Source organism: Enterococcus avium ATCC 14025 (genome assembly GCF_000406965.1).
In the GTDB taxonomy this organism is placed as follows: domain Bacteria; phylum Bacillota; class Bacilli; order Lactobacillales; family Enterococcaceae; genus Enterococcus_A; species Enterococcus_A avium.
In genome coordinates this window covers 195,781-253,451 of the sequence record NZ_KE136364.1, presented here as the reverse complement: position 1 = coordinate 253,451, position 57,671 = coordinate 195,781, and the positions used below count along the sequence as shown (strand labels likewise).

The 57,671-nt window shown below is 39.6% G+C and carries 65 protein-coding genes (2 of these 65 only partly in view); 14 read left to right on the top strand and 51 right to left on the bottom strand.

Going from position 1 to position 57,671, the window contains the following annotated elements:
* The 9 genes from OMU_RS14085 to OMU_RS14045 all read right to left on the bottom strand — a co-directional run.
* Positions 1-340 carry the beginning of a cell division protein FtsQ/DivIB gene (locus OMU_RS14085; protein WP_016180553.1) on the bottom strand. It extends 770 nt beyond the left edge of the window, so 340 of the gene's 1,110 nt are visible here — the first part of the coding sequence; it begins with the start codon at positions 338-340; the stop codon falls past the left edge of the window.
* Positions 341-350: 10 nt separating this feature from the next.
* Positions 351-1,442, bottom strand: a complete 1,092-nt coding sequence (gene murG / locus OMU_RS14080) for an undecaprenyldiphospho-muramoylpentapeptide beta-N-acetylglucosaminyltransferase (protein ID WP_016180552.1) — start codon at positions 1,440-1,442, stop codon at positions 351-353.
* A 9-nt stretch (positions 1,443-1,451) separates the two neighbouring features.
* Entirely contained in the window at positions 1,452-2,816 is a 1,365-nt protein-coding gene (gene murD, locus OMU_RS14075; RefSeq protein WP_016180551.1) for a UDP-N-acetylmuramoyl-L-alanine--D-glutamate ligase, read from the bottom strand.
* 13 nt (positions 2,817-2,829) lie between these two features.
* Positions 2,830-3,792 carry a phospho-N-acetylmuramoyl-pentapeptide-transferase gene (gene mraY, locus OMU_RS14070; RefSeq protein WP_016180550.1) on the bottom strand — a complete coding sequence of 321 codons (963 nt, stop codon included), beginning with the start codon at positions 3,790-3,792 and terminating at the stop codon, positions 2,830-2,832.
* 16 nt (positions 3,793-3,808) lie between these two features.
* Positions 3,809-6,001 (bottom strand): penicillin-binding transpeptidase domain-containing protein, encoded by a 2,193-nt coding sequence (locus OMU_RS14065; protein WP_016180549.1) that lies wholly within the window; start codon positions 5,999-6,001, stop codon positions 3,809-3,811.
* On the bottom strand, positions 6,002-6,379 hold the full coding sequence (gene ftsL / locus OMU_RS14060; protein ID WP_016180548.1) for a cell division protein FtsL: 378 nt from the start codon (positions 6,377-6,379) through the stop codon (positions 6,002-6,004).
* 5 nt (positions 6,380-6,384) lie between these two features.
* Positions 6,385-7,338, bottom strand: coding sequence for a 16S rRNA (cytosine(1402)-N(4))-methyltransferase RsmH (rsmH, locus tag OMU_RS14055; RefSeq protein ID WP_016180547.1), 954 nt, complete (start codon positions 7,336-7,338; stop codon positions 6,385-6,387).
* 15 nt (positions 7,339-7,353) lie between these two features.
* Positions 7,354-7,785: a division/cell wall cluster transcriptional repressor MraZ gene (mraZ, locus tag OMU_RS14050; protein WP_016180546.1), complete on the bottom strand. Its 432-nt coding sequence runs from the start codon at positions 7,783-7,785 to the stop codon at positions 7,354-7,356.
* 168 nt (positions 7,786-7,953) lie between these two features.
* A complete protein-coding gene (locus OMU_RS14045) occupies positions 7,954-8,325 on the bottom strand; it encodes a DUF3397 domain-containing protein (RefSeq protein WP_016180545.1) in 372 nt (123 codons plus the stop codon).
* A 228-nt stretch (positions 8,326-8,553) separates the two neighbouring features.
* On the opposite strand from OMU_RS14045, the gene OMU_RS22930 reads away from it, so the two are divergent.
* Positions 8,554-8,670: a DUF4044 domain-containing protein gene (locus OMU_RS22930; protein WP_010745911.1), complete on the top strand. Its 117-nt coding sequence runs from the start codon at positions 8,554-8,556 to the stop codon at positions 8,668-8,670.
* Between the two features lie 26 nt (positions 8,671-8,696).
* Here the strand turns inward: OMU_RS22930 and recN are convergent, their stop codons facing one another.
* From recN to OMU_RS13955, 17 genes are all read right to left on the bottom strand, one after another.
* Positions 8,697-10,367 carry a DNA repair protein RecN gene (recN, locus tag OMU_RS14040; protein WP_016180543.1) on the bottom strand — a complete coding sequence of 557 codons (1,671 nt, stop codon included), beginning with the start codon at positions 10,365-10,367 and terminating at the stop codon, positions 8,697-8,699.
* A 29-nt stretch (positions 10,368-10,396) separates the two neighbouring features.
* Complete coding sequence (locus OMU_RS14035; RefSeq protein ID WP_016180542.1) at positions 10,397-10,855, bottom strand: arginine repressor; 459 nt, start codon at positions 10,853-10,855, stop codon at positions 10,397-10,399.
* 15 nt (positions 10,856-10,870) lie between these two features.
* Positions 10,871-11,686, bottom strand: a complete 816-nt coding sequence (locus OMU_RS14030; protein ID WP_016180541.1) for a TlyA family RNA methyltransferase — start codon at positions 11,684-11,686, stop codon at positions 10,871-10,873.
* A 25-nt stretch (positions 11,687-11,711) separates the two neighbouring features.
* The gene (locus OMU_RS14025) at positions 11,712-12,596 is read right to left on the bottom strand and encodes a polyprenyl synthetase family protein (RefSeq protein ID WP_016180540.1); all 885 of its coding nucleotides are present in this window, start codon (positions 12,594-12,596) and stop codon (positions 11,712-11,714) included.
* Positions 12,596-12,817 carry an exodeoxyribonuclease VII small subunit gene (locus OMU_RS14020; protein ID WP_016180539.1) on the bottom strand — a complete coding sequence of 74 codons (222 nt, stop codon included), beginning with the start codon at positions 12,815-12,817 and terminating at the stop codon, positions 12,596-12,598. Before OMU_RS14020 ends, OMU_RS14025 begins: the two co-directional genes overlap by 1 nt.
* A complete protein-coding gene (gene xseA / locus OMU_RS14015; RefSeq protein WP_016180538.1) occupies positions 12,817-14,151 on the bottom strand; it encodes an exodeoxyribonuclease VII large subunit in 1,335 nt (444 codons plus the stop codon). The genes OMU_RS14020 and xseA overlap by 1 nt, the downstream gene beginning before the upstream one ends.
* Positions 14,152-14,166: 15 nt before the next feature.
* Entirely contained in the window at positions 14,167-15,024 is an 858-nt protein-coding gene (locus OMU_RS14010) for a bifunctional methylenetetrahydrofolate dehydrogenase/methenyltetrahydrofolate cyclohydrolase (protein ID WP_034876381.1), read from the bottom strand.
* Positions 15,025-15,083: 59 nt separating this feature from the next.
* Entirely contained in the window at positions 15,084-15,542 is a 459-nt protein-coding gene (gene nusB, locus OMU_RS14005) for a transcription antitermination factor NusB (protein WP_016180536.1), read from the bottom strand.
* A complete protein-coding gene (locus OMU_RS14000; RefSeq protein ID WP_016180535.1) occupies positions 15,535-15,960 on the bottom strand; it encodes an Asp23/Gls24 family envelope stress response protein in 426 nt (141 codons plus the stop codon). Before OMU_RS14000 ends, nusB begins: the two co-directional genes overlap by 8 nt.
* A 343-nt stretch (positions 15,961-16,303) precedes the next feature.
* Complete coding sequence (gene efp / locus OMU_RS13990; RefSeq protein WP_016180534.1) at positions 16,304-16,861, bottom strand: elongation factor P; 558 nt, start codon at positions 16,859-16,861, stop codon at positions 16,304-16,306.
* 85 nt (positions 16,862-16,946) lie between these two features.
* Positions 16,947-18,011: a M24 family metallopeptidase gene (locus tag OMU_RS13985; RefSeq protein ID WP_034876221.1), complete on the bottom strand. Its 1,065-nt coding sequence runs from the start codon at positions 18,009-18,011 to the stop codon at positions 16,947-16,949.
* A 124-nt stretch (positions 18,012-18,135) separates the two neighbouring features.
* Complete coding sequence (locus tag OMU_RS13980; protein WP_034876217.1) at positions 18,136-18,372, bottom strand: GlsB/YeaQ/YmgE family stress response membrane protein; 237 nt, start codon at positions 18,370-18,372, stop codon at positions 18,136-18,138.
* Between the two features lie 329 nt (positions 18,373-18,701).
* Positions 18,702-19,403 (bottom strand): hypothetical protein, encoded by a 702-nt coding sequence (locus OMU_RS13975; RefSeq protein ID WP_016180531.1) that lies wholly within the window; start codon positions 19,401-19,403, stop codon positions 18,702-18,704.
* A gap of 116 nt (positions 19,404-19,519) precedes the next feature.
* Entirely contained in the window at positions 19,520-20,299 is a 780-nt protein-coding gene (locus OMU_RS13970) for a histidine phosphatase family protein (protein ID WP_016180530.1), read from the bottom strand.
* Position 20,300: 1 nt separating this feature from the next.
* Positions 20,301-21,725, bottom strand: coding sequence for a family 1 glycosylhydrolase (locus OMU_RS13965; protein WP_016180529.1), 1,425 nt, complete (start codon positions 21,723-21,725; stop codon positions 20,301-20,303).
* Positions 21,726-21,739: 14 nt separating this feature from the next.
* Entirely contained in the window at positions 21,740-23,599 is a 1,860-nt protein-coding gene (locus tag OMU_RS13960) for a beta-glucoside-specific PTS transporter subunit IIABC (protein WP_016180528.1), read from the bottom strand.
* Complete coding sequence (locus tag OMU_RS13955) at positions 23,596-24,447, bottom strand: PRD domain-containing protein (RefSeq protein ID WP_016180527.1); 852 nt, start codon at positions 24,445-24,447, stop codon at positions 23,596-23,598. Before OMU_RS13955 ends, OMU_RS13960 begins: the two co-directional genes overlap by 4 nt.
* A 390-nt stretch (positions 24,448-24,837) precedes the next feature.
* On the opposite strand from OMU_RS13955, the gene OMU_RS13950 reads away from it, so the two are divergent.
* A complete protein-coding gene (locus OMU_RS13950; RefSeq protein ID WP_016180526.1) occupies positions 24,838-25,365 on the top strand; it encodes a PadR family transcriptional regulator in 528 nt (175 codons plus the stop codon).
* Positions 25,366-25,466: 101 nt separating this feature from the next.
* The gene (locus OMU_RS13945) at positions 25,467-26,684 is read left to right on the top strand and encodes an MFS transporter (protein ID WP_016180525.1); all 1,218 of its coding nucleotides are present in this window, start codon (positions 25,467-25,469) and stop codon (positions 26,682-26,684) included.
* 54 nt (positions 26,685-26,738) lie between these two features.
* Here OMU_RS13945 and OMU_RS13940 read toward each other — a convergent pair whose 3' ends face one another.
* The 10 genes from OMU_RS13940 to OMU_RS13895 form a co-directional block, all read right to left on the bottom strand.
* Positions 26,739-27,104, bottom strand: a complete 366-nt coding sequence (locus OMU_RS13940) for a hypothetical protein (protein WP_016180524.1) — start codon at positions 27,102-27,104, stop codon at positions 26,739-26,741.
* Positions 27,101-27,730: a TetR/AcrR family transcriptional regulator gene (locus OMU_RS13935; protein ID WP_016180523.1), complete on the bottom strand. Its 630-nt coding sequence runs from the start codon at positions 27,728-27,730 to the stop codon at positions 27,101-27,103. Before OMU_RS13935 ends, OMU_RS13940 begins: the two co-directional genes overlap by 4 nt.
* A 252-nt stretch (positions 27,731-27,982) precedes the next feature.
* Positions 27,983-28,693, bottom strand: coding sequence for a glucosamine-6-phosphate deaminase (locus OMU_RS13930; protein ID WP_016180522.1), 711 nt, complete (start codon positions 28,691-28,693; stop codon positions 27,983-27,985).
* A gap of 62 nt (positions 28,694-28,755) precedes the next feature.
* Positions 28,756-29,568 (bottom strand): RnfABCDGE type electron transport complex subunit B, encoded by an 813-nt coding sequence (locus OMU_RS13925; RefSeq protein WP_016180521.1) that lies wholly within the window; start codon positions 29,566-29,568, stop codon positions 28,756-28,758.
* A 12-nt stretch (positions 29,569-29,580) separates the two neighbouring features.
* Entirely contained in the window at positions 29,581-30,171 is a 591-nt protein-coding gene (locus tag OMU_RS13920; protein ID WP_016180520.1) for an electron transport complex protein RnfA, read from the bottom strand.
* Positions 30,171-30,848, bottom strand: coding sequence for an electron transport complex subunit RsxE (gene rsxE / locus OMU_RS13915; protein WP_016180519.1), 678 nt, complete (start codon positions 30,846-30,848; stop codon positions 30,171-30,173). Before rsxE ends, OMU_RS13920 begins: the two co-directional genes overlap by 1 nt.
* Positions 30,849-30,860: 12 nt before the next feature.
* Positions 30,861-31,424: an RnfABCDGE type electron transport complex subunit G gene (locus OMU_RS13910; RefSeq protein WP_016180518.1), complete on the bottom strand. Its 564-nt coding sequence runs from the start codon at positions 31,422-31,424 to the stop codon at positions 30,861-30,863.
* Positions 31,421-32,362, bottom strand: a complete 942-nt coding sequence (locus OMU_RS13905) for an RnfABCDGE type electron transport complex subunit D (protein ID WP_016180517.1) — start codon at positions 32,360-32,362, stop codon at positions 31,421-31,423. The genes OMU_RS13910 and OMU_RS13905 overlap by 4 nt, the downstream gene beginning before the upstream one ends.
* Positions 32,359-33,684 carry an electron transport complex subunit RsxC gene (gene rsxC, locus OMU_RS13900; protein WP_034876211.1) on the bottom strand — a complete coding sequence of 442 codons (1,326 nt, stop codon included), beginning with the start codon at positions 33,682-33,684 and terminating at the stop codon, positions 32,359-32,361. The genes OMU_RS13905 and rsxC overlap by 4 nt, the downstream gene beginning before the upstream one ends.
* 331 nt (positions 33,685-34,015) lie before the next feature.
* Positions 34,016-35,389, bottom strand: coding sequence for an adhesive domain-containing protein (locus OMU_RS13895; RefSeq protein ID WP_016180515.1), 1,374 nt, complete (start codon positions 35,387-35,389; stop codon positions 34,016-34,018).
* Positions 35,390-35,724: 335 nt separating this feature from the next.
* Here OMU_RS13895 and OMU_RS13890 point away from each other — a divergent pair, with 335 nt between their 5' ends.
* From OMU_RS13890 to OMU_RS13880, 3 genes are all read left to right on the top strand, one after another.
* Complete coding sequence (locus tag OMU_RS13890) at positions 35,725-36,096, top strand: LPXTG cell wall anchor domain-containing protein (RefSeq protein ID WP_016180514.1); 372 nt, start codon at positions 35,725-35,727, stop codon at positions 36,094-36,096.
* A complete protein-coding gene (locus OMU_RS13885) occupies positions 36,093-36,719 on the top strand; it encodes a WxL domain-containing protein (protein WP_016180513.1) in 627 nt (208 codons plus the stop codon). The genes OMU_RS13890 and OMU_RS13885 overlap by 4 nt, the downstream gene beginning before the upstream one ends.
* 157 nt (positions 36,720-36,876) lie before the next feature.
* Entirely contained in the window at positions 36,877-37,890 is a 1,014-nt protein-coding gene (locus OMU_RS13880) for a WxLIP family cell surface protein (RefSeq protein WP_016180512.1), read from the top strand.
* A gap of 91 nt (positions 37,891-37,981) precedes the next feature.
* On the opposite strand, the gene OMU_RS23170 is transcribed toward OMU_RS13880, so the two are convergent.
* Positions 37,982-38,122: a hypothetical protein gene (locus tag OMU_RS23170; protein ID WP_155856973.1), complete on the bottom strand. Its 141-nt coding sequence runs from the start codon at positions 38,120-38,122 to the stop codon at positions 37,982-37,984.
* Positions 38,123-38,523: 401 nt separating this feature from the next.
* Between OMU_RS23170 and OMU_RS13875 the strand changes: the two genes are divergently transcribed.
* The 4 genes from OMU_RS13875 (at position 38,524) to OMU_RS13860 (ending at position 41,080) form a co-directional block, all read left to right on the top strand.
* Complete coding sequence (locus tag OMU_RS13875) at positions 38,524-39,048, top strand: PadR family transcriptional regulator (protein WP_016180511.1); 525 nt, start codon at positions 38,524-38,526, stop codon at positions 39,046-39,048.
* A gap of 24 nt (positions 39,049-39,072) precedes the next feature.
* Positions 39,073-39,888, top strand: a complete 816-nt coding sequence (locus OMU_RS13870; protein ID WP_016180510.1) for an AraC family transcriptional regulator — start codon at positions 39,073-39,075, stop codon at positions 39,886-39,888.
* A 40-nt stretch (positions 39,889-39,928) separates the two neighbouring features.
* Positions 39,929-40,345, top strand: a complete 417-nt coding sequence (locus OMU_RS13865; protein WP_016180509.1) for a VOC family protein — start codon at positions 39,929-39,931, stop codon at positions 40,343-40,345.
* Between the two features lie 105 nt (positions 40,346-40,450).
* A complete protein-coding gene (locus tag OMU_RS13860) occupies positions 40,451-41,080 on the top strand; it encodes a TetR/AcrR family transcriptional regulator (protein WP_225844243.1) in 630 nt (209 codons plus the stop codon).
* Between the two features lie 230 nt (positions 41,081-41,310).
* Here OMU_RS13860 and OMU_RS13855 read toward each other — a convergent pair whose 3' ends face one another.
* Positions 41,311-42,561, bottom strand: a complete 1,251-nt coding sequence (locus OMU_RS13855) for an IS110 family RNA-guided transposase (protein ID WP_002346915.1) — start codon at positions 42,559-42,561, stop codon at positions 41,311-41,313.
* A 395-nt stretch (positions 42,562-42,956) separates the two neighbouring features.
* On the opposite strand from OMU_RS13855, the gene OMU_RS13850 reads away from it, so the two are divergent.
* Positions 42,957-43,646 carry a M23 family metallopeptidase gene (locus OMU_RS13850; RefSeq protein ID WP_016180507.1) on the top strand — a complete coding sequence of 230 codons (690 nt, stop codon included), beginning with the start codon at positions 42,957-42,959 and terminating at the stop codon, positions 43,644-43,646.
* A 140-nt stretch (positions 43,647-43,786) separates the two neighbouring features.
* Entirely contained in the window at positions 43,787-44,227 is a 441-nt protein-coding gene (locus OMU_RS13845) for a YdeI/OmpD-associated family protein (protein WP_016180506.1), read from the top strand.
* 41 nt (positions 44,228-44,268) lie between these two features.
* Here the strand turns inward: OMU_RS13845 and OMU_RS13840 are convergent, their stop codons facing one another.
* Positions 44,269-44,868: a DUF2922 domain-containing protein gene (locus tag OMU_RS13840; RefSeq protein ID WP_016180505.1), complete on the bottom strand. Its 600-nt coding sequence runs from the start codon at positions 44,866-44,868 to the stop codon at positions 44,269-44,271.
* A gap of 46 nt (positions 44,869-44,914) precedes the next feature.
* Positions 44,915-45,298, bottom strand: a complete 384-nt coding sequence (locus OMU_RS13835) for a hypothetical protein (protein WP_016180504.1) — start codon at positions 45,296-45,298, stop codon at positions 44,915-44,917.
* A gap of 279 nt (positions 45,299-45,577) precedes the next feature.
* Between OMU_RS13835 and OMU_RS13830 the strand changes: the two genes are divergently transcribed.
* Entirely contained in the window at positions 45,578-45,991 is a 414-nt protein-coding gene (locus tag OMU_RS13830; protein ID WP_016180503.1) for a GNAT family N-acetyltransferase, read from the top strand.
* 52 nt (positions 45,992-46,043) lie between these two features.
* Here OMU_RS13830 and OMU_RS13825 read toward each other — a convergent pair whose 3' ends face one another.
* The 8 genes from OMU_RS13825 to OMU_RS13790 form a co-directional block, all read right to left on the bottom strand.
* Positions 46,044-46,655, bottom strand: a complete 612-nt coding sequence (locus OMU_RS13825; RefSeq protein ID WP_016180502.1) for a DUF3267 domain-containing protein — start codon at positions 46,653-46,655, stop codon at positions 46,044-46,046.
* A 221-nt stretch (positions 46,656-46,876) separates the two neighbouring features.
* Entirely contained in the window at positions 46,877-47,083 is a 207-nt protein-coding gene (locus OMU_RS13820) for a hypothetical protein (RefSeq protein WP_016180501.1), read from the bottom strand.
* 311 nt (positions 47,084-47,394) lie between these two features.
* A complete protein-coding gene (locus OMU_RS13815; RefSeq protein ID WP_016180500.1) occupies positions 47,395-47,772 on the bottom strand; it encodes a DUF3021 domain-containing protein in 378 nt (125 codons plus the stop codon).
* Positions 47,756-48,235 (bottom strand): LytTR family DNA-binding domain-containing protein, encoded by a 480-nt coding sequence (locus OMU_RS13810; protein ID WP_016180499.1) that lies wholly within the window; start codon positions 48,233-48,235, stop codon positions 47,756-47,758. Before OMU_RS13810 ends, OMU_RS13815 begins: the two co-directional genes overlap by 17 nt.
* Positions 48,236-48,854: 619 nt before the next feature.
* On the bottom strand, positions 48,855-49,574 hold the full coding sequence (locus OMU_RS13805) for a hypothetical protein (protein ID WP_016180498.1): 720 nt from the start codon (positions 49,572-49,574) through the stop codon (positions 48,855-48,857).
* 384 nt (positions 49,575-49,958) lie between these two features.
* Positions 49,959-51,116 (bottom strand): oxidoreductase, encoded by a 1,158-nt coding sequence (locus OMU_RS13800; RefSeq protein WP_016180497.1) that lies wholly within the window; start codon positions 51,114-51,116, stop codon positions 49,959-49,961.
* Between the two features lie 20 nt (positions 51,117-51,136).
* Positions 51,137-51,934, bottom strand: coding sequence for an SDR family NAD(P)-dependent oxidoreductase (locus OMU_RS13795; RefSeq protein ID WP_016180496.1), 798 nt, complete (start codon positions 51,932-51,934; stop codon positions 51,137-51,139).
* Between the two features lie 13 nt (positions 51,935-51,947).
* Positions 51,948-52,697: an SDR family NAD(P)-dependent oxidoreductase gene (locus OMU_RS13790; RefSeq protein WP_016180495.1), complete on the bottom strand. Its 750-nt coding sequence runs from the start codon at positions 52,695-52,697 to the stop codon at positions 51,948-51,950.
* Positions 52,698-53,201: 504 nt separating this feature from the next.
* Between OMU_RS13790 and OMU_RS13785 the strand changes: the two genes are divergently transcribed.
* Entirely contained in the window at positions 53,202-54,446 is a 1,245-nt protein-coding gene (locus OMU_RS13785; protein WP_016180494.1) for a hemolysin family protein, read from the top strand.
* Between the two features lie 115 nt (positions 54,447-54,561).
* Here the strand turns inward: OMU_RS13785 and OMU_RS13780 are convergent, their stop codons facing one another.
* From OMU_RS13780 to OMU_RS13770, 3 genes are all read right to left on the bottom strand, one after another.
* Positions 54,562-55,308 (bottom strand): hypothetical protein, encoded by a 747-nt coding sequence (locus tag OMU_RS13780; protein WP_016180493.1) that lies wholly within the window; start codon positions 55,306-55,308, stop codon positions 54,562-54,564.
* A 478-nt stretch (positions 55,309-55,786) separates the two neighbouring features.
* A complete protein-coding gene (locus OMU_RS13775) occupies positions 55,787-57,496 on the bottom strand; it encodes a DUF6119 family protein (protein ID WP_016180492.1) in 1,710 nt (569 codons plus the stop codon).
* Between the two features lie 141 nt (positions 57,497-57,637).
* A protein-coding gene (locus tag OMU_RS13770) for an AAA domain-containing protein (RefSeq protein WP_016180491.1) crosses the window boundary here: on the bottom strand, positions 57,638-57,671 show its end. It continues 2,468 nt past the right edge of the window; 34 of the gene's 2,502 nt are visible here — the last part of the coding sequence; its start codon lies off the right edge, out of view; it ends in the stop codon at positions 57,638-57,640.

Genomic DNA, 57,671 nt, shown 5'->3' with positions numbered 1-57,671 from the left:
CATGTTTGATATTAGGTAATCGTTCTAAAAATGATCCATTTTTAGGCCCGCTTGGTGCATCCTCCATCTCAGGCTCTTCAATTTCAGATTCTAAAGGTATTGTATCTTTTTGTTCAGGCTCTTCTAATTTTTCTTCGGCAAGTCCATCAGTGTTAGAAAGTTCGTTTGTCTCTTCAGCAGTTGCTGCCTGATCAACAGTTTCACCCTTTTCCAGCGCTTTTTGTTTCAAATATTCCATATTCGCTAACTGCCATGGGGTCAAATTCTCTTGCTTTGTTTTTTCTACTTGCTGATTTTCTTTGCCTTCCTCCGGAAACTCTTCACGACTAATGGTCCTCACCTCCAAAAAACTATTTTACAATCTCGTTAACTAATGACCACAATCGCTCTGCTGCATCTGGGATACCTTCTTGACGTGAAGCTTTCGCCATCATTGCCTTTTTTTCTGGATCACCCATGATTTCATCCACTGCTTCTACTAATTTTTCCCCAGTTAAATCAGCATCCGTAATCATTTTGACAGCCCCAGCATTGACCAAACTCTGTGCATTTTTCGTTTGATGGTCATTTGTGACGTATGGGCTTGGAATGAGAATAGCTGGCAAACCTAAAGCTGTAAGCTCTGCGATTGAAGTTGCGCCTGCACGTCCAATTAATAAATCAACATTTGCCATAACATCTGTCATATTTTTGATGTACGGCTGAAGCGATAGGTTATGATTGATTTTTTCGATATCAAATTTTTCTGCTATCTCATTATAATAACGATCACCAGAAGCGTACAGCACTTGATATTCTTTCTGTGAAAATTTAGGTAGTGCTTGAATGACCGCCTGATTTATTTTGAGTGCCCCTTGGCTTCCGCCAAAAATTAGGACAGTTGGAATGTCTGGCAACAGACCATATTGTTCTAATACTTCTGACTTTCCACTGGTCACCACTTCTTGGGCTCGCGGATTTCCAACTAAGACAGTTTTATTCTCTGGAAAATATTGTGCAGCATCTGGAAAACTAATCCCAACTCGATCAGCGAAGCGGCTAAGAAATTTATTTGTAATCCCTGGAACGCTATTTTGTTCGTGAACGATTGTAGGAATTTTCATACGTGCTGCTGCATAAACGACTGAACCAGAAACATAGCCACCTGTACCAATCACTACATCTGGTTTAAACTCTCGTAAGATCTCCTTCGAGCGTTTGATACTTTCAACAAATAATTGGACTGTTTTGATATTATCAAGCGAAAGTTTCCGCTTAAAGCCTTGAATTTTGATTGTTTTAAAAGAAATGCCTGTCTCAGGCACGATCTTATTTTCCAACCCTCGATGCGTTCCTACATATAGAAATTCTGAATCAGGTTGAATTTTTTGTACGTAACGGATAAATGCTAAGGCTGGATAGATATGTCCGCCCGTGCCGCCGCCTGTAACAAGTATTCTCATTTCATTTCCCTACTTTTCTAATTGCTTAACAGCTTGCATAAATTTGTCTCCGCGAATTTCAAAACTAGGATATTGATCCCAGCTTGCATTTGCAGGAGATAACAAGATACTATCTCCAACTTCACTTTGTTCATAGGCTAAAGGAACAGCCGTTTCAACATTTGAAGTCATAATAATCGTCCTAATTCCTGCTCGTTCAGCCGTCTCAGCCAATTTATCTTTCGTTTCACCAAATAGAATAATCGCTTTGACTCCCTCCAGAGATGGAATCAGTTCATCAAATCCATTTCCACGATCTAATCCACCAGCCAGCAGAATCAACTGTTCATTATTAAATCCGCTTAACGCCATTTCTGTCGCTAAGCTGTTAGTCGCTTTAGAGTCATTGTAAAATTTACGACCATTGATTGTGGCAACGTATTGTGTACGATGAGGTACTCCATGGAAATTACTCAATGCAGTACGAATCCCATTATTGGAGACTCCTTTTAACTTCGCCACCGCAATCGCCGCCAAGGCATTCTCAATATTATGCGCACCAGGTACTCCTAGTTCAGAAGCATCCATGATTTTCTCTTCCTTGTAATATAGACCGCCATGAAGAAAATAAGCACCATTTTCAATTTTTTCTTTCGTTGAAAAAGGAACAACTTGAGCCTTCGTTTGCTTGCTCATTTTTTGTAACTCTTCTGAATTCCAGTTTAAAACTAAATAATCATCTGCTGTCATGTTTTCTTGAATTGACCACTTCGCGGCTACATAATTTTCACGTGTTTTGTGATAATCTAGATGGGCTTCATAAATATTGGTAATGACCGCAATCTGTGGCTTAAATGCTTCAATTCCCATCAATTGAAAACTAGACAATTCCATAACTATATCATCTTCAGCTGTTGCTTTAGCAGCCACTTCACTGCCGGGGAAACCAATATTACCAGCAAGATGGGCCTTTCCAGCAGTACGTTCTTGATTCAACAATAGACCGATCATGGTGGTGGTGGTCGTCTTGCCATTCGTACCAGTGATACCAACGATTGGACATTCAGCGACTTGATAAGCCAACTCCACTTCGGTCAAGATTGGAATATGCAGTTTCTCCGCTTTGGCCACTAACGGATTATCATATGGGATACCAGGATTTTTCACCATTAAAGAAAAATCTTCATCTAGCAATTCTATCGGATGATGCCCAGTAATCACCCGTACACCTTGTTCCAGTAAGCCCTGAGCCTCTGGATTTTCTTCAAAGGGTTTTCCGTCGTTGACCGTAACAAGTGCGCCCAAGTCATTCAACAACTTGGCCGCACTAAATCCACTCTTCGCTAATCCTAAGACTAATACTTTTTCGTTTTGATATTGTTTGATTTGTTTCATTTCTAGTCATCTCCTACAGTACGATCAATAACACAATGATGGATGCAATGAGCCCGATAGCCCAGAACACCGTGTCTACTTTCCACTCTGACCAGCCAGACATCTCAAAATGGTGATGTAATGGCGACATTTTAAAAACACGCTTACCTGTCATTTTAAAGGAAGTAACCTGAATAATCACGCTTGCTGTTTCAAAAATATATACCAAACCAATTAGTAACAATGTCCACTCTTGATGTAAGATAATCGACACGGCCGCCAACAGCCCACCTAAAGCTAGCGATCCAACATCACCCATGAAAATTTTTGCTGGTTTTTTATTGTAAGGAAAGAAGCCTACAAGTCCGCCCATCACAGTAAGACAAACAATTAAAACCTCATACTGTTGTTGTTTCCAAGCAATAATCCCATATGTAGCAAATGAAATTGTTCCTAAACCAGATACCAACCCATCGATTCCATCTGTTAGATTTACCGCATTTGAAAAACCTACCAACCAAAAAATCACAAACAAGCCATAAATAATACTTAGCGGCAACTCAATGCCGAAGAAATTCAAAGTATTGGGATAGCCTTCCATTCGATAGATTACATAAAAAACAATCGCGACAACCACTTGAGCAATGAATTTTTGCCTTGATGTCAACCCTTCATTTTGCTTTTTCGCCAGCTTAATGAAATCATCTAAAAATCCGATAATTCCATATAGTAATAAAACAAATACTAAAATTAATAGCGAAGTCGTCATTTTATCTGTCCATAGACTATACCAAATTGATGTGATTACAGCAGCAGCTAAAAAGCCAAGACCACCCATCGTTGGGGTACCAGCTTTTGAATTATGCCACTTCGGGCCTTCATCACGAATTTCCTGTCCTTGTTTCTTCATTCTAAAGTAGCCAATTATAAAAGGCATGCCTGCCACAGTAATCGCAAAACTACTGGCAAAAGCAATAAATAGTTGTGCCGGTTGCATGTTATTCTCTCCAGTCCTAACCTAACGTAATTTTCAGTTTCTTTTTCGAGACCTCTGCATAAGGAGCAATACTTTGCTTCGTACAGTACCCATCTCCTTTTTTGAAGCTGACATCAATATCTAACAGATTTGTTAGTTTTAAGATATCTGCTTTGGACCATCCACGGACATCCGGCATCTCTTTTTTACCATTAGTTAGTAAAATAAGATGCTCGTTCGCCATAACTTTCTCTCCTGGCTTCGCAGACTGTTCGATGACTTTATCTCCATCACCAATCACAACAGCTGTTAATCCACGTTTATTTGCATCTGCTGCTGCTTTGGATGTTGAAAGATTGCGGTAATCTTCTACCGTAACCTTCGTATTGCTTTCTTCCTCAGAAGAATCTGTTTCGGTATTTTGAAATTCCATTACACGACTTAATAGTGGATTCGCAATTTCACCCAAAATGCCTTCTTGTTTTTCTTGTGGTTGTTTCATGGTTAAATACAAAATATATTCAGGATCTTCTGAAGGAATCATCAACGCAATAGAATAGATATAATTTGTATCTCCCGTTAAGTATCTTCCATTCTCTGCAATTTGAGCTGTACCTGTTTTAGCAGAAATATGGTATCCAGGCACTTTATATTGATCGTATGCCGAACCGTAGTTTTCACTTTCAACAGTATCACGCATATATTCACGAACCTTTTGAGCAGTTTCTGCTGTGATTGGCTCTCCTACAACTTCAGGTTTCGTAATAATCTCTTTCCCTGTATCAGGATTGGAGACTTTTTCAATATAGTGAGGTTGCAGCATTTTTCCATCATTTGCTACAGCAGTAAAGCCGCGCATCATTTGGAAATTGGTTACGCCAATGGCTTGTCCGTATGAACTCATTGCTTGGTCAACGATATTGCTCGTTGGCAATGTTCCTTTAGTTTCGCCTGGCAAGCCAGAATAAGTACTTTGACCAAAACCAAAGCGTTTCACATATTCAGGCCAACGGTCTCCTAGCCGCTCTTCCAATTTGACCATTCCGACATTACTTGACCAAGAAAGTGCCTGACGCATCGTTAATATTCCTTTTTTACCTAAGTCCCAGTCATTAATAGTTGCGTCAGCCACTTGGATCTTTCCTGAAACGTAACTTTCATTTTCATTAAAGATACCTTCATTGACTGCAGCTGAAGTAGTGAAAACCTTCATAGTTGACCCTGGTTCATAGCTATCTTCCACTAGGAAATTTCGCCATGCATCTTCTTCTCCCAAACCTTCTTTGGTCTCAGGATTAAAGGTTGGACGCTGAGACATCGCTAGGATATCTCCTGTTTTTGCCTGCATCAACATGGCAGTCATCTCAGTAGGTTTCGCTTCTGAGCTTACCTTATCCATTAATGTCTCTAAATAACTTTGCAACCCCGCATCTAATGTAGTATAAATGTCTTCTCCATTGACTGCCTTTTTTTCTTCCGCAATACTTCCTGGAATTGGTCGTTGATTTTCATCTTTTTGATAAACTACTTTTCCATCTTTTCCTTTTAAGACATCATCATAAGCCGCTTCAACACCCATCATGCCAACTAGTGATTCTTTTTTATCAGGTTGCGCATATCCAATAAAATGAGAAGCAAAATTTCCGTTTGGATACATCCGATCAGTATGTTCTGTAAAATAAAGTCCTTTGACCTTATCCTTTTTCATCGCATCCTCGATGTTTTGTTTCGTTTCTTCGGAAATATTTTTACCTTTATTACCAAATTCGACTTGATAATACTTACTAGTGCCATCACTGTTAAGTCCACTTTTCAGCGTCTTTAAGGCTGATTTTTCCTTGATTCCTAAATACTTGTTTAATATAGAAGCTAAATCATCAAAGTTCTTTTCTTGGGCATAAAGTTTCTCATTTCCGTTTACATAGCTCTCTGAAAGAATCGCGTAAATCGAGTAAGATGTCGCATCTTCGGCAATTACCTCACCATTGCGATCAAAGATTGTGCCACGTTTGGCTTTTACTACCTCACCACCATGATATAATTCTTCAGTTTTAACCTTTAAAGAGGTTCCAGCTACGTGACCACCTGCTACTACATAGATCATGCGAACGGCAAATAAAAAGAACAATCCAATACTCGTAGCAAACAAAATAACGCCTACTTTTTTGCGATTGTTCATCGGAGTCAAATTCTTTTTTCGGATTTTTCTTTTTAGCCTTTTAAAGCTCATTTACTTCACTTTCCTTAAATTGTCGTCATTGATTGAAAGTCCAGCTTTTTCAGCAATTTCTTTCAGACGATCAGAACGAGACAATTCGCTCTTTTCTTGCTGCAATTGTGTCGCTGTTTTTTCTTTTGCATCAATGTCAGTTTGAATACTTGTAATTTCATTTTGTGTTTTGCTGATTTCATTACGATAATTGACCATCACAACCGATAAGCCAATCAACATCACTAAGAAGGCTAACACGGCGAATTTTTCTACCCGCGTAATTTTTTTTAAACGATCACCAGGAGAAACGAAGACTTTAAAAGAATCTGGCGTTTGATGAATTTCTTCTTGCTGAGAATCAAATTGAAACGGTTGGTTATTTTTTAATTCTGCCATAATTCCTATCCTTTCTTCATTTTCTCAGCGATTCGCAATTTTGCACTTCTCGCGCGATTATTATCCTGCAATTCCTCTTCAGAAGGAATAATGGGTTTTCTATTTACTAATTTCAAAATCGGTTGAAAATCCTCTGGTACCATAGGTAAACCAGGAGGCATATCCTTTGGCGCACTGAATTCTTTAAATATTGTTTTTACGATCCGATCTTCTAACGAGTGAAATGTGATGACACTCACTCTTCCACCAATTGCTAGCATGTCGATCGCCTGCTCTAAGGAACTTTCAATCGCTCCTAATTCATCATTCACAGCAATGCGAATGGCTTGGAAGACACGCTTAGCAGGATGCCCGCCCTTTCGACGTGCTGGAGCTGGAATAGCCTCCTTAATCAAATCTACTAATTCACCAGTAGTTTCAATTGGCTTAACCTCGCGCCTACGCTCAATCAAACGAGCAATCTGTTTGGAGAATTTCTCCTCGCCATAGCGGAAGAAAATTTTTACTAATTCATGGTAAGAATATTCATTTACAACTTGATAAGCACTTAATGGTGCATCTTGATCCATTCGCATATCTAATGGTGCATCTTGGTGGTAACTAAATCCACGTTCCGCCTCATCCAATTGAGGTGAAGAAACTCCTAGATCGTATAAAATCCCATCAACTTCTGTCACACCAAAGCGCTTCAGTTCAGCTGTAAGTTCTCTAAAGTTAGCTTTGACAAAGGTCACTTGTTTTTTTGCGACATATTCAGCTAAACGAATTTTCGCGTTTTCAATTGCCTTTTGATCTTGATCAAAAGCATAAAGATGTCCATCATTGTTTAACTGCCTCAGTAAATACTCACTGTGCCCAGCCCCACCTAATGTACAATCAACATAAACACCGTCTGGTTTGATTGCTAAACCATCAACTGTCTCATGAAGTAAAACGGTTGTATGTTGAAAGTCTGTCATTGATAATCCTCTTCTCTAAAATCCAAAATCGACCATTGTTTCTGCAATGTCATCAAAACTATCTTCAGTTTCTTTTGTAAATTCATTCCAGCGTGCTTGATCCCATATTTCGATCCGATTGGCAACGCCAATGATCACGCATTCTTTCTCAAGTGAGGCATGATTACGTAAAGACACGGGGATATTGATCCGTCCTTGCTTGTCAATCTCACACTCAGTTGCTGCGGAGTAAAAGAAACGTACAAATGCACGCGCATCTTTCTTAGAAAGTGGCATCTCATTCAATTTAGTCTCTAATTGGTTCCATTCGGGTAATGTGTATCCAAACAAGCAGCCATCCATACCACGGGTGACTACAAATTTCTCGCCTAATTGTTCACGTAATTTTGATGGCACGATCAAACGACCTTTCGCATCAATATTATGTTGAAATTCGCCCATGAACATCTAGACTCCACCCCTTTTTACCACCGCATGAGATTAGTCTACCACAATCCCCCACAATCTACCACACTTTGTAAAAAACAAAAATAACACTTTTTTGACCTTTACTAACCATTGCGTTTTTTCAAGGGTTTTACGGATAATCAGGAGTTTTTTAAAAGTTTTTTTAGTTTATAATGCATTAATAACACTGACAATAATCAAAATAAAATAGACTAAAAATGATAATAAAAAGGTTAAGCGCCAAAACATTTTAAAGAAGCGACCATACATGATTTCGCGATAGCGATAGGCTTGGAAGACGACTACGCTAATACCCAATAATAGAATAGTTAATAAAAAATATGGTAAAATCGAAAACGTGCTAATACTTTTTGATATTTCGTGCATTCCGACAATCAAAAATGGTATCGTAATGTCTGGTGTTTTTAAATTGAAGCGTTGTTTTAATTTGAAAGTTGTCACGATATAATCAGACGCTAAAAAGACGATTATCGGGAAAATGTACCATAACAATAAAATTGGTGAAAATGATGCCAACAAATACAGTCCTTCCTCTTCAAACTACTACCCTCACTATACTGCATTATCGTTACATTCGTGTTTCAATTCATTTAAAATATAAAGGATTTAGCAAGTTTTAACAATTGAATTCGCAATATCGACGCGAAAAGATTTCTTAGTATTTTTTAAAAGTTTTTTTGGTTGATTGCGGAGTTTTGAAAAATGAAGTATGATGATTTTGAAGTTTTTTTGAGGGATGGTGACATCATGAATAACAAAAAATCCACGAGCACATTTTCTAAAGTTACTAAAGTTGTTATTTGGACTATGTTAATTTTAACAATTGGATCATTAGTTTTGAGTAGTCTGTTAAGTATTATGTAAGCAAATAGCCGGAGCATTTGCTCCGGCTATTTTTTTGCTAACTGTAATAGTTCCTTTGCATGTTTAACAGTTAAATCCGTAATTTCAGTTCCTGCTAACATACGGGCGATTTCTTCTGTACGGTCTTGCTCAGTTAGCTCCTCCACTTTAGTCAATGTTCGTCCATCTACTACTTCTTTGCGAATAAACAGCTGATGATCAGCTTTAGCAGCTACTTGAGGCAAATGGGTGATACAAAGCGCTTGAGAATTTTGTCCGATTTGATAAATCTTGTCTGCGATCGCCTGAGCCACTCTACCACTGACCCCCGTGTCTACTTCATCAAACACAATACTGGTCAACCCTTGTGTTTTTGAGAAAATCGTCTTCAACGCCAACATGACTCGTGAGATTTCTCCACCTGATGCCACTTTAACTAACGGCTTCAATGGTTCACCAGGATTCGTCGTAATAAAGAATTCTACTTCATCAATGCCTTCAGGACTAAATCCTGCTTCTTTAAAACGTACTTCAAAACGGGCATTCTCCATATAAAGATCCTTCAACTCAGTTTGAATAGCCGCTTCCAGTTTCTTCGCCATTTCCTGTCGAGCTGTTCGCAGCTTTTCCGCTAATTTTAGCAATTTACTTTCTTTAACTGCTAATTCCTTTTCTAGTTTTTCCAATTTATCTCCAGAAAAATCTGAATCTAGAAGCTCTTGGCTTATTCGCTCGTAATAGCTCAAAATGCTTTCTATCGAATCACCATATTTGCGTTTCAATTGATGAATCAATTCCAGTCGCTCATTAACCAAATCTAAACGTTCTTCATCAAGCTCTAACAGATCCAGCTGGCGACCAATTTCGCTAACAGCATCTTGCAAAAGATAGTATGCGCTATGCACATTATCAGAAATGTTTTCATAATCTTTATCTAGAGAGGCAATTGTTTGCAATTCTTGACTAGCTGACCCAATAGCGTCAAGGGAACTTGTCTCCTCATTCGTCATTGCTTGATAGCTATAGGAAAGACTGTCAACGATTTTTTGATAATTGGTGAGTTTGTCACGTTCTTCCATTAGCTTTTCTTCCTCGCCCAGAGTTAGTTCAGCGTTACCGATTTCTTCTTGCTGGAAGGTCAACATATCGATCCGTTGAACAAAGGACTGCTCGTTTTGCTTAAATTTCTTAACCTGTTTGGCTAAGGTAACATACTCTCGGTAAGCGATTTGGTAGGTCGTTTTAATTTCTTGAAATGCTGAATCACCAAAACTATCTAAAAGACGTAAATGGGATTCTGGATGCATCAGTTCTTGATGGTCATTTTGTCCTTGAATATCTACTAGAAATTGTCCGATTCTACGTAGATTTGCGAGAGTTACGATTCTGCCATTGACACGTGACACACTTTTTCCTGAACTATTCAAATCTCGCTGAACAATCAATCCAGCCTCATCAACCTCAATTCCAAGCTCTTCCATCAATTCTTGAAAGTCCGATTGTTTTGGTAAATCAAAAAGTCCTTCGACTAGACATTTATCACTGCCTTGGCGAATATATTCAATCGACGAGCGAGCTCCTGCCAGTAAGCTCACTGCATCAATTATGATCGATTTTCCGGCTCCAGTTTCACCTGTTAACGCAGTCATTCCATCAGTGAAGCTCAAATGTAACGAAGAAATGATCGCAAAATTTTTAATTGTCAATTCCTGTAACATTCTGCCTATTCCCCTTTTAATGAGTCATACTAATTATTTTGACTTTTTTCAGCGATGTCTTGCTTAATACGTCTAGCGTCCTCTTCTGTCCGTGCAATCATCAAAACGCCGTCATCATCATTCAAAGTCGTAAATAAAACTTTTGTGAATTGTTTTTCTAATAAATTTGCACACGCCGAAGCATTTCCAGGTAATGTTTTCACATTAACAAATTTCTCCATTTGATCGACGGATATCACCGCTTCTTTTAATAAATCAGCAAGTTTTTCGTTCACATCTTCTTGTTCTTTACGCGGCATGCTGTAGCGATAACCACCATTTTGTGCTGGTACTTTGATCAGTTTCATTTCCTTAATATCACGTGAGATTGTGGCCTGTGTTACCGTCACTCCTTGTTGTGCAAGGATCGCCACAAAATCTTCTTGTTTCTTTACATCATATTCACTTAGTAACTGTGTGATGATACGATGCCGTTCTTGTTTTCGCATTCCCTCTCCTCCAGACTACTTATCTAATTGCTGATGGGCCTCTGAGACAATATTTGTTAGGTCAATTTTTGGATTTAAGCTACCTCTTTCGGGCACTTTTTTCAAATGGGCAAGGAATTCGATATTGCCCTCACCTCCAGTAATTGGAGAGAACGTTAATTCTTGCACATTAAAGCCGTGAGTCATTGCGAAATCGGTAATATCTTCTAATACCATCAAATGTGTTTTTGGATCTTTAATGATCCCTTTTTTTCCGACATATTCTTTTCCTGCCTCAAATTGAGGTTTAATTAGCGCCACGACATCGCCATCATCAGTCAAAATGTCATGAAGCGGAGGTAAAATTAATTTTAAGGAGATAAAGGAAACATCAATTGTCGCAAAATTGGGCTGTCCTTCTTCAAAGTCTGCTAATTTTGAATAACGGAAGTTTGTCCGTTCCATCACCACTACGCGTTCATCTTGTCGCAATTTCCAAGCCAACTGATTGTAGCCGACATCTAGTGCATAACTCAATGCGGCACCATTTTGTAATGCTACATCGGTGAAGCCGCCCGTTGAGGAACCAATGTCCAGCAGAATTTTCTGATTCATATCAACGTCAAAAGTCTTTAGTGCTTTTTCTAATTTTAGTCCGCCACGAGAAACATACGCTAAACTTTGACCTTTTATTTGTAGAATGGTTTCAATTGAAATTTTTTCGCCTGGTTTGTCCAAACGTTCATTTTTCTGGTCATAAACTAACCCAGCCATAACGCCACGTTTGGCCTTTTCTCTAGTTTCAAAAAGACCTTGATTAAAAGCCAACACATCGACACGTTCTTTTTTCATAGTTATTTCCTACTTCATTATATTTTTATTTTGTAAGTGCAAATAGCCCAAGTAACTCTTGGAAAATTCGTGGTTGAAAATCAGCGGCCTTTGCTAATTGCTGTACAACTATTTCTGCTTGCTTCAATTCATCTGTCAGTGCCTTTTTTGCACCTTCCAATCCAAGTAAAGCCGGATAAGTACTTTTATCTAATTTCTCATCTTGACCTACTTTTTTTCCTAGCTCCTTGGTAGTTCCGACAACATCTAACAGATCATCGCGAATTTGGAAGGCCAAACCGATGTGATTCCCAAGCTTTTCAAGCAGTTCAATCACATATTCGGTTTGATTGGCTAAAATGCCACCTGCAACGAAAGCATAAGTTAAAAGTGCTCCAGTCTTTCCACGATGGATCGCCTTTAACTCGTTTAGCGCTACGTGTTGTTTCTCGGCTGCCATGTCGCCTGCTTGACCAGCTACCATCCCGCCGCTTCCTGCAGCTTTTGCCAAAAGCTGGATCAACAAAACATTCTCTGTTGGACTCAAGGTAGTTTCACTAACCAGTTGAAAGGCACCGGTCAAAAGTCCATCACCAGCCAAAATCGCTAAGGCTTCACCAAAGACTTTATGATTGGTGGGTTTTCCACGTCTCAAATCATCATTATCCATCGCTGGCAAATCATCATGAATCAGTGAGTAAGTATGAATCATCTCTAATGCTCCGGCGGTTTGATAAACCGGGACTGTTAACTCTTTCTGAAATGCCTGAACAGTCGCTAACACAATCAGCGGCCGAATCCGTTTCCCGCCTGCTTTAACGGAATAAAGCATGCTCTTTTTCAACTCTTCATGTGCAGTGCTAGTAGTAATGAAGTCAACGATCTCTTTTTCAACCTTTGGTAGCTCTTCAGCAGAAAGCTGCTGCAACATTAGGCTTCCTCCTCACCTGTAAAAGGCACTTCTTCATCTTCACTCATCATTTTAGTCAGTGTTTTTTCTGCTTTTGTTAACGTATCTTGACATTGCTTACTCAAAACCATTCCTTTTTGAAACGCTTCTAGTGCTTCTTCTAAAGGTACATCGCCACGCTCTAACTGCGTAACAATGGTTTCTAATTGCGTAATTGATTCTTCAAAGGTTGTATTTTCCATTACTCTTCTCCTTTTTCAATTTTTAAAATCGCGGCTTTAACCGTACCATCAACAAAATGAACGGTCATCTCTTTTTCCTGCAAATCATTTACTGAACGAACGACTTGCTCATCTTGGGTCGTATAGGTGAATCCCCGACCCATTGTTTTCAATGGACTTAGTAAATCCAATGAAGTGATAGCCTGCTGCACTCGCCGTTGTTGTTTTTCCAAATAGCCTTGCATTTGCTGCTGCAAACGTTCCTGTAGATAGGTCATTTGCTGTTGAGCCTGTCTGACACGATTGATGGGATTAGCTTGGGCCAAACGATTACTATATTGCATTAGTTCTCGTTCTCGCTGATTCACCAAAACAGTCATGTTTTGTTGTAATTGTTGCGTTAAGCGATCCAGTTGTATACTTTGCGCTTCATATAAACGGTTAGGCTGTCTAAAAATATATGATTGCTGCAAACGTTCAAATCGTTCTTTTTTTCGTTGCAATTGATGCAAGAAGGCCTGTTCTAAACGTGCCTGCTTTTCTTTAATTCGCAGAATTTCCTCTGATAAAACGGGAACTGCTAATTCCGCCGCTGCCGTTGGCGTTGCTGCACGCACATCAGCAACTAAATCCGCAATCGTTGTGTCCGTCTCATGCCCTACAGAGGAAATAATTGGTATTGGCGAAGCTGCAATCGCCCGCGCCACACTTTCTTCATTGAAAGGCCACAAATCTTCAATAGAACCACCGCCACGACCGATGATCATCGTATCAAAATCCATTGCTTCGGCTTTTTTGATATTTTTAACAATATCAGCCGCCGCTTTGTCCCCTTGTACTAGAGTTGGGAAAAGAACCAACTGAGTAATTGGGTATCGGCGTTTGACAGTCGTAATGATATCGCGAATGACTGCACCACTTGGACTAGTGATCACCGCGATTCGTTTCGGATAACGCGGCAAAGTTTTCTTTGGCTGTGAGAACAATCCTTCTTTGTTTAATTTTTCTCGTAGTTCTGCTAAAGCTTGGTATAGTGCGCCAACACCATCAGGCTCCATGTGGTCAATATATATTTGATAATTACCGCTGGCTTCATACAATGCCACACGACCGACTACCAGCACTTTCATGCCTTCCTTTGGTGTGAATTTCAGTTTTTGAAAAGCTCCTTTGAACATGATTGCACTGATTTTGGAACGCTCATCTTTTAAACTGAAATATTGATGACTATTTGCCCGCATGCGAAAGTTGGAAATTTCTCCGGTCAAATAGACCCGCTCTAAATAGGGGTCTACGTCGAATTTTCGTTTGATGTATTTGTTTAATGCACTGACAGTTAAATACTCTTGTGCCATTTGAACACCTCTTTGCTATTCGTGATCTAATACTTGGCGTTCGCAGCATTCCACGGTTTGCTGCATCAGCATCGTAATGGTCATAGGACCGACACCGCCAGGGACAGGTGTAATGTAGCTAGCAATTGGCTCGACTTCATCAAATTTCACATCGCCAATCAGCTTTCCATCCTCATTTCGATTCATACCGACATCGATAACGACAGCTCCTGGTTTGATGAATTCTTTCGTTACAAAATGGCCTCTGCCAATTGCTACAACCAGAATATCTGCTTTACTAGCAACTTTGGCTAAGTCTTCTGTTTTAGAATGTGTCAGAGTCACTGTTGAATCTGCACCTAAAAGTAAGATTGCCATTGGTTTGCCCACGATGTTGCTGCGACCGATCACCACTGCTTGTTTACCGGCTAATGGGATATTGTATTCTTCAAACATTTTCATGATACCATACGGGGTGCAAGGAATTGTGTGAGGCATTCCAGCAAATAGACGTCCCATGTTCATTGGATGGAATCCGTCAACATCCTTTAAAGGATTGATTGCCATCAAAACTTTCTCTTCATCAATGTGTTCTGGTAAGGGCAATTGAACCAAAATGCCATGGAATTCAGTTGATTGGTTAAAGTAGTTGATTTCTTTGATCAGCTCTGCTTCGGTGATGGTTTCTGGATATTTTTTGACTTCAGAATGTATACCGATTTTCTTTGCTGCACGTTCTTTGTTTCTAACATAGATTTGACTAGCGGGGTTTTCGCCGACTAATAACACGACTAACCCTGGATGGATACCCTTTGCTGCTAATGTTTCAACTTGCTGTGCTGTCTCCTGTTGAAGCTTTTCTGCCAATTCTTTACCATTAATAAGTTGTGCCACGTTCATTCCCCGCTTCTTTCTTTTCTATAGTTTAAATGAAGCTGGGAAAAATAGCTCTATTAGCTATTTGCCCCAGCTTCATCGATCTCTTTCATTACATTAGATAAGATTCCATTAACGAACTTTCTTGATTGATCATCGCTGAAAGTTTTGGCTAACTCGATGGCTTCATTTAGAACCACTCGGTTAGGTACTTGCGTGTTGTATAACATCTCATAAATACCTAGTCGCAAGATAATCAAATCCATTTTAGCAATTCGTTGAATCGACCAGTTAGAACGTAAATGCTTTTGAATAATTTTATCTAGTTCTGCTTGATGTTCAACGACTCCGCCAACTAATTCATCAAGATAGACTGGAACAAATGCGTCTTCATCTTCACTGACAATCTCTTGTTGGTCAATACTTAATGCATGGTTGATGGCGTCTTTTTTTGTTAATTCTTGATTAAAATCCAACGGAAACAGTGCCTGCAAGGCCTTTTCTCGAATCTCGTGACGTGATAATTCTTTACTCATTATTTTCCTCTTCATCATTGAATAGTTCTTCTAAAGTTGGTTGCTCTAGTTTTTCAGCTACAACGCCGACTACGTGGATATTTACTTCACTTAAGGCAACATCTGTCATAAATAAAACTTGCTGTTTCACGCGCTCTTGCATGGCCATAGCCACTTTAGGTACCGAAGTGCCATAGTCAAAATAAGAATAAATATCGACTTTCAATCCGTCTTCGTCATTTTTGAGATAAACACCTTTACCGTGAGCTGCTTTACCAAGTAATTCTGTCACATTGCTAGCTAATGAGCCGCGCATGCCGTAAACTCCGTCAACTTTAGAAGCCGCAATCCCGATAATTACTTCGATTACTTCTGGTGCAATGATAATTTCCCCAAGTTCCGGGCTCTCGCCTAAAACTAAATTCTTTTCATCTGCCATCTTACTCTCTCCTTACTCCTGCTAAATGTAATTATTTTTCTTACCAGAAAAATAAGTCTGATGTTCGTACCGTATATCATTCTGTTAAACTGTTCCATTTTGGCTTTATTTTTGAATGGCAAGTATGTTTTCCTGTTTTTTGATACTGCGAAAAACAGAACTGACACCCTTACTCCTGCTAAATGTAATTATTTTTCTTACCAGTATAACAGAATGATATTCGTGCCGTATATCATTCTGTTATACTGGTTTATTCTTTGCTCTATTTTTGAATGGCAAGTATGTTTTCCTGTTTTTTGGTTCTGCGAAAAACAGAACTGACACCCTTACTCTTTATTATGCATTATGCTCTGGAAGCGTAGCTGCCATCTTGTGTATTAATGATCAGTTTGTCTCCTTGATTTACGAAGAATGGTACATTGACGGTCAGGCCAGTTTCCATCACAGCAGGCTTTGAACCGCCTGATGAGGTATCCCCTTTGATATTTGGTTCTGTTTCTGCAACTTCCAATACTACGGTATTTGGCAGATCAACACCTAAAACTTCATTACCATACATAATGACGGTCAATTCCGTATTTTCTAATACATAAAGCATTTCTTCTGCTACTTGTTGTTTTGGCATTTCAATTTGTTCATAGCTTTGCATATCCATGAAGACATAGTTATCTCCGTCATCATAAAGATACTGCATTTTTTTATTATCAATTTGAGCTTTTGCTACTTTTTCACCAGCGCGGAAGGTTTTTTCTTGAACTGCTCCCGTACGTAGATTTTTAAGTTTCGAACGAACGAAGGCCGCACCTTTACCTGGCTTTACATGTTGAAAATCGACTACGCGCCAAATGCCGCCGTCCACCTCGATCGTTAAGCCAGTTTTAAAATCGTTTACTGAAATCATGATACTTCCTCCTAATTCAATCTCTGCAGATTTGGTTCTAGTTTATCATTTCTTGTTTACTTACGCTACCACTACTCAATAAGACTTATAAAATGATGAGCTCTTTTGGCGACCGCGTCAAAATTCGATTTCCTTCAGCTAAAATCACCAAGTCATCCTCAATTCGAACACCGCCTAACCCAGCTAAATAGATTCCTGGCTCATCAGTAATAATATTCCCCACATTCAACGGTGTATCATTTGAACGACTGATATTCGGACCCTCATGAATCTCCATACCGATCCCATGACCTGTAGAATGTCCAAAGGCTTCTCCATAACCAGCTTCAGTAATGAAATCACGAGCAACCCCATCTAACTGTGCTCCGGTCACACCAGCTTGTGCTACCTCAATGACTTTTAATTGTGCTTCCAAAACGATTTGATAAATCTCCTTCAATTGTTGACCAGGATCGCCAATCGCAAATGTCCGTGTAATATCTGAAACATAGCCTTGATAGACGCATCCAAAATCAAGCGTGATTAAATCTCCTTGTTCGATCATTTTTTCGCTGGCAATGCCATGTGGCAAAGCAGAACGAACACCGCTAGCCACAATCGTATCAAACGATGTGCCCGTTGCCCCAAGTGAACGCATGAAGAAATCCAACTGATTAGCAACTTCAATTTCAGTCATGCCCGGACGGATCATTTTCAAGACATGCTCGAAGCCTTCATCAGCAATAGCGCAGGCCTTTTCAATAATGGCAATCTCTCCATCATCTTTTTGTTCTCGCAGTTTCTCAATCATACCACTAGCTGGAGCCAGCTCCGCGTCAATCACTTCTTCAAAAATAGAATACTCTGCGTAAGTCATGGATGCATCCTCAAAGCCAAGCACATTGATGCCTTCACTTTCCATCAATTTGATAATCTCATCAACAATATTACCTTGCTGTTGGATAATCGTCATTCCTTGCACCTGTTCACTTGCTTGTTCAGTGTAACGAAAATCAGTAATAAAGAACGCTTTTTCTAATGTAATCAAAGCTAACCCAGCAGTTCCGGTAAAATTAGTCAGATAACGAAGATTCGCTGGACTTGTTACTAAGTACGCGTCAATGATCTCTTTTTTCATCAGTGCTCGTAATTTCTCAATCCGTTTTATCATTATTATCACCCATCATTCATTATAGCAAAGAGTTTCGAAAAGCTGAACGAACACGACTAGAAAAAGAAAAAGCAATGAATACACAAAAAAACAGAAGTCACACTCTCAACTTCTGTTTCTTTAATCATCGCCGTCCGGTAAAAAATGAAACAACCGCCACAACAACTACTGCACCTAAAATCGATGGTACTAATGCCATCCCAGCTAAATGTGGTCCCCAGTGTCCAAATATTGCTTGTCCAATATAAGAGCCCGCCAAACCTGCAATAATATTGAAAATGCATCCCATTTGTTTACCGCGTCCAGAAAGACTACCACCGATTGCGCCAATGATAGCACCAACAATTAATGTCCAAATCATCATTATCTCTCCTCATCTGTTCTATTCGAAATTATATAATCACTTAATAGTAGCTGATCCTTACTGTATATCTTACTAGCAAACTAACAAAAATTTTTCTCTAAGTATATCGGTCGATAGTTTTATTCATTTGATAAAGGGCTAATATAAATATCTGTTTCAGTGATTCAGATACTTATCTCAATTGTCAAGAGTTAAATAGCGCTTTTTCCAGAAAGTTTCTCAATTGTGAAACGCAAATAAAGGTTGGTATAAAAGCATTTTACTCTTTGTAAGCGGCTAAAACAGACTTTGAAAATGCTTTTCTTGACAATCCTGTGAATAACTTTTTATTGAATCAGATCTGACCGCAGCTTCACACTATTTTGCTCCCAATTTACTGCACCTAAGCGATAAGGAAAAGCACCTAGCAAGGAAAAGCTTCCAACTTCTGGTACGTTGATCTTATTCATACGAGCGCTCCCTTTAGCTAAATAGCCTGTTCCCATTTTCAGCATATCTTTTAAATTGAGATTGCTGCCGGAGTATTCTTTGACTGTCCCATAATTATTTGTAATGGAAGATAGCCGTGGGCGAACTGTTTTGCGTTTCATCAAGCGAATGATATCCTCTTGGCGTTCAAACACATCAATTCGACCATCCTGATCAATCTGATAACTAATGTACGCATCAATCTCATCGAGCGTCAGCCGATGATCTCCCTTCGTAAATTTCTGTCCATTTTTCAAAGCGATGAAATCTTTATAAATTGTTACTGCCATCTTACCATCTTCTTCAAGCCCGGCTTCCTTCACTCCTAATAAACTATCGGTCTTTTTTAAGATTAAATATTTTTTTACTTCTATAGAAAAGGCTACGGAAAAATAGCCTAGAAATTTTTCGATCGGTACTTGGGTATACAATTCTCCCAACGTCAGTTTTTGAATCTTTATTTCAGGTGAGACTCGTAAAAGGCTGTTCACACCGCTCGTTAAATCGTAAACAAAAAAACTGGAATATTCCCTATCCTCAAACACAAACAAAACTTTCATGACGATCTTCCTTTCTAAAACAAGTGTATAAAAGATCTAAAAGAAAATCATCCGTCGAAAGACTGAGGTTTAAATAGAAAAAACTTTCGATAAGTCGCTATCGAAAGTTTTTTCTATTAATCTAAATATTGTGTATCATTGATTTTCGCTACTGAATAGTTATTATCTTTATATTTCAAAGTCGTAACACTGCAATTATCGATAGCCTCACCTTGATATTCACCAGGAACCAACATTTCTAGTAGTGTTGGAATCATGCTGCCAGATGATACGATCAAGACATTCTTCGCCTTCTTCTTTTTCGCATCGGCAACTACTTTGTCCATAGCAGCTTGCCCTCTTTTAGTGATATCTTTATAACTTTCTGCGACTTTCAACGGATCGCTCTCAGCAATAGCATCTGCTACCCCTTCATCACCTAGTTTATTAACCAGCTTGTCATAATCTGTCCAATCCTCATCGAACTTCAAATCGTTCGCTTCAAAAATTGGTGTCCACATCTCAGCGTTCGTTTTTCCTTCAAAACCGCCGTAATTCCATTCTTTGAATCCATCGTGTTCTGAAAGCTTAGGCGTCTTCTTCTCGTTCTCAGCCAGGATTAATTTGGCAGTATTTCTTTGGCGTCCCAAATCACTGGAATAGGCTAAGTCAAACTTCGTATCTTTCAATCCCTTACCCACTTGTTTTGCTTGTGTAATTCCTTTATCTGTTAAAGGTGAATCGGCGAATCCTTGAACTTGTCCCGTTGTATTGAAAAAAGTTTTCCCATGACGAACCAGATAAATGGTCACTTCCGCTTTTTTCTCGGAATTTTTTTCTTTTGCTTGTACTGAAACACCACCCGTTAAACTAAGCCCTAATAAGAAAACAAACAATAATCCCCAAATTTTTTTCATTTTATAGATCCTCCCCGTTACTTTTAATGACTTTTTTATACCAATCAAAAGAATCTTTTTTCAGCCGTTGCAAACTCCCCTGACCTTCGTTGTCTAAATCAACATAAATAAAACCGTATCGTTTACTCATTTCACCAGTTGTCGCACTGACTAAATCAATTGGTCCCCAAGTCAAGTAACCCATGCATTCTACGAAGTCTTCTTCTACTGCCTGCTTCACTGCTTTAATGTGTTTTTCTAAATATTCGATACGATAGTCATCATGAACGGTTCCGTCTGCTAGTTGATCGATCGCCCCCAGCCCGTTTTCAGTAATCAGGATTGGCAACTCGTACTTTCGGTATAAATAGTTCATGACATAGCGAATACCTGTTGGATCAATTCCCCAGCCCCATTTAGATTGTTCTAGATATGGATTTTGAAGACCTCCGAATAAAGCTGACTCGCCCTCTACCGGACGGTTTGGTTCAGACAGACTAGACATGTAATAATTTAAGCCAATAAAATCAATCGTTCCTTTAGCAAAATCTTCAACATCTTCTGGTTGATTTCCTAAATCGAGTGCTAATGCTTGATATTGTTTCATTTTGTATTTAGGAAACTTACCATTACACATGGCATCGACTTGATAATAATCCCGATCATTGTCTAAAAAGGCCTTCAATACATTATCTGGGTGGCAGTCATAGGAATAGATTGGATTCAAGCCGAAGACACAGCCGATTTTATTTTCAGGATTGAGTTCTCGTCCAAGTCTAACTGCCTTCACTGCAGCTAATGTCATGTTATAGCCAATTTTGGCTAACTCTTCTACTGAGTTTTCCATTTCGCTGTATTTTAAACCCGCAATCAAATAAGTGAAAATATCCGATTGTTCGGACTGTGGGTCAATATGATTCATCTCATTGAAAGTCACCCAATATTTCACTTTGCCATCATATGCTCGCATGACCGTTTCACAATAATGTAGATAAAAATCAATTACCTGTCGATTTTTCCATGAGCCATACTCTCGAACTAAATGGATGGGTAATTCGAAATGATAAAGGGTCACGATTGGCTCGATCCCATTAGCGAGCAACTCATCAATTACCTTGTCATAAAAATCCAATCCCGCTTGATTTGGCTCCTGCTCATCTCCTTTAGGAAAAATTCGCGACCAATCAATCGAGATCCGTAGTACTGTGAACCCCATTTCTTTAAACAGTTTAATATCCTCTTGGTAATGATGATAAAAATCAATTCCTAGATGTGAAGGATAGTCCAACGTTGGATCGATTGTCTCCGTGATCACTCGTGGTTCTTTGTTTGATCCTTTCGTAACAAAGTCCATGATTGCTGGACCTTTTCCATCTTCTTGCCAAGCCCCTTCACATTGATGAGCGGCAATACTGCCGCCCCATAAAAAGTCATTTGTAAATGTCATTTGCTTCTCCTTTTTTACAAAATTACTGTTAGTAATTCATCATCTTGTTCATTACTGGTTGAAATCACATCAAGATAATCATTTGAATTTGTTACCACCACAATGATTACTGGATCAAAACCGGCTTCTTTTACTTTTTCAGCTTGATATTTCGCTAAAATGTCACCTTTTTTGACTTCCTGTCCTTTTTCTACGAAGCTTTCGAAATATTTACCTTTTAGATTTACTGTGTCAACACCAATATGGATCAATAACTCAACACCATTTTTCGTTTTAATGCCATACGCATGTTTGGTTGGAAATGCAACTGTCACAGTTCCTTCGACTGGTGAAATAATCGACTCCTCTGCTTGAGCTGGTATGATTCCAACACCCTTTCCTAACGCTCCAGAGGCAAATGCTTTATCACTAATTTCGCTTAATGGAACTACATCTCCTTCAGCAATTTTTCCAATACAAACTTGTTTCAATCCTTGGTTACTCTCTAATGCTTCAACAAATTCTTTTTCTTCAAGTTCTTCTTCGGATTCTTCTTTAGGAATGCCGATACCATACGCCACAGCTGTAGCACCAACAAAGCCAACCACGACACTAATAATCATCCAAATAAAGTTACTTGTTCCGCCTGCTAGATAAGTCGGTAATGAGGCTAATCCCCAAACAAATCCCATTGTTTTCACACCGGCTAACCCTGCAATCAATCCGCCTAATCCACCACCAATAATAACCGCTAAAAATGGTCGACGATATTTAACAAAAACCCCAAATACAGCTGGTTCAGTAATACCCATTAAAGCACTAAAACTGACCGTACCGAACATTTGGCGCTGATGACCTTTTTTTGCACGTAAGAAGTAGCCAAACATTGCACCACAAACTGCCACATCAGAAATTGTTGCCGCATGCATGATTATTGGATCGTAGCCAATTGTTCCCAAAAAGTTCAATACAATTGGATAAGTAAAATTGGCAGCTCCTAAAACAATCAAGAATGGTTGGAAGGCCGCATACAAGACAACTACAATCCAGTTGCCAATCGTATTCATTAACACATCAAAGAAGGCACTTACGCCATCACCGATCAATGTTCCAATCGGGCCAAAGACGACTAAAATAACTGGAAAGGTTAATACCAGTGATAATGCCGGAACTAAGAAATACTGCAACCCGCTTGGAATGATTTTCTTCAAGTATTTTGTCACGACACTCAAGAACCAAACACCCAACAAGATTGGAATAAAGGTATTCGCGTAACCGATCGTTGGTAGATGATAACCGAACAATTCCAAACCTTTTGCCCCATCAATATTGGTGGAAAGTAGTCCGACTGCTAATGCCATTGCTACATATTCATTCAATTTCATTCGTTTAGCTGCTGATGCTGCAATAAAGACTGGTAAGAAGTGGAAAACCCCGCCACGCAGCGTATCAAAAATCATGTATGTTGGACTGTCTTTAGAAACTAATCCTGTTAATGAAATGATTGCCATGATCCCTGCGATCATTCCGGCTGCAAGTAAAACTTCAATAATAGAAGTCATGGTTTCAGATATCATGACTAAGATTGATGAGGCGATTCCTCGAACTCCTTTGGCCTTTGGCTTTTCAATTTCCTCCCCGTCAGGCTTCAATCCCAGCATTAGCATGAACTCATTGTACACATCCGTAACATGTGTTCCGACGATAATTTGATAGGCAACCTCATTGGAGACGACATCAATCACACCATCCAAATTTTTGATTTCTTCAGTTTTTGCTAAACTGCGATCCTTTAATGTTAAACGCAGGCGGGTCACACAGTGAGCGACTGCTTTGATATTATCTTTACCGCCGACTAATTCGATCAGCTGTTTATTTAATTTTTCATAACTCATTTTTTGTCCTCCATTCTTTCTGTTACACGATTTATGTGAAGCATTAAATAGGTTTCTTCATTGATTGAAATCTCTAGATTAAATTGTGACTGTACATAGATTTTCATTTTCTGGACAGTTTTAAACGATTCTGGATACAATTGGCAAACTTGTTTATAAAGCTCCAAGGTTTCTGATCCATCATTGAATATTTCTCCGTTAACGATTCGCTGCACAAAGTATTGTAAATGAGTAGTGAAGCGCATATAATTCGTTGATTCGTCATCTAACGTCACATTAAAATGATGTTCCACAATCGATACTAGGTCACTTAACGCTCGCATCTCTAAAACATGGTCTTTTCGGCTATCGCGACTTTCTTCCATATTTACAAAGTGCAAACATAAAGACACGGCTTCATCTTCAGGAAGCTGCAAGCCCTTCTGTTCTTCAATCATTTTTAACGCCTTAAGTCCGACCTTAAAATGTTCTGGGTAAAAACGCTTTGTATCCCATATTAGCGGACTTTTGATAAACTGCTGTTTCTCTACACGTTTCAATAGGAACTCCAAGTGGTCAAGAAGAGCCAAACTCAAATAATCACTTGCCTTAATGTTTAATTGTTCCTCTCCATAGGAAATAATATTGCTGATCAAAAGAATATCGTTTGGATCTGAATGAGCCAATAAATAGCTGAAATGATCCAGCATATCAAAGGAATCAAGAATATACATTTTCTCAACTTCCTCTTCTGCGATCTGCTGTCCCTTTTTCTTTTTGAAACCAATTCCTTTTGCAACGACGAAGACCTCGTTTCCTCCTCGTTTCACTAATGCAACGTTATTATTTAAGATTTGGCTGATCTTCATACTTCCTCCTTTCCAGAAAAAAAACCCAAGAAAGTATACAGCGGGACCTTGGTCTCCAGCTATGCTTTCTTGAGTTCTGCCTGATCATCTTCAGTAACATACTCACAATCATGACTCCGGCGCCATGATCGGTCTTTTCTCTTAATTTTTTATAACTTCATTCTAAGTGATAAAAATATGAATGTCAACGCTTTCTCGAAATATTCATTTTTATATGTTTTCACCTTCGTTTTCCACTATCCTAAATCCCCTTGTTATTTAACTGTTTATGACACCCTATAATAAATAGGACTATTAGCAAAAATAGGAATCAATGGTACAATGAACACGGAGAAAACCAATGAATAAAAAATAACTAACCAAAAAATCCTTAACAGAAAGGATCACATTATGAATACTATCAGCTATGTTGTTTTGGCGATGCTTGTTCGTGCGCCATTGACTGGTTATGAATTGAAACGTTTTTTGAATCTTTTTTGGGAGGCTCATCATAGTCAAATTTATCCTACCTTAAAAGAATTGCGCAAACAGGAATTAATCGAAATTGTCGATATTCCCGATGGCAAACGTAAAATCTATGATATTACTCCGGCAGGAAAAGAAGTGGTAAAAAACTGGGTCTTCACTAAAAGCCACGCTCCCTCTCAAAAAGATGAATTCTTAGCAAAAGTATTCACCATTTCTGCATTAGACCGTGATACATCAAAATTCTTGATTATGGAACGAAAGCAATACTTCAATGAACAATTAAAAGAGTATTCGACAGTTTTAAACAGCTTGAGCGAGCTAACTAAAGAGGAACGCCGTAAAAATTTCGGTCGTGAATTGATTATTGAACGGAAGATTCGTCTATGCAAAGAGGAACTGTCTTGGTGTGAGTGGGCAGAAGAAAAAATCGACGCCTATTTTTCTGAATAAGTTTAAAGCAGATCTCTTGAGGTCTGTTTTTTTGGCAAAAATAATTGTAAATATATTTATGTAAATATTGACATAAAATCCTTTTGTGATTAAACTGTTGAATGGAAAGTGGTGACTTAATGGAAAATTTAAACGAAAACAATGACAGTATAGTTACGGAGAAAGAAAATGGTAAAGCAGCGTATGTCGTTGCCTTTGCCTGCATGATCGCCTTCATGGGGATCGGATTGGTTGATCCAATTTTGAATTCGATCGCCAAATCATTACAAGCAACGCCTGCGCAAACAACCTTATTATTTACCAGTTACATGATGGTGACCGGCATTGTGATGCTGTTTACTGGTTTTGTTTCCAGTCGGATTGGTACTAAGAAAACCTTGATGTTGGGTTTAGCTATTATTATTATATTTGCTTTGTTCGCCGGTTTGTCCAATACGATCGATGCATTGATTTATTTTCGTGCAGGCTGGGGTTTGGGAAACGCCTTATTCATTTCAACTGCCTTGTCTGCAATCGTCAGTGTGCTAATTAGGCAAACGGAAAAATCAATCATGCTGTATGAAGCGGCAATGGGACTTGGTATGTCGATTGGGCCTTTAGTTGGTGGTTCGCTAGGCTCGATTTCTTGGCGCTTGCCGTTTGCGGGTGTATCGGTTTTAATGCTGATTCCATTCTTATCAATCTTGATTATGTTTAAGGAATCCAAGGGAAAAAAAGAAAAAGTTGACTTTTTTGCTGGTGTCAACGCCTTAAAAAATCATAAGCTACGCTCTGTAGGCTTGATTGCCCTATTGTATAATTTCGGCTTTTTTACTTTGCTTGCCTATGCGCCCTTTTTAATGCCGAATTTTTCTGAAATGGAAATTGGTATGACCTTCTTTGGCTGGGGAATTTTATTGGCTATTTCTTCGATTTTTTTAGCCACTCGATTTGAACAAAAAATCGGAACATTCTATACCTTGATGATCGGGTTTATCGGTTTTGTTGTCTGCCTGCTGCTGATGGGAATCAATGCCGACCAACCCTCACTAGTGGCTGCTGCGTTGATTGTCGCTGGTTTTTTCCAAGGAATAATCAACACCTTGATGACAACGATTGCGATGGAAATTCCTGGGATCAAACGAAACATCGCTTCATCAACTTACAGCTTCGTCCGCTTTTTTGGCGGCTCACTCGCCCCTTTTGTCGCCGGTTTAATTGGTGCAAAATTCGGCAGTAATTATACCTTCTACTTTGCAAGTGCGATGGTTTTCATCGGTATCATCTTAGTGGTTGTTCATTCACGCTATTTTGAAACTAAAGAAGAAGAGAACCTGTAACTGAAATAAGCCCGTACCTTGTAAAATTACAACGTACGGGCTTTTCATCTACCATCAGACTAGCAAAAAAAAACGTCCAATAATTGATTTTATAACGATGCAACCAGCAATTACAAATAGCGCATTTTTTGGATCTTGGATAAATGGTATCTGCCAGTTAAATAACTGAACCACCGTAGTAAAAAGTGCCATGACACCAAAAATATACCCCATAATTGTTAAAGGATGTGCGGGCGCATTACTGATAAACTTGCCAATCGTCGGCATGACCATGCACATGGTAAATCCGATTAAACCTAACATAATCACCGCTGACCTTGGTCCGTCAATAAAAAACAGTTTCCTTCCACATAATCCTGCATAAACGATCATTCCTGTAACAACCCATTCCGCTACCAGTATCCCAATTCCCTTCATCATTGATCACTCCTCAGATAGATTTTATTAAATTGGGTGATGTGCTTTTCTAAAAAGGTCAATGCTTCTTCATACTTTTCGGGCTGATTATCGTATTTGGTTAACAGTAAATACAAAGGCGAATAAAATTGTAACGCCATGACTTCAGGATCAGCATCCAAATAGACTTTTTCTGCTATTAATTGAGAAAACACCTGTGTAATATACTTTAATCCATTGTTAATTACGAGTTCGCGAAAAAAACTGCTTATTTCAGAACTACGATACTGTTCGATTGTCAGCATTCTACGCAATTGTGAGCCATACTCTGTTTCTAAATAAAATTGAAACATTGTAAAACTCATCTGAATCAATTCTTCACGGACACCCTTTGCATTTAAGAGACCATCCAGTCTTTTTGAAGCGCCAATCTCGGCAGTTTCCTCTTGATAGCGCTGCTCAATGTCTAAAATGATTGCGTCAAAAATTGCTTGCTTTCCGCTGTAATGTCTATAGATTGCACTTTCTCGTATCCCAATTTCCTTTGCAATATCTCGAATCCCAACACCATCAAACCCTTTTTCAGAAAACTGTTTTAAGGCCACCTGTAAAATAAGCTTTTTAGTATCTCGCGCTGCTTTTCTTGGCATAGTCATCCCTCCGCAAATAAGTTAACAACTGTTCACTAAAATTATAGTGAACAGTTGTTAACTTGTCAAATGCACTTAAAAAAGATGTTGGGAAATTTGATTTGCTGGTTATTAACAGTGAAATTCTCATGGTTATCTTGAGAATGCATTCTAATATTACAGTGATTGCTGATGAAGCTGCGGCAAAGCTGATTAATTAAGTAATTCCACAGAAAAAGAGAGACGATCATGCCTCTCTTTTTTCTATCTTTATTAGTCTAATAAACTTGCTGCTTCACGATCTAAAATCACCGTTAGATTCGGATGCAAGCGCAAAACTGACGCGGGAACATCTTCTGTAATTGGTCCTTCCAACGCCTGTTTGATAATTGCGGCCTTCTTCTCGCCATTAGCGATCAGAACCAATTCTTTTGCTGCTAAAACCGTTTGAGCGCCAAATGTCACCATTTCTTCTCCTGGTTCATGGGGACTTGATTCATCAATCAGCTTATATAGCTCATCATCCTGCTCGATTGGTACCCGATAAACACCGAAATCAAAGGAGGTGAAATCTGGCAGATTGCCACAGAAGTGACCGTCTCCACCGATGCCCATCAAAACCAAATCCAAGCCGCCATCTTCAGCGATTTGTCGATCGTAGTCCTGATAATTTTGGACATCTAACACTTCAATATTTTCTTCTTCAATTCCTAACGGCTCGAATAATTCCTTCGTTAAGGCCTGCATCGTCATTCCGTATTCTTGACCCTTTAAGGTAATTTCATCAAAATTGTAAAAATGCGCCAAGCTTTGATCAAAAGACACCTGCTTCAATCGTTCAGCTAAGATTTCATACGCACGCTTAGGTGAAGAGCCCGCAGTCAGCGCCAGATTCACGCGGCGACTTTCCGCCCACTTCATCAAAACGATGTCCGCCGTGATTTGACTTAATGTTTCATAATCCTCTGTTACTAATAATTTCATTTCAACACCTGCCCTTTTCTTTTAATGATAGCATATCTTTTTGAAAGGGGTTCCGTTTTTTATTAACTAGGAATCTTTTCCTTGGCCGGCATCTGTAAAATACAATTTTGCGGACAGATTTCGACACATTCACCGCAGTCAATGCACATATCTGGATCAATTACCGCAACATTATTTTCCATCTTAATGGCTTTTTGCGGACATGTCTTCACACACCGATTACAGGTGATACAGCCCACATCACAGTTTTTTCGCACACCACCGCCTTTATCCTGATTGGAGCAAGCGACCAATGCGGTATTTTCTGCGGGTAGCATCTTGATCAGATTTTTCGGACAGGCCGTGATACATTTTAAACAACCGACACACTTATCCGGATCAACCTTTGCTACTCCATCGACGATGTGCAGCGCATCATAGTCGCAAACAGCAGCACAATCGCCAAAGCCCATACAGCCAAAACGGCAATCTTGCGGACCGCCAAAAATTTGGTTGGCGCCGTAGCAGGTCTCCGTTCCGGCATAAGCCATTTTTTTATTTGTAAACTCACAGGTGCCATTACAGCGAACAAAGGCAGCAACCTTCTGAACATCCCCAACTTCAAGGCCTAATATCTCTGCCAAGGCTTGTTGAGTAGATGGGCCACCTGGCGTACAGTTGGTGGCTCCTGCTTCTCCTTTAGCCATCGCTTTAGCATAACCATCGCAGCCGGAAAAGCCACAAGCCCCACAGTTGATTCCCGGAAGCGCTTCTCGCAAGGCTTCTTCCTTTTCATCCACCGGTTTATGGAAGATGATGGTTGCCAGGGAAAGAATGACTCCTGCGATTAATCCCATCCCGCTAACAATGCCGATGGGTATCATGATTTCTGTCATTATTTCCACCTCCTACTGGAATAATCCTTCTGCCAAACCGGCAAATCCAAGAAACGACAACGATACGATAGCGGCGGCAATCAATGTGATTGGCAGACCTTTAAGCGACTCGGGAATATCATTTCCTTCCAAGCGGCCGCGTACCCCGGCAAAAATTACCATTGCGACTAAAAAACCGATTCCTGCGGCAAATGAATTCACCATTGATTGCACGAAGGAATAATTTTTCGAAAAATTCAGGATTGTTACACCAAGCACTGCACAGTTCGTAGTGATTAAGGGTAAATAAATCCCTAACGCGTTATAAAGCGGAGTCATATACCGTTTCATCACCACTTCTACTAGCTGCACAAGTGCGGCGATCGTTAAGATAAAGACAATCGTCTGTAGGTAATCCAGCCCCATCGGTACTAATACCGAAGCGTACAGCGGATAGGTTACTAAGGTCGCTAATACCATAACAAAGGTAACCGCGAGAGACATGCCGACAGCCGTGTCCAATTTCTTCGATACTCCCAAAAATGGACAAATTCCTAGAAACTGTGACAAGACAAAATTATCCGTTAAAATACCGGCAACTAAAATCGTTACAAAAATCTGCATCACTGATCACCCGCCTTTTCATCACAAACCGTGGTACAGGCTTCAGCGACCGGACAAGCACTACAATCGATTTCTTTCGTCTTGCGATCACTCAGTTTATTCGCCAACATCACCAGCATACCGAAGACGAAGAACCCGCCTGGCGGCAGCAGCATGATCGTCATTGGTGGAATCACACCTGCCGTAATCGAAAACCCTAATAAGGTTCCGCTGCCAAGCAGCTCGCGAATACCGCCCATACATATCAACGCCATTGTAAAGCCGACACCCATTCCTAATCCATCTAAAGCGGAATGAAGCACTGTATTATTTTTGGCATAAGCCTCTGCACGCCCTAGAATAATACAGTTCACTACGATTAAGGGTAGATAAATCCCTAAAGTAGCATCTAAGGCAGGGGCCAACGCCTTCACCACTAATTGAACAACTGTTACAAAGCCCGCGATGATGGTGATAAAGGCTGGAATTCTGACACGATCAGGAATCACCTTTCGCAATAGGGAAATTACGACATTCGAGCCTAAAAGAACGACCGTTGCCGCTATTCCCATTCCTAAACCATTCATTGCAGAGGTCGTCACCGCTAACGTCGGACAGGTCCCTAACATCAGACGCAGGACAGGATTTTCTTTGATCAACCCTCTGCTGAAAATAGTGGCTGCTTTTTCTTTTTCCATTGCTTCTCCTCCCTATTTCTCTGACGTAGCGACTTGTTCAAACAGAGCAAGTGCCTCTTTGACTGATGTAGCAACGGCATTGGAGGATTTGGTTGCTCCTGTTACCGCTTCTACTTGATTCTTATTCGCAGGATCATTCTTCACTACCTCCAGCGTGTCATCGGTACCGTCGAACTGATCGATAAACTCTTTTCTCGTGACATTTTGACCAAGTCCCGGAGTTTCGTTAGAGGCATCCAGCACATCGACACCGATGACTTTGCCATCCATCACTGCACTCATGACACTCACGTCACTGCCGTAGCCATAGGCCTTTGTCACGAAAAGATAACCGACAGTCTTGCCACCACTATCCAGCGCTTTGTAGCCTTGATTGTCCCCTGCTACTTTGACTTCTTGAAAGTCATCAGCCTTAATCAGCTGGCTCATGACACTTTGAGTTTGCTCCCATTCTTGCTTGGCAATTCGGTCTTTAAAAACAGAACGTGTTCCAGCTACTGCAAAGGTGATCACTAGACAGATGATGAATAGACATAACGCATCGGTAAAAATGACTTTGGAACTGGATCGCTTCATTTTACCTTCGCCTCCTCACCAAAGACTTTTGGAATCGTCAAATTCTCAATATGAGGGACTAAAATATTCATTAATAAAATGGCATAAGAAACCCCTTCTGGCAGTGCCGCGAAGAAACGAATTAAGACGGTAATAATCCCGCAGCCGATACCAAAAATAATCTTGCCATTTCTGGTAATCGGTGAAGTTGTATAATCCGTCGCCATAAAAATTGCTCCCAGCAATAATCCGCCTGACATCATTTGATATAACGGATCTCCGCCTAATAAGGTAGAAAAAATGACCACTGTTCCGATAAAACAAAGCGGAATAATCGGTGAAATCACCTTTCTTACTACCAAGTAGGCGCCGCCGAGCAGCAAGGCTAAAGCACAGGTCTCACCTAGACTTCCCGCGCGTATACCAAAAAACATATCCAATAACGAGGGAATCTTCTGACCTGTCTGAGAGGCTGAAAAATAAGTCGCCGATGAAATGACGTCTGGTCGGAACATATAATAGTTCAGCGGCGGCTGCCAGGTACTCATTTGGGAAGCAAAGGACATCATTAAAATAATCCGCGCAGTGATCGCGGGATTCACGAAGTTTTGACCAACTCCGCCGAAAAATTCTTTTACGATCACGATTGCAATCACACCACCTAAAATAGCCATCCAAAATGGCAAGGTCACCGGCAGATTCAAGGCTAATAAGATTCCTGTGACAACTGCTGTCAAATTGTGAATCGAATCTGGCCGCTTTAAGATTTTCCGAGTGACATACTCACTGATGACACACGCCGCAACCGTTACAATAATCAAGATAAGCGCACGAAAGCCAAAGATAATCGTGGAGGCAATCACAGCCGGGATCAAGGCGATGATCACGTCCTGCATGATTCCTCGGCTGCTCCGTCCAGAGTGCAGATGGGGTGAAATGGAAACAGGTAATTTGTTCATTTGGCAGCCTCCCTTTCTAACTGTTTCGCTCGTTTCATTGACTGAACGAGTCTTCGGCCAGCCGGACAAACGAAGGCACAGCAGCCACATTCCATACAGGCGGAGACATTCAATTTTTTCAAGCCTGCAAGGTCATTATTATGAGTACAACGTTCGATTTGTACAGGCAACAGCGACATCGGACAAGCCTCCACACAGCGTCCGCAGCGGATACATGGTGATTCCTCCGGCAGTTGTTGTGCAGCTCCTAAAATTGTGATGGCATTGGTTTGCTTCGTGATTGGCAAATCGACAGAAAATTGGGCAATTCCCATCATTGGTCCACCTAAAATAATCTTGCTAGGTTCATCGATCAATCCGCCACAATAGTCAATTACTTCGCCGATTGATGTCCCCACTGGAACCACCACATTTTTGGGCTGCGCCACATTGCCATCCACAGTAATCCGCTTATGGGTCAGCGGCATGCCGATCTCGATATAGCGTTGCAACAGTGAGATGGTCGAAATATTCATGATTAAGCATCCAACCTCAGACGGCAATTTCCCTGGTGGAATTTTTCGTCCAGTGGTGGCGTAAACTAGCATTTTTTCCGCTCCTTGCGGGTATAATGATGGAATCTCCATCACATCAATCGATGGATCACGATCAGCTAACTCATTCAAGTGATCTCGCAGCCTTCTTAACCCTTTTGGCTTATTACTCTCAATGCCGATAACACCATGAGCGATATTCAGGTACTTCATCACCAGCTGCATTCCTGCAATAATCCGTTCCGGATACTCCAAACTTTCGCGGTAATCCGATGTAATGAAGGGTTCACATTCTGCCCCGTTAATCACCAGCGTATCAATCGGTGTGCTCTCATTAACATTCAGCTTTACGTGCATAGGAAATCCGGCGCCGCCAATACCAACAATGCCGCTATCTCGTGCTGCCTTCAAAAGATCCTCCTTTGACTGGATCTCCACCGGCTTGGGTTCCGGAAATTCCACAGGCAACCCATCACTTGCGATATGAATCGCGTCACACATCTGACCATTCGCCATCAAAACCGGTTTGATTCCCTTTACCTTTCCAGAAACAGAGGCATGGATCGGAGCTGAGACAAAGGCTTCCGAATCCGCGATTACCTGTCCGACTGTGACAACGTCCCCTTTTTTAACCGTCGGCGTACAAACACCTCCAATGTGCTGCTGCATTGGAATGGTCACAATTTTCGGCGGGTCCATAAAAACGCTTTCAAATTCTGCCGTATTTTTATTATGGGGGACTTTGACACCTCCTTTAAACTTTGCGATTGCTTTCGTTAATGTTCCCATAGACAAACCTCCCCTGTGGTCCAACAAAATCATTGGGCTTACTCCTCATTTTGCAACATTTCATACACCAGCAGGCTTATTCTTACCCCAAATAAATAATAGAAGAAAAATGCCGAAACAGTGAAGCTGAACCTGTAGCTGGCTTGGTTTTAAACGTTCATTTGTTTAATCCGAAAATTTTTTTCACAAAATGATTCACAAACTTCAGTATCGATTTTATCAGTATACTTATACGTTTATGATAGCACAGTGAAAAACAAATGTAATTAGTTTTCACAAACTCACAAAAAAAAAGCGCCTAATTTCTTAGGCACTTTTAATCGCTTATCACTTATGGTGTATTGGAAATGGTCCACTGCAGAGTGGTTTGATAAGTTCCCGTTTGTTTTGGGGTATTTTTAGGAACAAAAAGCTGAAACTGATTCAGCGGCATCTCAAAATAGCCGGAATCCGTAGTGGCGCTCAAAGAAAATAAGGTCACTTGATTGCTGGGGAGCATATGGACTGTCTGATTTGAAATGTAAAAATAATTTTGAAAGTTGCTATTTACTCCACCTAAGACGATATCTAGCCGAGCATTAGCTAAATTCTTCTGCCCGCTTACCCAAGAATTTGTTTGCGCAAGTTTCAGCTGCCAGGCTTTTGCTGTAGTACGAGTATCATCAATTCGGATCGTTCCTGTTTGCAGCGGATTAGCGCTACTCCCACCGATATAGGCATTCCATGTTTCATCAACTTTCGTTTGAACCGGATGACTGCCGAAGTTCAAACTGCTTGGCAGTAATTCATTCTTCATCGTCAGGCTTCCAGCGGCGAAATAAAGATTTGTATTACCGCCATAGTTGCTTAACAGCTGGACATCAAAATTATCTGTTTGAAAAATTCCGCCCCGTACAACAGCCGTAAAATCTTGTGTCAATCCTGTGGGGCTAGAGACCAATGTCGGAAACGAAACGCTCGTTGACCCTAAAATGGAAGCCGCTACTAAATTTTTGCTAACTGTCGAATTCGCATTGCCAAGGGTACTAATCGTATTCGTCAAAGCAGTTAAGAGGTTATTTAAGACTACATTGATTAAAGGTAGAGGAGTGATTCCCTGAACGATCGCTTGTATGGCCTGTAAACGTATGATCAACGCGTTCGTTATAATTGGCAGCAGTCCTTGGCTAATACCCGCTCTTAATAGAGTCGACGAATACTGCTCTACCGGAGATAGGAATACCTGACGTCCGAAGTCTTCCTTATTCAATGCCGTAACCGTACTGTTAAGATTTGTCACCAGCGTACCCAATCCCAAGGTTGTCAGTAATCCGGTCAATGATGTTACCAAATCCAAAACCGTTCCTGTTACAGCCTTGATATCAGAAGCCAGTACCGTGACTGTGGTATCTACAGTGGCATTTCCATCTTTTTGAACCTTACCAGCTAATTGCGCCGGTACATTGACAAATACATACTTCGCACCTGTCCTTCCCGCCGTCGCGCCTATTGCTGTTGTTCCATTTATCGTAAAAGTCACGGGCTTATTCGCAACATTTAAATAGGGTGCTGCTGAAGTAGTCCCGCTGTTGTTGCTCACTTGTGTATTTGAAAATAGATCCAATGACACCGCACTCACAATGATATTTGAACTGGTTAAAAATAGAAAAATAGCTAGTCCTGTAAGCCAACATTTATGAATCAAACGAAGCCGCTTTTTCGTCATTTTATCTCCCCCTTTATTCTCACTTGGATTGCTCCCTTCAAAAATTTCCTTCGCGAGAAAATAATCGATGACAGGTAAAAATTGATCATTTATTTGTTTTTAATTGCCATGCTTTCTTAGATAATCCAATAAAAAAGCCCTTTATTTCTATACCTTCTCCCTTAATTAAAGCTGGTATATCAAAAAGTGAAAAATATTTTGCTTAACTGTGAAAATTCTGTGAGCAATCTTATAGCGTTATTTTCTAATAAGCTTATATAATTCCGACATAAGAAATATTTTCTTTTCTGCGCAGAAAAGAGCCACTACATTTTTCCAAAGAAAGGGGGAGACAATTGAAGACACAGATTGGAATCCTCTTGGTTTTTCTGTCACTCTTCGTTGTCCCTTCTCCAACGAGCGAAGCGGCCGTTACCAACGGAAAGGTTCAGTACTATTACGAAAGCAGTACGGCTGCTAGTGACAGTTCCACCGCAAGCTCTCAGAACAGTACTAGCGTAACAAGCAACAGCACGACTGATGTTGATAATCATAAAGAAACACCTGCTTCATCCAGTAATCGAAGTAGCATGCAGCACTCAGGCATTACCCGATTTATGCAAACAAATGATCAACGGAATATCTTTTTAGTCATTATTGGATTACTGATCCTCGCAATCGCTTTTTTAGGGTGGCGAATCGTCAAAAATAGGAGGAAAAACGAATGAAAAAACAAGCAGCCTTATTCATTGCCGCGCTTTTTGCCGGTAGCCTATTTACCTTTGCAACAGGCGCTCACGCTGCCGACACCACCGGTACCGTTGACTATACATCTGGCGGCATCACTTTTGATCCGCAAATACCCGGTGACCCAAGTGCGGCTCTGCCTACAAACTTGAACTTTGGTTCGCACCCAATCCAAACAACACAAGCAGAAACTTGGACAGCTACCTCTGATGGCGAACAAGCTTCTCCAGTAACAACTGGACAAGTTGCTGTCAGCGATAATCGCGGGGCAGCTGGTAGCGGCTGGTCTGTAAAGGTCGCTCAGCCAACACAATTCACGGCTGGGCAAAGCGAACTTTCTGGAGCGATCCTATCCTTTACTGTCGGAGCTCTTACCAACAACGTGAACTCGCTACCGACAGGTGATGGAATCGCCAATAACAGCACGGTTGACTTAGTTCTTGGTCAAACAAACTCCGTCATCACTGCACAAGCCAATCAAGGGGCCGGCGAAACTGCTTTGCCGATCAATAAATTTACCTTGAATGTACCAGCCAATACGGCAAAGACAGCGGCCCAATACCAAACAACAGTCGTATGGACCTTCTCATCAACACCAAGCTAAAAACTCGGGCAGAATCCCGACTGCAGCCACGCCTACTGTGAAGGCGATCCCAGGCTGTAGACCATGATTCTGCCCTTTGATTGATAAATAAAGGGGAAAGAAACGATTGAGAGAGACTCTTCCATTACGCGGAAAATACAATTGAAGGAGACAAAAAATGTTAAAGCAGCCCATTTCATTGATTCGAGGACTGTTCCTCGTACTAGCCTTTTCATTTTTACCAGTTGTCGCTCATGGAGAGTCATTGGATAGCTTTGATGCGGTGATTCACCCATCAGAGCATCAAATCGGAAAAGAACAGCTTTACTACGATTTACAGTACCAACCAAATGAAACCGAGCGACTAACAGTTACCTTAACTAATCGGACAGAGCAGCCGATCAAGTTGAAGGCCGCCTTTAATCGTGCGGTCACTAATAGTCTGGGTGTCGTTGAATACTCCGGGATGAATGAAGATGAGAGTGATTTCGGTCCCAATATCAACGACTACGTCAAGCTCAGTGATCGAGCTATTGATTTAGCACCAAAGGAATCAAAGGATATTCATTTGGATGTAAAGATGCCAGACAAAGAATTTGAGGGAGTCTTAGCTGGCGGCCTTTACATCGAACAAATTTCAACCGAAAAAGTCGAAGGCAATATCAAAAATGTGTTTTCACGAGAGATCGCCGTCCTACTGCAAAATAAGACGGACGAAGTAAAACCAGATTTGAAAATCGCCCAAGCAAATGCCCTTCAGGTCAATCACCGCAATGCAGTGACCGTGACTGTTGACAATGAAAAATCAACCTACGTCAAAAATACAGCCATTGATTATCAAGTCGAAAAAGATGGCAAAACTCTCACCAAAGACAAGAAAGAAAAGTTAACCTTAGCACCAAGTTCACGCATGCCCTTCTTGATTCAAATGGACAATACGGAGTTTTCTCCAGGAACCTATACCGTCAAAATGACTGTACGCTCCGGAGAACAAAAATGGACCGGCAGTCCAACCTTCACCATAAATCAAGAAAAAGCCAAGGCTTACAATGTTCAAGATGTTTCACTTGAAAAGGACACGACAACACCTTGGATCTGGGCAGGGATCGCCGTGATCATCCTATTACTAGCCGTCGTAATCTTCATGTATAACCGAAACAGGAACTTGAAGAAGAAAATAGATGGAAAATAAAAGAAAGCGGCGCCTCTTCATTTCAAAAGAGGCGCCGCTTTTTTTTAATAAGGTTGAGTAGCTAGACGGATTGTTACTAAAATAAACAACGTTACAGCAATACAAGAAGCACGATACACAGCAAATTAGCAGCTGCTAAAATAAATGAGCCAAAAACAATAATTCCTATTTTCTCCCGTAATGACTGCCGAAGGTCCCATCCTCTTTGACGGGCCAATACTTTTGTACGCATATCCTTTTCCTCCTTACCCATTCCAAAATAATAATTGTCCAAAAAAGTCGTTTGATTCAAATGCCGTCAATCATTCAGCGAATGCTTTTGCCTTTAAGAATAAATCAGTACAAATCTATCCTTCTGTACACCTAGATTATATACTGAAAAGGATTTGGGTTACCCCCAGGAACTTGTTAATCTGTTAAAAAATTGATTATTCGTAACAATGAGAAAACTCTGCGGTCACCTTCCCCCTCTTGTCTAAATAATCCAACTTGTCGTTTTGATAGATAGTCTCGTCTACTGTCAACGAGATTTGACATGACAACAAAAACAAACTACTATAAATGATAGTAGTCGTTCTACTATCACTCGTAGATAGATTAAATAGAAAACTGGATAGAAAGAAGGGTTTAGCGATGCGAACGATTGATTTGATTGTTCTGGGAATTCTAAAAAAAGAATCTCTCAGTGCCTATGATATCCAAAAACTTATTGAATACCGCAACATTTCTCAATGGGTAAAAGTCAGTACGCCAACAATCTATAAAAAGATGCTGCAGCTGGAAAAACAAGGCTACGTCAAAAGCACCCTGAAGAAAAATGGAAAGATGCCTGAAAAAGCCGTCTACTCATTAACCAAAAAAGGCAAGACTGAATTCGAGAAATTAATGCTGGGGATCGCTGCTCGCCCTATCAATATTTTTCTAGATTTCAATGCCGTGATTCTCAACCTCGACAGTCTCTCCCCCGCAGATCAAAAGGCCTGCATCAGTATCATTGAGGCTAATGTACAAAAAATGAAAGCAACCTTGGAAGAAAGCCTTCTAACCAACAAGGCTGAATCAGATATTCCTGCCACTGGAAAAGCTGTGATGCATCAGCAGTTACTTTTAATTAAGGCCATTGAGGAATGGATTGTTACTGTGAAGAAAGGATTTTGAGGATAATAATCGGAGGACCTATCTATGCTAAATAAAGAAAATATCTATAAGAGTTCATTTTCAACAATCAATGGCAATATGATTATCCTTTCTCCCCATCCATTACTGCGACCCTATATTGCCAATTATACTTTTACTGATCCTAGCAAAATGCATCCGCAGCAAACAATTCTGCCCACCATCAGTTCAACCCTTGTGTGTACCTTTCAAAACGGTCAATTTACCGCAGGTCTTCGAGGTGTAAACACAAAACCAACGATGATTGCTGACTATGCGCGGCAATTTGATTTTATGTTTTTAGTAGAGTTTCATGCGTCTGGACTTTATCCTTTTCTGAACATTGATCAGCATCACCTGGCTGACAAGGGATTTCTCTTTGCAGATTTAAATCAGGCATTGTTTGAACAAATAGCCGAAGCATATTACACTGCCAAAACGATTCATGAATTGGCGAGTAAATTGGATCAAATTTTCTTTGAAAAAATAAATCAAATAGAATTGAATCCTGCGTTTTGCATCGCTTTTGAAATACTCCTTAAAAGCAATGGATCAGTTCGTGTAAAGGATCTGGCAAAGGAAACGTATTACAGTGAAAAGCAATTGAATCGCTTATTTATGAAATATGCTGGAGCGAAGGTTAAAACCTGTTCTCGAATCATCCGCATGAAGCGAGCTGTTGATCTATTACATAGCAAACCCGAAATGTCCTTGCTATTTGAGGAGACCGGCCATCATGACTATGCTCATTTTATCCATGACTTCACCGCAATCTATGGGATCACTCCTAAGAAATACATGGAAACGATGTCCCTTTTTTACAATGACCCCTATAAATTGTAAAGGTATACTTTCAAGTAAAGAAGAAAGGTAGTTGAAGTTTATGTTTTCACCCTATATCCGTTTTAATGGGGCATGCGAAGAAGCATTTTTATGGTATGCCCAACTCTTCAATGGCAACATTCAACACATGTCTAAATACGATGAGATGCCTGAAAATCCTAATTATCCAATTCCCACAGAACTAAAAAACAAAGTCATGCATGCGCGACTTGCTATCAGCGAATTTGATGGCATCACTGGTGCAGATTATCCAGAACCGATAGTAAAAAATGGAAATGTCGCTATCCAAGCCCATTTACCTGAAGAGGCTATGGCTAGAGAGGTCTTTTCGGAGCTATCCAATGAAGGAACCGTTGTCGCAGCAATCGCCAGCAATCCCCCACCCGATGACAGCAGTATCAGCGGCTGTGTGAAGGATAAATACGACGTGACTTGGATCATTTCAGCGATGAAATAGCTTAATAATTCTCTATGAACCAATAACGATTTCGGTTATTGGTTTTTTCAAATTGACCTAGTAGGTAAATCCTGCTACACTCTAATTAACCTACTAGGTAAGGAAGTGAGCGCTTTGACTGAAATCAATACGACTGATCCAAAGATTCAACGAATTCTGAATGCAGGATTGCGGGAATTTTCCCAACGTGGCTATGAGGAAGCGTCGACGAATCGAATCGCAAAAGCGGCTGGAATGTCGAAGGCCTTGATGTTTCACTATGTAAAAAGTAAAGAGGAGTTGTTTTCGCTCTTATTGGATTATTGCCAAAAGACAATCGCTGAGGATTATTGGACGAAATTGAACTGGCAGGAAAAAGATGTTTTTAATCGATTACTGCACTCTTACATGTTACAAATTGACTTGATGAAACGGAACCCTTGGATTCTTGATTTTACGAATGTAAAGATTGAAACAAACTCTGAGATGATCAATCAAAAAGTAGCTGACCTAGCTAAACGACAGCATTCTTCTTGTGAAAAGGATTTATTTGAAGGGATTGATGAAACGAAATTCCGAACAGGACTTAATGTGGATCGCTGTAAGCAATTGATTCTTTGGGGAAACATCGGCTTTACTAATGAGATTTTGGATGGATTGAAAAATACAAATCCTGAACAGATTGATTACCAAGCCATCACCGATAAGCTAACACAGTATTTAGAAGACCTTAAAAGCGTTTTTTATCAAGAGTAATTAGAAATGAAAAAAGTGCTGATTCTTGCTGGTTGTCTCTTGTTTTTTTGGTCTTTCTCACAATTAGGCACAAAAAATAACCCCCTGCAGAAAGTCTAGTGGTAATAAGTCAAGATAATTTTTCAAAAGATTTTTAAAGGTAGTTAATTTTTGAAGCGCACTGAACTAAACCCGACCAAAATTAAAAATTTTTTCGGGTACTTCCAAGGATTAGCGTCAATAACATACTGTTATTTATCTATCACGCTCCTTGGTGGCATATAGAGTTGATGGTTACGTAGTAGCGTATCCACCAGACGCGTAAATTTTCTTGCGGTTAGTACGATGGCTCGTTTGTGTTTATGCTTGGGTGTTTCAGCGTATTTTTTCTTATAATACGCATGGTACTCAGGCTCGTATCTCCTTACGGAGTTGGTGGCTTCAACTAGATAATAACGGAGATAACGATTGCCTCGTTTGGCCATAGGAGTATTTTCATACTCAGAGTTACCTGATTGGTTCTGTCGCCAATATAAACCGGCATATTTAGCCAATTTGCTTTCATCTGAAAAGCGATTGATAGGGCCAATTTCAGCGAGTATACCCGCAGCATAAACAGGACCGATTCCTGGAATACTGGTTAAACATTGATATTCAGGTAGCACAACGACTAAATCGTCAATGGCTTTGTCTAAGTCTTTAATTAACTTTTCAAGACTACGAATTTCTTTGGCTAGAACACCCAAAACAATATCTACAGAGTCCTGATGGACTTTTCCTAACCGGTAGGAACTACGTATGGCTTTAGAAATTGCCTTTGCAATTCCTTCGGGATTTTTAAAACGATACTTCCCTAGTTTTTGAATTAGGTTCGCAAACTCTTCTAATGACAGTTCGGCAAGTTGGTCCATTGTGTAATCTTCCGTCATTAGAGTTACTAATGTGGCACTTAAAACGGATCCACCTTCTGCTTTTAGTTCTTTAGAAAGCGTGTTGCATTTATAATAAATGTTTTCGATAAAGTGTTGCTTTGTACGAACCAGCTGTTTAATTAGCTGATAACGCGTTCTAGTTAAGTGTTGGAGGGCAAGGTATTCTTCCTCTTTAATGATGGAGTTGACTTGCCTTTGGATGCGAAAATAGTCAGCGATATAAAAAGCATCAATTTGATCGTTTTTGTTTTCTTCAAAAATATCACGATACTTTTTAATTTTATTTGGTTGTTCAACTGAAACCATAAGGTTCAATTGATTTAACTCAAGATCTTCTTTAAAAAACATAGCTGGATGAAAGCTATATAAAGATGTGGCCTCCATTCCAATCACTAAGCTCTCTATCTCAAATTTTTGAGAAAATTCGAGAATGTATTCTTTGATCTGGCTTGCGCCAAGTTGACTATTTCCATAAGATGCTTCTTTTAAAACAGAGCAAGTTGAATCGTCTGTCATAAAGCAAGCATCTAATTTTTCAGAACTAACGTCTAAACCGACAAATAGTTTCATGTGGAAGGACCTCCTTTCATTGATTATTCGGAAATTGCTTGGGTACTGTGGGATATCCCAGAATCACGTTGTCTAACGACAGCCTCGCATAATAGAGTTTCATTCATTAAACCTCTAAGCCACCCAATCTCTACTAGGATTGGTAGAGGTCAATGGACTCAGCTAGTGTGTTGGAGGTTATACCAACGGTTCGGGTCACAGACTTTCTGTCGCAGTAAAACTGCAGAAGGTGATAGCGTCTTCCCGTAAGTCCTTTCCAAGACTTATTATTCAGGAATATCCTACAGTATCCAAGTAGTAATCGTTATTTTATTTAAACATATTAGGAATAGCCCCTAAGGGCGATTGAAGGAATGAAAGTTTCTTCAAAATATATATTACGAGAAGGTTTTGTGATGCCAAACGAAGCAACTACGATTGCCTTTCCCCTCCGTGGTGAATGGTACACTGAAACAAGCCCAGCTGATCGGGTTCCAAGTCATGGAACGAATCGTTTTGGACTGCGCTATGCCTTTGATTTCATTCAAAAGGATAAGAATGACCGTTCACATACTGCTAATTCAGCCGACTATCTGTTAGGAGGGATTCCTTTAAAAAACTACTATTGCTTTGGTCAGCCTGTCTATGCGCCCTTTACTGGTGAGGTCATCACAGTGAAAAACAATACCTCTGATGGCGAAAAAGCCTCATGGCTTCATGATCAAACAACCGCTATTCGCCACTCCCTCTTTTTCGATCCAGAACGAGACGGCTTCGAGGCAATCGCTGGAAATTATATCGTCATCAAACGAGCTGCCAGTATCTACGCTGCTTTCTGTCATCTGCAAAAGGGTTCAATTGCTATTTCAGAAGGAGAACACATTGCAGAAGGAACCTATCTTGGCAACGTCGGACATTCTGGAAATTCCACTGAGCCGCATTTACATTTTCAACTGATGGATTCTGCTATAATCGAATCAGCAAATGGTCTCCCTTTGGTTTTTGATACCTATGAAAAATACAATGGGAACACGTGGGAAATCATCCAAAATCAGTTTCCCGCTGCTGGCGAACGTATTCGTTCGTTAAAGTCAGACAGAAAATAGGTGAAGCGTTTGGAAATGAATAATCTATATAAACCTCAGAACCATCAAGACCTGAGAGATTGGTTAGAAGAAAATGCTGCAAGTGCAAAAGATTGCTGGGTTGTGATTGATCGCAATCAAACCTGACCTATTTAGACTTCGTGGAGGAAGCTCTTTGCTTTGGCTGGATCGACGGTACCAAAAAGAAGCTTTCCGAAACGGAAATTGGGCAACGGCTCTCACCTAGGACGAAAAAGAGCCAATGGACCGAGCTGAATAAAGAACGAGCTCGCCGTTTAATCTATTTAGATTTGATGACTGATCTAGTTCGAGCAACCTTACCGGATTTGTCTCCAGAAAGTTTTGTGATCGATCCGCGAATTATGCAGGCACTCGAAGCAGATCCTGAAATCCAACAAAACTTTTCAGCCTTTCCAGAGCTTTATCAGCGAATCAAAATTGATAATATTCAACGCTATGGTGCAGATGTCGAACTATTCGAACGACGCTTGGAAAAATTGCTGACAAACACCAAAGCCAATCAGCTTTTCGGTGCTTGGGATGACAACGGTCGATTAAGCAGCTACAAAAAGAACTCTTAATAAACATACGGAAGTGAATCACTTGGTTTACTTCCTTTTTGTTATTCCCTTCGTTTTCGCAGCCGTTCTATCAGCCTTCCGCGTTTTTTCTTTCCTCTCGTTGGCACAGCAGTTGCCGATAAGGAATCTGGCTCTTCCTCGAGTTTAACTAGCAGTCGGAACCTAACTGGATGTGTCTCCTCAATGACGCTAAAATCTTCCACCGTTCCGCCCTTTGGCACCATTGCCATAATCAAGGACGCTGCTTCGCTTTCAGAGATAGCTTGCGGTTCGATTCCTTTGGGCAGCTCAAATAACAGCTCAAGCATTCCAGGCTTGATTAGTTCTTGCTGAACAATCAGGTCTTTCGGATCCTGAATAGTATCTATGGGGCTTTGCTCGTTTACTGGTTTCGTTTTGGGACTTTCTAATTGAGTGTCAGTTTTTTTATCGAAAATCGGTGTCTCAATTGTTTCGATAAATTTTGCAGTAATAACCTTCTCAAAAAAATTAACGCCATCCTTTTCAAAGATATCTAACGTCGTCAATTTTTCTAGCGATGTTTTAATTTCCTTCGCTGTCTTATTTGGATTGGCATGTTTCATCCGCCATGAATGTTTTCTGCCATTACTTTTTTCAAATGTTGCCGATAAACTTAACATGATTTCACCTCTTCTTTTAGTCTTAATAGGTCACTCTTTCCAAACGTCATGAACCTGCCAACCTTGTCAGTGGTTCTTTCATGAATTGAGTATAGAATTTTTCGATTTTCTCTGTGATATAGGTTTTGATTGAAAACAGTCTGATGGATACGACCTTCCACTCATCAGAAGAAAAATAATGCTTGAAATAGAAATAATAGCGGCGCAATATCCGAGAAGTCTTAGTCTCTAAAAACAGCTTACGAACAAGCCGTTTCATGAAAAATGAAAAATCCTCTTCGCCTAGTTCGTCTCGCACCTGAAGCGCTATCAAAATTTGAATAGTTGATCCCGCATCACGGCTTTCTTGGTAATGTTTATCTATTCGTTTCTCTAATGTTTTAGGTCGTAGCGAAAAAACTTGTCTTGGTGTAAATAATGCTTCTGTCAAAATAATGCTCCTCTCTGATTGGTTTGTGATCACGCCTCGACTATAATCCTATGAAAACACTCCTGTCAATCGACAAAATTTTTTTAATGTCCGTTTTGGAGCCATTCGACAACGACAAACCCGCTTCGTTATGCGAACTAATCAAAAAAAAAACTTAGAATTTTATTTTCTATTAAAAAAAGAAACCGTGAGATTCGACTATTTTGCGTATCTTATTTCTTGTTTCTTACGGCTAATAGCGTAAAATGAGCATAGAAAGACAGTGAAAGGGTGTTTGCGATGGAAAATTATGTCATCCGAATCGATATTCCCGAGGTTGAAGAATACTTGGCACTGCGACAGATTTGCGGATTGTCTGCGCGAGACAAAGAAGCCAGTAAAACGGGATTAGCTAATAGCATTTATTCGGTTATTATCCGAAATAAGACCGATGAAAAATTGATCGGAATGGGGCGAATCATCGGAGATGGCGGTACCGCTTATCAGATTGTGGACATCGCTGTCCATCCAAAGGAACAGGGAAAAGGTCTTGCGAAAGCGATCATGGCGCTGCTGATGAAGTACATTCACGATGAGATCAATCCACAGGCTTATGTCAATCTGATCGCTGACAGACCAGCAGATAAGCTTTATGAACAGTTTGGCTTTGTAGAAACCGCACCTGAAAGCCTAGGGATGTATTTGAAAAGATAAAATAATGACAAAAACAGGATTCCTCGAATGAAAAGGAATCCTATTTGTCAGTTTATTTAGTGAATACTACAAAACCGGGTAATTCTGGATGATCAATTACTAGCCCCTCGTGAATCGAACGCGCACTCCAAAAGATCATTAAATCACCTGCTGCCATAAAAATATTAAAGGCAGAAAGTAAGATCAGCTCAGTATTTGGAAACAGCAACGACAGGAAAAAATAGCCGCCCCCTAGTACCACAACTGGTGCTAATACACCGATTTTATAGGCCTTTGCCTCCAGCGCTTCTTTACAATGACAATACGGCATCAGCTCCTTGACATTAAAGCCAAAGGTGATGCTTTTCATTTTCTTTTTTGCATAATTCGCCCACGTCAGGCCATGAATCAGCTCATGAATTGGAATGGATACAATAAACAGAATCAGAAATAGGAGAAAATTAATCTCCCATAATGGCGATGCATCCGCTCCCCAGCGCCAAAAATAGCCAATCACGACCAATACGATAAATGGAATTGGCAGCAGCATTCCCTGTGTCCCAGCTTCTTTTGCCGAAAAGGTCTTATCCTGCATACGATAGTCCTTTTCTTCCATTTCCTGGCAAAGTGCATCGAATAACTCATATTTTTTGTTTATTTTGCCTTTCTGATGCTTTTTCTTCATACCGTAACCCCCTTTTTCCTATGCCCTCACATATTTTTTTAACTCCTTTTAACCCTTTCTATTGCCATCATATACGTTTTTACCTATCCGCGTCAAAATTTGAAGTCAGGTTATCCTTCATTAGAAAAAACCAGAAACTTTCCTAAAAAAGTCTCCGGTAGATTGATCATAAGTTTGCTTTTGTAGCACACCACATTTCAAGAACGAAAAGTGACTTTGACCTACTCTTCTTTTTTTAAATAACCTACACAAAAAGGCAGTATCAAAACGATAATGGCAATTATTAAGCAAACCATAGTCAAATAAATAAGCACTTCATCAGTTGGGCAAATCACACTAAAAATCACAAGAAAATAGAAAATCATCTGAAGTATCCGACTTGCTTTATTACTCCTTCGATAAATTTTTTCGTTTCTACTTGAATCCATGAGCGTCATTCCTCCTAAATGAAAACCAGACTATCTATCAGTGGGCCACTCAACAACAGGAATAAACCATTTGAGACTGCTTACACGCTATATATAAACCAATCTCCCCTCACTACTATTATAAAGGATTGTTTATCGTTTCACTTGTTCGTTTTTTTGTTATTTTAGTAAATTATTGGTATTTTTGGATTCTTAATTTCGGTCTAAACCATACTTTTTTGTATATAAATTAAAAATTCCAATCTACTATTCATTGAACAATCGGCAAAAAAAATCAGCGAAGATTTTTCGCTGACCCTAAAAAAAATATTCTATCTCAATTTCTGATTGATTTGTTTAATCTCGCGCTTATATTTCAAATAATGGAATATCCAAATAGCAAAAAAGATTAGAAAAAAGGAGAAGGAGGCCGACAAAACCACCTGCCACTTAAAGGGAAACCATTGATTCACCCAAGCCACAATCAAAAAAGCAATAAATCCTCCGCCCATCTGGATCAACGTTTGAACAAGAAGCGACAACTTTTTCAATTCATAGATCAGACTCAATAATCCGATCACTACCGATAATAGAATAAAGCTAAGGACGATTTTTCTGACTTGATTATCGGCATAAATAAAGGCAAACAGCATGCAGATGCTACTGCCAAAGCCGACAGATTGTCCTAATAGTTTAAGTACGCGTTTCATTTTGACCCCTCCTTTTGATTCCTAAATGCTGTTTCAACTGATCGACAAACCGACGAGAAACGGTGATTCTTTGACCGTTACTCAAATAGGCAAATAAACTGCCAGAAAAGGCAATCTCTAATTTTTGAATAGCCTTTGTATTGACCAAGGCTGATTTTGAAACTTGCAAGAACTGATCACTTGGCAGTTCTTCTTTTAGTGCCGTGAGAGACTTGCGAAAAGAATACGTTTCCTTTGCGGTATAAAGTGTTACGATTTTATTGAAGATTTCTAAATAAATAATTTCGGTTTTATTTAATAAGACAAACTCATCCTTTACTTTGATCACTAATTGCTCCTCTTGAAACGCCTCTAAACAGCTGACAAGCTGGTTGCCTGTTTTCTCTTCTGCCGCGCGAATCCGTACCTCGGGCGCTATCCAATTCTTTCCGATTTCCACTTGAATCTTCAACCCCTTCAACATGGATCATCGCCACCTCCTTCTCTATCTTTATAGTAAGCCATTTTTGAAGAGTAAAATAGTCTTTTTTCCTTTCCGGTAAACAGCGCGCCTCATCCGGTAAAAACAAAAAATGAACCCTTCTTATGAAAGAGTTCTTTTGATCTCATTCTTCTGTTTTCTCATTCCCAAGATCTCTAAGTTATGCGCGCCAAGTAGTCTAATCCATCCTTCCAGTACTGTTAAGACTTCGCATGTAAAGAGGAGAGAGGAGGTATTAGCCTCTATTTTCTAGATGAAATTGACTACCTGGCACACAACAGCAGGATTCTTTTATGCCTCCTAGCCCAATAGTAATAGCTGTTCTAAAGAAGATCAATCAAGCATTGTCCAGTGTGTCTTACACTCGAATCATTGATTCTAAGCTTTTCATCCGTTAAAAGATATGGTCTACTTTTTTTGATGCCTTGAAATTTATCAAACTGAATCATAACCATCAGTAATCAACTAAAAGATTGAAAAACCATTTTTTTCGCAAATCATTGAGTATTTAGAGGATTTGTCCAGAAATGCCCTTTTTGAAAACAAAAAACCGAGTAAAATTCTTCACTCGGCTTTCAATCAGTTTATTAAGCTGTATCAATTAATCTTGGACCATTTCGACACCGACCGGCTCTGCCGCGTAGTCAGTCTCGCTGTCCGTTTCCATCGGACGCTCTTTCAATTCAATTTCAAGCTGATGCTGCTGCAAAATTCCGATCTTTTGTGTGATCAATACCAACAGTTGTCTCAAGCTTTCTTCTGAATTGATTTTGTTCTCAACAATTGCCTGACAAAGGTATTCGATTTGATGACTTAGCTCAAATAGTTCTAAATAGCTTTCACTATTACGATCAACCTCACGAATCAACTGCCAATCTGTATCATGATAATAGGTATCATACATGATAAAATCTAATCGATAAACGCCCAGTACGAACAAATCCCGTACTTTCTGACTTTCTTTCAACAGCTTCGCCAGCTCCGTCGAACCATTCGCGATTTCTCCACCCAATTCTACTAGCGCCGAATAATTATTTTGATATTCCTTTTTCAGCTTCGTAAACAATCGCGTTGTCTTATGCACTTCCTTCTGCTTTTCCCGATATTTCAAGTATTGAAACATCAATAGCGCTGCTAAAAATGAAAAGAAGCAACCAAAGAAAGCTGTTGACGCATTGACAAATGTTCGAATGACATTGATGTGTTCTCCGAAAAATGCTCGGTTAAAATAAATCAATCCGATGCTGATCACCGCAATGACTTCACCGACCAATAAAACGGCTAAAGCAACAATCGCTAATTTTTGTTTTTCTGAAATCATTTTTCACCACACATTCAGATGAATGCTTCTCCTTATATTTTTTCTCCCAAACCCCTAAAATTAAGTTACTTTCCCTCCTTGCTTTATTCGCTAAATACTCCAGAAATTATTTCCAGCATATTTAATCAATAAAATGACTTTTTTATAACGAAACAGATATTTTAGCGTTTAATAACGTTTTTTATTATATCATTTATCATCCGTATAATAAAGACCTTCTGAACTTTTTGGATAATTGTTTTATTTGTTATATTTGAAATAAACAAATAATTCACCAAAAAAACACCATTGTCTACAAGCTGTAAACAATGGTGTTCGCGCCTATTTCATGTTGTTGTAAACATAATCAGAGACTTTCAGTATTTCTCCATAACGGAACGGTCGCTACTCTTTCTTAATCAACCCTTCAACCTGCGGCAATCCAATCCCTGCCGTATAAACTTCAATCAAGCCTGACGGCAATTCCAAATCCTCCGTATGTCCTTTGACATTCATGTGGATCGTCTCTTCTTTATCTGCTAAGATTTTTTCTTTGAAGTCTGGATCAGATAATGCTGCCACACCCATCGACGCCACATCGCCGTAGTTCAGTGCATCCAAGGCATCATCGGCTGAACGAATCGTCCCTGAGATAACTACCGGCACTCTGCCTGCCACAAACTTCTTGATCACTAAGCTAACTGGCTCAGTAAAATCGCCTCTTTGCGGCATCGCCTTATAAGCATCTTTACCAAAGTTTCCGCCTGCTGCTGAAGATAAATCAAGAAAATCGAGGTCTTGTTCCAACAGCTTATCGATCAATTTCAATGAATCATCCAAGTCATACCCGACCATCTCCCCATGAATCTCTTCCGGTGAAATCCGATAGCCGACAATTGCCTCAGGATTCTCTGCTCGCGCGACTTTCAAGACTTCTTTCGTCACTTCAATGGCAAAGTTCATCCGCTTTTCAAACGAGCCGCCCCAATAATCCGTCCGTTGATTTGAATAGCTAGAGAAAAACTGCTGGATCAAATAGTGATTTGCCCCGTGAATCTCCACACCGTCAAAGCCGGCTTTTAACAAGCGCTGGGCCGCTAAGCCAAAATCCTTCACCACTTGCCAGACTTCATCTTCTGTTAATTCGGTTACCTTGTATTGCAAAAATGGAAATTCGATCGCACTTGGTGCGTAGGCCTTTCCAGTGACATAGCAGCCATACGCGCCTTCACGGCCGGGATGCTGAATCTGACCAATCGCTTTGCTGCCATTGCTCTTCATAGCCGCAGCTAATTTGCTGTAAGCATCAATTGCTTCATCATTAAAGATAGATAATTGTTTCGGATGTCCTTGGATATTTTCCTGAACCGTGATCGCACCAGTAATCAACAAATCCGCAAACTTACTGCGCCGCTCAAAGTACTTGATATCCTCCTCCGTTGGTTGCCCCGTTGCTGGATCAGCTGCGAAAACCACCATCGGACACATCGCGAAACGATTCTCCAAACGCCCGCCGTGCTTCAATCCAATCGGTTCAAATAATGCTGCATATTTTTCTTTCATTTATGATTCCTCACTTTCTTTTATACTCGTGCATGTGTTGTATACCAGCCGCCGTCGATCGTGATGGTCGCACCAGTGATGAAGCTAGCTTTAGCCGATGCTAAGAAAGCAAATAATTTCGCTGGCTCCCAATCCTCACCGATCCGCCGACTCGGTATCGCCTTCAATGCTGCTTCGGTTCCCAACATTTCCCACGCTTGATCCGGCATCAAATTCGTACGGATCAATCCCGGACAAACCGCGTTTACCCGAATGAAGGTATTGTCGCCTTCATCGATTTCCGTTACTGCTTTAGGTCGCCCAAACATATCCGCTGGATTATTATTTAACAACGCCGCCGCACTTTGCCGCGTGTAATTCAATAATGCGGCCTTCAAGACATTATAAGGAACCGAATCCCCAATCATGAAGGAAGCCACCGAGGCGGTGTGGGTGATACTCGGATTTTCCGACTTGCGCAAAAGCGGCACACAATATTTAGTAAACAATGCGGCATGCAGCACGTACAATTGAAAGGCCCGTTCAAACTCACCCGAATCCACCTCCTCAACCGTACCCACGATCGCAGAACCCGCATTGCAAATCAAGCTGTCTAATCTACCGAATTTTTCCTTCGCAAAAGCCACCGTTGCTTTGATCTGCTCCTCATCCGTCACGTCACATTTAAACGGCAAAAAGTTCTCGCCTAACTCCTTCGTTCGACTGAAATTTCGCCCAATCCCGATTACCGTTGCCCCCTGATCCAGAAATTCCTTCGTTGTCGCCAAGCCGATGCCAGAAGTCGCGCCAGTAATCATTACGATAGAATCTTTTAACATTTTATTTTCCCCCCTAGTTACTGACCGTCATCAAGCCGCCGTCGATCAAGACATCGGCGCCATTGATGTACTGTGCATCTTTCGAGGCTAGAAACGCGATCAAATCCGCTACTTCTTCTGGTTTCCCTGTTCGTCCGCAAGTAATATGCGCCATTTGATCATACATCGCCAAGACATCAGCTTCCGCCATATTGACACCATCTCGTTGGAAGATTGGTGTTTGGATAAAGCCCGGCGACACACTATTACAGCGCACGCCAATAAAGCCCTGGGCTTGCTGCTTGGTATACAGCACCACGGCGTTTTTCGCTAGATTATACAAAGGATTTTCAGAGCTGACAGTTCGGCTGGCGGCAGAAGCGGTATTGATAATACTTGCGTTGTTTTTCGGAGCATTTAATAAAAGAGGATACAATTCTTTGGCAAACAGCATCGGTGCCCGCAGCAAAAGACTGAAGCAGCGATCAAATTGATCGACCGTCACATCACGAATCGTGGTATTCTCACCAAAACCCGCATTGTTCACAAATACATCCAACTCATTGTCAAACGTTTCTTTGATAAAATCACACGTCTTTACGATCTCATCGGCATCCCGCACATCACAGGTCCGAGGAATAAACCGATCACCTAAATCCTTCGTCTTGCTAAAATTCCGACCGATCCCAATCACTGTCGCGCCCTCCTTGATAAATAGCCGAGCCGTAGCCAGGCCAATACCAGAAGTCGCACCAGTAATCACAACTTTGTAATCTTGGAACATCGTTCTACCTCCCTTTTCAAAAAGCAAAAAAACTTCAAATGAAAATAGGACAGTTACATTTGTTCAATTAGAAACTCTTGTTGGATTTTAGTTGCAGACAGATGTCTTGATGAATCGAATAAAGTTTGGGGGATACTACGTTACTACTACAATGATAGCATTAATCAGGTGCTTAGAAAACGTCTTCATGAAAAAGGCACAATATTTTTACTTATTGACGTTCGTTCTTGTAAAAAGCTGATTGAATAAAAACTTCTGAAGTAATAGCCGTTTTCTTAACCTGTCTATTTGTGATTAAATCCTATCTTGACATTCAATTTGGAATACGATACGGTTAATTAAAGAGATTTTTAGCTAAGATAGGAGAAATGATATTTTGGACGACGAGGACTCGTTGTGTATAGAAAAAAATAATCATCTATTTATTAATAATCATTTTAACGTGCGCTGTTGGCATACAGGGTGCTTTTTTACATTGGTTGAAAAATATAAGGAGGAAACTTTTTGGATAATCTAAGTGTCATGATGGTTGTATTGGTAATATTGCTGGCTTTGTCAGCGTTCTTTTCTTCGAGTGAAACGGCCTATTCTTCATTAAATCGCATTCGGATCACTAAATTGGCAGAGGAAGGAAATGACAAAGCAAGGAACGTTTTAGAATTGTTTCATAATTTCGATCGCCTTCTATCCGCGATCCTGATCGGGAACAACATCGTGAATATCGCAAGCTCTTCGATTGCGACCGTCCTATTTGTACGCTATTTTGGCAACATCGGCGTTACGCTATCGACAGTTGTGATGACGATTTTGGTTTTAACCTTTGGCGAGATATTTCCAAAAACATTGGCAAAAGAAGCACCTGAGACTTTCGCACTTGCCGTTGCCCGCCCATTGAAAATCTTACTGACCATTTTTTATCCACTGACGCTCTTTTTCTCTGTCTTGAAAACTGGTCTGATGAAGCTGTTACCAAACAAAGAAGTCACCCCTTCCATCACCGAAGATGAATTGCTGATTCTTGTGGAGGAAGCAGCTCAAGAAGGTTCGATCGATGCAGATGACGAGCTGCTAATCAAAAGTGTGGTCGCATTCAACGATTTGGAGGTACAAAAAATCTTTGTGCCCCGTACCGATATTATTTCCATTAACAGTAAAAAGAGCACCGAAGAAATAGCTGAAATTTTTGAATCCTCCGGCTTATCTCGCCTGCCCTATTGCCAAGATAGCATCGATGATGTGACCGGCGTGGTGAATCAAAAAGATTTTTATTACCATGTGCTAAAAGGTGAAAAAAGAATCGAAGACATCGTCAAACCAATCAGCTTCATCCCAAAAAGCATGAAAATTTCCGAGCTAATGAAAAAATTCCAAGCCGATCAAATCCATATAGCCATCATTATCGATGAATACGGTGGGACCGCCGGACTCGTCACACTAGAAGATATCATCGAAGAATTGGTCGGGGAAATCTGGGATGAATACGATAATAAGAAACTGGATTATTACAAGCTGGCAGATGGCAGCTTCCTGGTAAATGGACGCTCAGACTTCGATTGCCTGGAAGAGCTCTTCAATATTACAAATACCACGAACTCAATATCCGTCGCAGGCTATATTTTAGCATCAATCGAACGAATTCCTGTAGAAGGAGAAACGATTCAGTTAGATGGGTTGAAGATCACTATTTCGAAGATGCGGAATCGCAGGATTGAAGAAGTGGTGATTGAACCGATTGTTGATGTAGAGTAGATGGATGATGTTAGGCTGCAAAAGATTATTGAGAAGACTAAGTTGCTCTTGTCTCGTCATTTTATTCTATGACGAGACTTGTTTTATATCCCGTAGAGAGATTTTTTTAATAGACTCACTTCCCTGTTTTTACTTTTTCCCATTCTCTTTTATAATAGTCTCGCAAAAATTCTGTAAATTTTTCAGCGTTCATAGAATTTTCTTGAAATACTTTTTCAGTCTCTCTCAAACTTTGAATTAATTCTTTTTCACTAGTCATTTGATCCCATCCTGAAGTTAGAGAATGCCTCCTCAGCCCTTCATATATTTTAAAAGCTAAATCAACTATTGTATTATTCTCATCATTGTTGCTGAAATTTAACTTAATTAACATGAAATTATTGGATAACCTTTTTAATAATTCATTGATTTCATCAGCTCTTTCTTCCATATCTTTATTAAAAATTTTTGATCCTTCATCTATCCAATGTTGGGAAACTTCTTTTGCTTTATTTCTCTCTGCTTGCGGTAGTTTTTTATTCATGCTTTTCTCATGGAGTTCGCTCATTTCAATCCTTATTCCATTAAGCTGAATTATCTTTTGTGTAAACATTTTCATATTTGCACCCAATGATAATGAATCTGTTATAAAGGTAGATGTTACCATCTTAGTATTATCAATCCAGTGCATTCTTGATTTTGAAATTATATCCGCATCGATTTTTTTCTGATCCATCTCTTTTTGAATTAGTATTGATTTTTTTGTATTATGATAGCTTAAAAAAGAAAACAATAACGATGCTAAAGCGCCAAAAACCGCAACGATCGCAGCTATACTTGCCCATTGAAAATCACCTTTAAAATCAAAAAATAGTCTTTCCATTTTTCACCTCTACAATTAATTATCAAAACGATTTTTCAAAAATACCTCATTATGCCTTTCTCAACAATTAATTTCTAAACGAGTAATTGTTCTTAATATTTAATCATAATAATATTTCGAATTCCACTTATATTCACAGACCATCAATACCTACATTTCTATTCAATATCGATTTTGTTTTCTTTTTCATTACTAGTTAAATTCTCTTCTTTTTGCAACTCATATCTGACATCTTAAACAAAAGTAATAATCTCCTTTTTAACCAAATTAAAAGCGACATTCACAGATATGTAGTAAAAACAAGTAAGAACAGCGCAAAAAAACATATCTTTCCAAAACTCTAAAAGATAATTTCACCTTAAAGAACAAATTAGCATTCCTTTTCATGTTCCTCTGAAAAATTTCATAAGATGTATTATTCCCTATTGACTCTCTTTTAATTTCGCTGATAATCCAACCAATTCACGTTATTTTTAATTTAACCATTTTGCACCGGTAGATCCAAAGCAAAGTAAAGCTTAGGGTTAAAACTATTGTCTAATACAAATGAATACCAATCTATAATCTTAAGTTTCAACATTATTGACTTAAAACTGTTCAAGTCAAAATTTTGATTTTTAACTCCTTCATAAACGTATTTTTTACTATCATCAATTAACCACAAAACCGAAGTATTCTTGCAACTTACTATTTTTTTCAATTTTGCATTGGAAATTTTTGGATACCTATCTTCTTTATATTTCCTACCGTCATTATATTTAGCTAATGTTGATTCGACTGACAGCTCATTTTTATGTGCTAATAACTGAATTGAAAGAAGTGATTGTTCAAAACTATACATAGCTAGTGAAGTTTTGGTCCCTCTTTTTACTGCTACTAACTCCTTCTTACTTATATCATAAAAATCAGCGATTTCCGCTTGAACTCCAGAAACCATCACATTTCGTTTGTGTAACTTTATTAAATTGTTTTTTTGGGTTACTACATGGATATAGCCTCCTTCTCCTGAAAGCTCACCCTCCTCTTGAGTCTCATAAGCAATGTTATAAGCCTCCGGATAGTCCACAATACCATTAATTATGTTTAGTTTAATTTTAAGAAGCTCGTAAAATTTTTCATTGAAGTATCCCCAATAACCGTTATCTAATATATAAACCTTTTCCTGATACTCCAGTTCGGCATACATCAGATGTGAAAACCTTATATTATCTTTTATGGGTAATCCACTATCATCACATATGGAGAAGCCTATATCATCTAATGAGTTAATTTTCCCGGCATATTTTTTAATGTAACTGCAAATTTTCATTTCATCAAAATCTATTGTTTGAAAAGTTTCTTCCTTCTTCTTCTTTCCACCCATAAGATAAATACCTATATTCTGATTTGATTCAAGAAAATTAATTGCATTATCAAAAACTTGAATTCTATTCATATTGAAAGACAGCTGAGAATTACCATCGTTCTCCTTGATACTCCTAAGTAATTTATTTGATAAATCTTGACTTAGCTCATTCTTTTTTTGTATCTTAATCCATCTTGGAATACTCGATTTCTTTTCCTTCAAATTTAGCGTAATATCTATTTCATTAAACAATGAAACAAATTTATCTATGCTAAAATCTTTCTTTAAATTAAAGTTTTTGCAGATTGTTAAACCTGTTCCACAGTCTACACTTTTGCCATATATCTCTTCATTCTGTGGTTTTCCACTGATAAAGAAATAACTTTCGCTTGCTTGAGGAAACTCATTTTGACCTTTTTTGTAATTTAAAACACCTCTCATTTTATTTCTCTGAACATAACTAACACTCTTTAAAGAAATGTCATCATCTCTTATCGCTTTTTCCGCAAAATTTAAACCGAAATCAGATTCGCTCAAGTCATCAGTTACCCAAAATGCGTAACCACGTGGTAGTAAGTACACCGATTTAGTTGTTTTAACAACTATGATAGCATTATATTGTATTGGCTTTTCATCATCAAAAAAGTTTTCCTTATCAAAAAAAAGTAGTAATTCATTTATCCATTCCGGATGTGATTTTTCATGCGACTCGAAATAAAGACTCATTCTTACACTCTGATCCGAATATTTCTTTTCCTCTCCAACTTGAGAATAGCTTGATCTCTCCAGCCTTTTTATAGTTTCTGCGTATGAATATTTTGATTTATAAACTTTCGGTTTCATATATATCTCTCACTTTCACTAAATCTTATAGCCTTTAAAAAAATATTTACTCATAGAAAAACAAATAGCAATTAATTTCTATTTTATTTGTGAATAGCAAAATACAAGAATAGATTTTTTTAAAGACAAACTCTTAATTCCTTATTCCTCCGCCACCAAACTATCAAGATATGCC

Bases quoted from the DNA above. Each gene is read 5' to 3' on its own strand.
- OMU_RS13790 (WP_016180495.1), bottom strand. From the start codon at position 52,697: ATGTTCCAAGATTACAAAGTTGTGATTACTGGTGCGACTTCTGGTATT.
- OMU_RS13810 (WP_016180499.1), bottom strand. From the start codon at position 48,235: ATGTTGAAGGGGTTGAAGATTCAAGTGGAAATCGGAAAGAATTGGATA.
- OMU_RS13895 (WP_016180515.1), bottom strand. From the start codon at position 35,389: ATGACGAAAAAGCGGCTTCGTTTGATTCATAAATGTTGGCTTACAGGA.
- OMU_RS13825 (WP_016180502.1), bottom strand. From the start codon at position 46,655: ATGAAGAAAAAGCATCAGAAAGGCAAAATAAACAAAAAATATGAGTTA.
- OMU_RS13970 (WP_016180530.1), bottom strand. From the start codon at position 20,299: ATGAAAAAAATTTGGGGATTATTGTTTGTTTTCTTATTAGGGCTTAGT.
- OMU_RS13820 (WP_016180501.1), bottom strand. From the start codon at position 47,083: ATGGATTCAAGTAGAAACGAAAAAATTTATCGAAGGAGTAATAAAGCA.
- efp (WP_016180534.1), bottom strand. From the start codon at position 16,861: ATGATTTCAGTAAACGATTTTAAAACTGGCTTAACGATCGAGGTGGAC.
- murD (WP_016180551.1), bottom strand. From the start codon at position 2,816: ATGAAACAAATCAAACAATATCAAAACGAAAAAGTATTAGTCTTAGGA.
- OMU_RS13875 (WP_016180511.1), top strand. From the start codon at position 38,524: ATGCGAACGATTGATTTGATTGTTCTGGGAATTCTAAAAAAAGAATCT.
- rsxC (WP_034876211.1), bottom strand. From the start codon at position 33,684: ATGGGAACATTAACGAAAGCAATCGCAAAGTTTAAAGGAGGTGTCAAA.
- nusB (WP_016180536.1), bottom strand. From the start codon at position 15,542: ATGAGTAAAGAATTATCACGTCACGAGATTCGAGAAAAGGCCTTGCAG.
- OMU_RS13975 (WP_016180531.1), bottom strand. From the start codon at position 19,403: ATGAAAGTTTTGTTTGTGTTTGAGGATAGGGAATATTCCAGTTTTTTT.
- OMU_RS13880 (WP_016180512.1), top strand. From the start codon at position 36,877: ATGTTAAAGCAGCCCATTTCATTGATTCGAGGACTGTTCCTCGTACTA.
- OMU_RS13980 (WP_034876217.1), bottom strand. From the start codon at position 18,372: ATGATTTGGACATTAATTGTTGGTGCTATCATTGGCGCAATCGGTGGT.
- OMU_RS13935 (WP_016180523.1), bottom strand. From the start codon at position 27,730: ATGCCAAGAAAAGCAGCGCGAGATACTAAAAAGCTTATTTTACAGGTG.
- OMU_RS14000 (WP_016180535.1), bottom strand. From the start codon at position 15,960: ATGGCAGATGAAAAGAATTTAGTTTTAGGCGAGAGCCCGGAACTTGGG.
- OMU_RS13920 (WP_016180520.1), bottom strand. From the start codon at position 30,171: ATGCAGATTTTTGTAACGATTTTAGTTGCCGGTATTTTAACGGATAAT.
- OMU_RS13885 (WP_016180513.1), top strand. From the start codon at position 36,093: ATGAAAAAACAAGCAGCCTTATTCATTGCCGCGCTTTTTGCCGGTAGC.
- OMU_RS14025 (WP_016180540.1), bottom strand. From the start codon at position 12,596: ATGTTGCAGCAGCTTTCTGCTGAAGAGCTACCAAAGGTTGAAAAAGAG.
- OMU_RS13905 (WP_016180517.1), bottom strand. From the start codon at position 32,362: ATGAACAAATTACCTGTTTCCATTTCACCCCATCTGCACTCTGGACGG.
- mraZ (WP_016180546.1), bottom strand. From the start codon at position 7,785: ATGTTCATGGGCGAATTTCAACATAATATTGATGCGAAAGGTCGTTTG.
- OMU_RS13870 (WP_016180510.1), top strand. From the start codon at position 39,073: ATGCTAAATAAAGAAAATATCTATAAGAGTTCATTTTCAACAATCAAT.
- OMU_RS14020 (WP_016180539.1), bottom strand. From the start codon at position 12,817: ATGGAAAATACAACCTTTGAAGAATCAATTACGCAATTAGAAACCATT.
- OMU_RS13780 (WP_016180493.1), bottom strand. From the start codon at position 55,308: ATGGAAAGACTATTTTTTGATTTTAAAGGTGATTTTCAATGGGCAAGT.
- OMU_RS14030 (WP_016180541.1), bottom strand. From the start codon at position 11,686: ATGAAAAAAGAACGTGTCGATGTGTTGGCTTTTAATCAAGGTCTTTTT.
- xseA (WP_016180538.1), bottom strand. From the start codon at position 14,151: ATGGCACAAGAGTATTTAACTGTCAGTGCATTAAACAAATACATCAAA.
- OMU_RS13850 (WP_016180507.1), top strand. From the start codon at position 42,957: ATGCCAAACGAAGCAACTACGATTGCCTTTCCCCTCCGTGGTGAATGG.
- rsmH (WP_016180547.1), bottom strand. From the start codon at position 7,338: ATGACAGACTTTCAACATACAACCGTTTTACTTCATGAGACAGTTGAT.
- OMU_RS13795 (WP_016180496.1), bottom strand. From the start codon at position 51,934: ATGTTAAAAGATTCTATCGTAATGATTACTGGCGCGACTTCTGGCATC.
- rsxE (WP_016180519.1), bottom strand. From the start codon at position 30,848: ATGGAAAAAGAAAAAGCAGCCACTATTTTCAGCAGAGGGTTGATCAAA.
- OMU_RS13840 (WP_016180505.1), bottom strand. From the start codon at position 44,868: ATGTTAAGTTTATCGGCAACATTTGAAAAAAGTAATGGCAGAAAACAT.
- OMU_RS13960 (WP_016180528.1), bottom strand. From the start codon at position 23,599: ATGAGTTATGAAAAATTAAATAAACAGCTGATCGAATTAGTCGGCGGT.
- OMU_RS13945 (WP_016180525.1), top strand. From the start codon at position 25,467: ATGGAAAGTGGTGACTTAATGGAAAATTTAAACGAAAACAATGACAGT.
- OMU_RS13955 (WP_016180527.1), bottom strand. From the start codon at position 24,447: ATGAAGATCAGCCAAATCTTAAATAATAACGTTGCATTAGTGAAACGA.
- OMU_RS13910 (WP_016180518.1), bottom strand. From the start codon at position 31,424: ATGAAGCGATCCAGTTCCAAAGTCATTTTTACCGATGCGTTATGTCTA.
- ftsL (WP_016180548.1), bottom strand. From the start codon at position 6,379: ATGGCAGAATTAAAAAATAACCAACCGTTTCAATTTGATTCTCAGCAA.
- OMU_RS13815 (WP_016180500.1), bottom strand. From the start codon at position 47,772: ATGAAACGCGTACTTAAACTATTAGGACAATCTGTCGGCTTTGGCAGT.
- OMU_RS13775 (WP_016180492.1), bottom strand. From the start codon at position 57,496: ATGAAACCGAAAGTTTATAAATCAAAATATTCATACGCAGAAACTATA.
- OMU_RS13925 (WP_016180521.1), bottom strand. From the start codon at position 29,568: ATGACAGAAATCATGATACCCATCGGCATTGTTAGCGGGATGGGATTA.
- OMU_RS13830 (WP_016180503.1), top strand. From the start codon at position 45,578: ATGGAAAATTATGTCATCCGAATCGATATTCCCGAGGTTGAAGAATAC.
- OMU_RS23170 (WP_155856973.1), bottom strand. From the start codon at position 38,122: ATGCGTACAAAAGTATTGGCCCGTCAAAGAGGATGGGACCTTCGGCAG.
- OMU_RS13855 (WP_002346915.1), bottom strand. From the start codon at position 42,561: ATGAAACTATTTGTCGGTTTAGACGTTAGTTCTGAAAAATTAGATGCT.
- OMU_RS22930 (WP_010745911.1), top strand. From the start codon at position 8,554: ATGAATAACAAAAAATCCACGAGCACATTTTCTAAAGTTACTAAAGTT.
- OMU_RS13805 (WP_016180498.1), bottom strand. From the start codon at position 49,574: ATGATTTCAGAAAAACAAAAATTAGCGATTGTTGCTTTAGCCGTTTTA.
- recN (WP_016180543.1), bottom strand. From the start codon at position 10,367: ATGTTACAGGAATTGACAATTAAAAATTTTGCGATCATTTCTTCGTTA.
- OMU_RS13800 (WP_016180497.1), bottom strand. From the start codon at position 51,116: ATGAAAGAAAAATATGCAGCATTATTTGAACCGATTGGATTGAAGCAC.
- mraY (WP_016180550.1), bottom strand. From the start codon at position 3,792: ATGCAACCGGCACAACTATTTATTGCTTTTGCCAGTAGTTTTGCGATT.
- OMU_RS14065 (WP_016180549.1), bottom strand. From the start codon at position 6,001: ATGAGCTTTAAAAGGCTAAAAAGAAAAATCCGAAAAAAGAATTTGACT.
- murG (WP_016180552.1), bottom strand. From the start codon at position 1,442: ATGAGAATACTTGTTACAGGCGGCGGCACGGGCGGACATATCTATCCA.
- OMU_RS13865 (WP_016180509.1), top strand. From the start codon at position 39,929: ATGTTTTCACCCTATATCCGTTTTAATGGGGCATGCGAAGAAGCATTT.
- OMU_RS14035 (WP_016180542.1), bottom strand. From the start codon at position 10,855: ATGCGAAAACAAGAACGGCATCGTATCATCACACAGTTACTAAGTGAA.
- OMU_RS13940 (WP_016180524.1), bottom strand. From the start codon at position 27,104: ATGATGAAGGGAATTGGGATACTGGTAGCGGAATGGGTTGTTACAGGA.
- OMU_RS13985 (WP_034876221.1), bottom strand. From the start codon at position 18,011: ATGATAAAACGGATTGAGAAATTACGAGCACTGATGAAAAAAGAGATC.
- OMU_RS13965 (WP_016180529.1), bottom strand. From the start codon at position 21,725: ATGACATTTACAAATGACTTTTTATGGGGCGGCAGTATTGCCGCTCAT.
- OMU_RS13950 (WP_016180526.1), top strand. From the start codon at position 24,838: ATGAATACTATCAGCTATGTTGTTTTGGCGATGCTTGTTCGTGCGCCA.
- OMU_RS13930 (WP_016180522.1), bottom strand. From the start codon at position 28,693: ATGAAATTATTAGTAACAGAGGATTATGAAACATTAAGTCAAATCACG.